Source organism: Coleofasciculus sp. A1-SPW-01, assembly GCF_040217205.1.
Classification (GTDB): domain Bacteria; phylum Cyanobacteriota; class Cyanobacteriia; order Cyanobacteriales; family Coleofasciculaceae; genus Coleofasciculus; species Coleofasciculus chthonoplastes_A.
In genome coordinates this window covers 1-42,168 of the sequence record NZ_JAVJNP010000069.1, presented here as the reverse complement: position 1 = coordinate 42,168, position 42,168 = coordinate 1, and the positions used below count along the sequence as shown (strand labels likewise).

34 protein-coding genes and 1 tRNA gene are annotated in these 42,168 nt (G+C 45.6%); 11 read left to right on the top strand and 24 right to left on the bottom strand.

Going from position 1 to position 42,168, the window contains the following annotated elements; genetic code table 11:
• The first annotated feature begins 347 nt into the window (after positions 1 to 347).
• A complete protein-coding gene (gene recJ, locus RH949_RS11290) occupies positions 348 to 2,777 on the top strand; it encodes a single-stranded-DNA-specific exonuclease RecJ (RefSeq protein ID WP_446353129.1) in 2,430 nt (809 codons plus the stop codon).
• Positions 2,778 to 3,280: 503 nt separating this feature from the next.
• On the opposite strand, the gene RH949_RS11285 is transcribed toward recJ, so the two are convergent.
• From RH949_RS11285 to RH949_RS11265, 5 genes are all read right to left on the bottom strand, one after another.
• The gene (locus RH949_RS11285; protein WP_006101138.1) at positions 3,281 to 3,613 is read right to left on the bottom strand and encodes a hypothetical protein; all 333 of its coding nucleotides are present in this window, start codon (positions 3,611 to 3,613) and stop codon (positions 3,281 to 3,283) included.
• Positions 3,614 to 3,748: 135 nt separating this feature from the next.
• Positions 3,749 to 5,182, bottom strand: a complete 1,434-nt coding sequence (locus RH949_RS11280) for a c-type cytochrome (protein ID WP_446353127.1) — start codon at positions 5,180 to 5,182, stop codon at positions 3,749 to 3,751.
• A 291-nt stretch (positions 5,183 to 5,473) separates the two neighbouring features.
• On the bottom strand, positions 5,474 to 5,899 hold the full coding sequence (locus RH949_RS11275; protein WP_446353125.1) for a hypothetical protein: 426 nt from the start codon (positions 5,897 to 5,899) through the stop codon (positions 5,474 to 5,476).
• A gap of 17 nt (positions 5,900 to 5,916) precedes the next feature.
• Positions 5,917 to 7,374 (bottom strand): c-type cytochrome, encoded by a 1,458-nt coding sequence (locus tag RH949_RS11270; protein WP_446353123.1) that lies wholly within the window; start codon positions 7,372 to 7,374, stop codon positions 5,917 to 5,919.
• Positions 7,375 to 7,578: 204 nt separating this feature from the next.
• Positions 7,579 to 9,006: an NADH:flavin oxidoreductase gene (locus RH949_RS11265; protein WP_446353121.1), complete on the bottom strand. Its 1,428-nt coding sequence runs from the start codon at positions 9,004 to 9,006 to the stop codon at positions 7,579 to 7,581.
• Positions 9,007 to 9,566: 560 nt separating this feature from the next.
• On the opposite strand from RH949_RS11265, the gene RH949_RS11260 reads away from it, so the two are divergent.
• Positions 9,567 to 11,357: a peroxidase family protein gene (locus tag RH949_RS11260; protein ID WP_446353119.1), complete on the top strand. Its 1,791-nt coding sequence runs from the start codon at positions 9,567 to 9,569 to the stop codon at positions 11,355 to 11,357.
• Between the two features lie 345 nt (positions 11,358 to 11,702).
• Positions 11,703 to 12,638, top strand: coding sequence for a hypothetical protein (locus tag RH949_RS11255; RefSeq protein ID WP_044207225.1), 936 nt, complete (start codon positions 11,703 to 11,705; stop codon positions 12,636 to 12,638).
• On the opposite strand, the gene RH949_RS11250 is transcribed toward RH949_RS11255, so the two are convergent.
• The gene (locus tag RH949_RS11250; RefSeq protein WP_044207228.1) at positions 12,632 to 13,339 is read right to left on the bottom strand and encodes a YdcF family protein; all 708 of its coding nucleotides are present in this window, start codon (positions 13,337 to 13,339) and stop codon (positions 12,632 to 12,634) included. The genes RH949_RS11255 and RH949_RS11250 overlap by 7 nt on opposite strands.
• 252 nt (positions 13,340 to 13,591) lie before the next feature.
• On the opposite strand from RH949_RS11250, the gene ctpB reads away from it, so the two are divergent.
• Entirely contained in the window at positions 13,592 to 14,914 is a 1,323-nt protein-coding gene (ctpB, locus tag RH949_RS11245; protein ID WP_006101123.1) for a carboxyl-terminal processing protease CtpB, read from the top strand.
• Positions 14,915 to 15,630: 716 nt separating this feature from the next.
• Here ctpB and RH949_RS11240 read toward each other — a convergent pair.
• The 4 genes from RH949_RS11240 to RH949_RS11225 form a co-directional block, all read right to left on the bottom strand.
• Positions 15,631 to 16,494: an ABC transporter permease gene (locus tag RH949_RS11240; protein WP_044207328.1), complete on the bottom strand. Its 864-nt coding sequence runs from the start codon at positions 16,492 to 16,494 to the stop codon at positions 15,631 to 15,633.
• 118 nt (positions 16,495 to 16,612) lie between these two features.
• Positions 16,613 to 17,728, bottom strand: a complete 1,116-nt coding sequence (locus tag RH949_RS11235; protein WP_006101075.1) for an ABC transporter substrate-binding protein — start codon at positions 17,726 to 17,728, stop codon at positions 16,613 to 16,615.
• Positions 17,729 to 17,972: 244 nt separating this feature from the next.
• Positions 17,973 to 18,380, bottom strand: a complete 408-nt coding sequence (locus RH949_RS11230) for a hypothetical protein (RefSeq protein ID WP_044207232.1) — start codon at positions 18,378 to 18,380, stop codon at positions 17,973 to 17,975.
• Positions 18,381 to 18,385: 5 nt separating this feature from the next.
• Positions 18,386 to 19,519: an ABC transporter ATP-binding protein gene (locus RH949_RS11225; protein WP_446353115.1), complete on the bottom strand. Its 1,134-nt coding sequence runs from the start codon at positions 19,517 to 19,519 to the stop codon at positions 18,386 to 18,388.
• Positions 19,520 to 19,822: 303 nt separating this feature from the next.
• On the opposite strand from RH949_RS11225, the gene mrdA reads away from it, so the two are divergent.
• The gene (gene mrdA / locus RH949_RS11220) at positions 19,823 to 21,616 is read left to right on the top strand and encodes a penicillin-binding protein 2 (RefSeq protein ID WP_006101282.1); all 1,794 of its coding nucleotides are present in this window, start codon (positions 19,823 to 19,825) and stop codon (positions 21,614 to 21,616) included.
• A gap of 201 nt (positions 21,617 to 21,817) precedes the next feature.
• Entirely contained in the window at positions 21,818 to 22,789 is a 972-nt protein-coding gene (locus RH949_RS11215; protein WP_446353112.1) for a GAF domain-containing protein, read from the top strand.
• A gap of 23 nt (positions 22,790 to 22,812) precedes the next feature.
• On the opposite strand, the gene RH949_RS11210 is transcribed toward RH949_RS11215, so the two are convergent.
• The gene (locus RH949_RS11210) at positions 22,813 to 23,394 is read right to left on the bottom strand and encodes a universal stress protein (protein ID WP_446353110.1); all 582 of its coding nucleotides are present in this window, start codon (positions 23,392 to 23,394) and stop codon (positions 22,813 to 22,815) included.
• Positions 23,395 to 23,856: 462 nt separating this feature from the next.
• Positions 23,857 to 24,042: an NblA/ycf18 family protein gene (locus RH949_RS11205; protein WP_006101159.1), complete on the bottom strand. Its 186-nt coding sequence runs from the start codon at positions 24,040 to 24,042 to the stop codon at positions 23,857 to 23,859.
• Positions 24,043 to 24,807: 765 nt separating this feature from the next.
• Here RH949_RS11205 and RH949_RS11200 point away from each other — a divergent pair.
• From RH949_RS11200 to RH949_RS11185, 4 genes are all read left to right on the top strand, one after another.
• Entirely contained in the window at positions 24,808 to 25,584 is a 777-nt protein-coding gene (locus RH949_RS11200) for a PEP-CTERM sorting domain-containing protein (RefSeq protein WP_446353108.1), read from the top strand.
• Between the two features lie 140 nt (positions 25,585 to 25,724).
• On the top strand, positions 25,725 to 28,679 hold the full coding sequence (gene polA, locus RH949_RS11195) for a DNA polymerase I (protein WP_446353106.1): 2,955 nt from the start codon (positions 25,725 to 25,727) through the stop codon (positions 28,677 to 28,679).
• 419 nt (positions 28,680 to 29,098) lie between these two features.
• Positions 29,099 to 29,590, top strand: a complete 492-nt coding sequence (locus tag RH949_RS11190; RefSeq protein WP_006101147.1) for an acyl-CoA thioesterase — start codon at positions 29,099 to 29,101, stop codon at positions 29,588 to 29,590.
• Between the two features lie 25 nt (positions 29,591 to 29,615).
• A complete protein-coding gene (locus RH949_RS11185) occupies positions 29,616 to 29,897 on the top strand; it encodes an HNH endonuclease (protein ID WP_006101268.1) in 282 nt (93 codons plus the stop codon).
• A 113-nt stretch (positions 29,898 to 30,010) separates the two neighbouring features.
• Here the strand turns inward: RH949_RS11185 and RH949_RS11180 are convergent, their stop codons facing one another.
• The 10 genes from RH949_RS11180 to rplS form a co-directional block, all read right to left on the bottom strand.
• On the bottom strand, positions 30,011 to 33,232 hold the full coding sequence (locus RH949_RS11180) for a sensor histidine kinase (RefSeq protein WP_446353104.1): 3,222 nt from the start codon (positions 33,230 to 33,232) through the stop codon (positions 30,011 to 30,013).
• A 559-nt stretch (positions 33,233 to 33,791) separates the two neighbouring features.
• Positions 33,792 to 34,322, bottom strand: coding sequence for an outer membrane beta-barrel protein (locus RH949_RS11175; RefSeq protein WP_006101116.1), 531 nt, complete (start codon positions 34,320 to 34,322; stop codon positions 33,792 to 33,794).
• 520 nt (positions 34,323 to 34,842) lie between these two features.
• A complete protein-coding gene (rplL, locus tag RH949_RS11170; protein WP_044207234.1) occupies positions 34,843 to 35,247 on the bottom strand; it encodes a 50S ribosomal protein L7/L12 in 405 nt (134 codons plus the stop codon).
• A gap of 99 nt (positions 35,248 to 35,346) precedes the next feature.
• Positions 35,347 to 35,913, bottom strand: coding sequence for a 50S ribosomal protein L10 (gene rplJ, locus RH949_RS11165; RefSeq protein WP_006101269.1), 567 nt, complete (start codon positions 35,911 to 35,913; stop codon positions 35,347 to 35,349).
• A gap of 249 nt (positions 35,914 to 36,162) precedes the next feature.
• Positions 36,163 to 36,879: a 50S ribosomal protein L1 gene (gene rplA / locus RH949_RS11160; RefSeq protein WP_006101184.1), complete on the bottom strand. Its 717-nt coding sequence runs from the start codon at positions 36,877 to 36,879 to the stop codon at positions 36,163 to 36,165.
• A 105-nt stretch (positions 36,880 to 36,984) separates the two neighbouring features.
• Positions 36,985 to 37,410 carry a 50S ribosomal protein L11 gene (gene rplK / locus RH949_RS11155; RefSeq protein WP_044207237.1) on the bottom strand — a complete coding sequence of 142 codons (426 nt, stop codon included), beginning with the start codon at positions 37,408 to 37,410 and terminating at the stop codon, positions 36,985 to 36,987.
• Between the two features lie 2 nt (positions 37,411 to 37,412).
• Positions 37,413 to 38,030, bottom strand: coding sequence for a transcription termination/antitermination protein NusG (nusG, locus tag RH949_RS11150; protein ID WP_006101230.1), 618 nt, complete (start codon positions 38,028 to 38,030; stop codon positions 37,413 to 37,415).
• Complete coding sequence (gene secE, locus RH949_RS11145) at positions 38,027 to 38,257, bottom strand: preprotein translocase subunit SecE (RefSeq protein ID WP_006101045.1); 231 nt, start codon at positions 38,255 to 38,257, stop codon at positions 38,027 to 38,029. Before secE ends, nusG begins: the two co-directional genes overlap by 4 nt.
• A gap of 153 nt (positions 38,258 to 38,410) precedes the next feature.
• A tRNA-Trp gene (locus RH949_RS11140) sits at positions 38,411 to 38,483 on the bottom strand.
• Between the two features lie 92 nt (positions 38,484 to 38,575).
• On the bottom strand, positions 38,576 to 38,938 hold the full coding sequence (gene rplS, locus RH949_RS11135) for a 50S ribosomal protein L19 (protein WP_006101294.1): 363 nt from the start codon (positions 38,936 to 38,938) through the stop codon (positions 38,576 to 38,578).
• 257 nt (positions 38,939 to 39,195) lie between these two features.
• On the opposite strand from rplS, the gene RH949_RS11130 reads away from it, so the two are divergent.
• Positions 39,196 to 39,408: a hypothetical protein gene (locus RH949_RS11130; RefSeq protein WP_044207240.1), complete on the top strand. Its 213-nt coding sequence runs from the start codon at positions 39,196 to 39,198 to the stop codon at positions 39,406 to 39,408.
• 140 nt (positions 39,409 to 39,548) lie between these two features.
• On the opposite strand, the gene ilvC is transcribed toward RH949_RS11130, so the two are convergent.
• Positions 39,549 to 40,541 (bottom strand): ketol-acid reductoisomerase, encoded by a 993-nt coding sequence (ilvC, locus tag RH949_RS11125; protein ID WP_044207242.1) that lies wholly within the window; start codon positions 40,539 to 40,541, stop codon positions 39,549 to 39,551.
• Between the two features lie 145 nt (positions 40,542 to 40,686).
• Entirely contained in the window at positions 40,687 to 41,670 is a 984-nt protein-coding gene (locus tag RH949_RS11120; RefSeq protein ID WP_006101065.1) for a glycosyltransferase family 2 protein, read from the bottom strand.
• Between the last annotated feature and the right edge of the window lie 498 nt (positions 41,671 to 42,168).

Sequence of the window (42,168 nt, the reverse complement as noted above, 5' to 3'; positions counted from 1 at the left end):
CCTACTCGGCGAGAAGACCTCGCCCATACTTCGTATGCTCTCATTAAGTTTTCCCTTTTTCTTAATATCAATAACGGCGAAAGCCTTGTAGTGCGTTAAGCGAAGCCATGCCGCAGGCTTTGCATCTTGCTCGCTACTAATGCTCCAACCCTTACATAAACGTAGCTTGTTTCTCGCGAAGCGAGTTCTCCACCGTTCACATTAATTGTCCCCACCTACTTACCCAATTTAAAGGCGTGACAGCTTGTTTCCAGCATAAAACAAGCTAAGATTTTCATACGGGCGTTCTTTCAACTCACGCTGTCGAACCGTCAACCGTCTTCCCCAACTCTCCTCCCCTCCGACTTATGCCTCAACCCCAATGGCACGTTCAACCCTCTCCAGATGTTCCCCAATGGTTCCTCGATGCGGTTAAATCCTACGCCCCCGCATCAGAAGGATATTACGCCGCCCAATTATTATGGCAACGCGGAATTCGGGAGTTAAATCAATTAGCTGGATTTATTAATCCCGATTTATATCAACCCGCGAGTCCCTTTGAATTTGGTCAGGAAATGAAACGGGCAGTACAGCGATTGCAACAAGCACGGCATAAGGGGGAAAAAGTAGCAATTTGGGGAGACTTTGACGCCGATGGAATTACCGCAACCAGCGTTTTATGGGACGGATTGGGGCAGTTTTTACCGCAGAATCAACAACTCACCTATTATATTCCCAATCGTCTCACGGAATCTCACGGATTGAATTGTCCGGGAATTGACCAACTCGCAGAATCGGGAACTCAACTGATTGTCACCTGCGATACAGGCAGCACTAATCTCAGCGAAATTGACTATGCTGATCAGTTAGGCATAGACATTATTATTACCGATCATCATACCTTACCAGAGGAGCGACCGAACGTCGTTTCGATTATTAACCCCCGCTATTTTGCCGAAACCCATCCCCTGTTTCATCTTTCTGGTGTAGCGGTAGCGTATAAATTAGTTGAGGCACTGTATCAAACATTACCCGATATTCCCCAACAACCTTTAGAAGATTTATTAGATTTAGTAGCAATTGGTTTAATTGCTGATTTAGTCCAACTGAGTGGTGATTGTCGCTATTTAGCCCAACGGGGAATTCAAACGCTACAGCAACAATTGAAAACCCGCACCCGTCCCGGTGTAGCTAAACTTTTAGAACTCTGTCAGCGCAGTGGCGATCGCCCCACGGATATTTCCTTTGGCTTAGGTCCAAGAATTAATGCCGTGAGTCGGATTCAGGGGGATGCATCTTTTTGTGTGGAATTATTAACCCGTCGCGATGAAACCTATACTCAAACCTTAGCCTTAGAAACAGAATTAGCTAATAGCCGCCGCAAATCATTACAGAAAGATATTACGGAACAGGTTAAACGGAAACTGGCACAACTTGACCTTTCAACAACCTGTGTTATTGTTCTAGATGATCCCCAATGGTCAGCAGGCGTTTTAGGCTTAGTCGCGGGTCAAATTGCCCAAGAATATGGACGCCCGACAGTTTTATTAAGTACAGGTGAAGAGTGGGGCGGCGAAGGGTCAACACTTAACACTTCGCCGATCGCCAGAGGGTCTGCCCGTTCAGTGAATGGAATTGATTTGTATGAATTAGTCCAATCCCAAGAACACCTATTACACCGATTCGGCGGACATCCCTTTGCTGCTGGGTTAAGTTTACCTGTAGAAAATATTCCCTTATTTAGCGAAGGGATTAATCAAAAGTTACGTCAACAAATCGCCGCCCAAGACGCCTTATTAGCCCCAGTTGTTACTGCTGATATTGTCGTCACGGTTGCGGCTTTAGGCAAACCATTATTCCAGGAACTTAAACTCTTAGAACCTTGTGGCATGGGTAATCCGGTTCCCAAACTGCTAATTGAAAACTGCTGGTTTGAATCAGTTTGGAATCGCAATACTCAGGATTTGAAAGGAAAAAAAGTGCAATATATTAAAACCGAATTAGAAATCTGGGATGATTCCACAAGTGTGGGATTTCCCGGTATCTGGTGGGGACATTATCGCGATGAAGTTCCCAAAGGTCGATGTAATGCGATTGTGGAACTGGACTATAATAACTTCAAAAAACGTCCTGAAGTGCGCTTAGTCGCCGTTCAATCGGGGGATAGGATTTCCGCGTTTAATCTTCCCAGTCAACTGGATTGGATTTTAGATTGGCGCGATGGAATGCAGGAGGATAGCGAGAACCTGCTGTCGATGTCCAATCCTTTGACGCCACCCACCTTAGTGGGCGAACCAAGGGAAACGCCCACACCTGAACCCAGTGATCCATTAACCGTTCGCGACTGTCCCACCAGTTGGGATGAATTGCAACTCTGGTTTAGACGGGCGATGCAAAGCGAACGAAAATTAGCGATCGCCTATCCGCCACCGCCTCAACTCTCCTCCCGCCAGGTGTGGGAGAAATTAGTCGGACTCGCTAAATTCCTCAGTCGCACCGGGAAATCCGCTACCCTAGGGCAATTGCAAGACAAGTTAGAATTAAGCGATCGCACCTTACATCGGGGACTCACCGCCCTTTCCGGTTTAGGGTTTCAGGTGAAACACCAAGGCGGGTCAATCCAAATTAGTGGGTCAATGGGGGAGTGGGATGGAGACGCGATCGATCCAACCACCAAGGAAAGCATTCAACACTTTTTATCGGCTATCGAAGAAGAACAATTTTTGCGTCAGTATTTTTATCAGGTTCCCTTGTCCACCATTCATGGAATGTTAGCGCTATCAACAAATAATAAATAGGGTCTGCTGAATAAGTCTTGTGGTGGGGGAAGAGAGCAGAGGGAGCAGAGGGAGCAGAGGGAGCAGGGGTAGCAATGGTACATTTTCCCTGATAGTGGTGCAAGGATATGAAAAGGTTTGACCGGACATAATATGAACCCGTTTAAACGGGTTTTAGCTTTTAGCCGGAACTTTAGTTCCCGGCTTAGTGCGAGATTAAGCGTTTATCATCAATGGTTCAACATTTACAGCAAAGACAGCGCAACTACAAACCTAACCGGACATAATATGAACCCGTTTAAACGGGTTTTAGCTTTTAGCCGGAACTTTAGTTCCCGGCTTAGTGCGAAATTAAGCGTTTATCATCAATGGTTCAACATTTATAGCAAAGACAGCGCAACTACAAACTTAACCCGACATAATATGAACCCGTTTAAACGGGTTTTAGCTTTTAGCCGGAACTTTAGTTCCCGGCTTGATGCCAGATTAAGCGTTTATCATCAATAGTTCAACATTTATAGCTTTCAAATTTGACGAAAACGCAGCATCTGCAAAAGTTCCTCAGTATCCATTTCCAACCCTTCAGCAATATACTCTAATTCAGTATCAGTTGGTCTTGCCCCATCTTTAATTTCCTGGAGTCGGGCATCTGAGATAGGTGGATTCTCTTTATACTCTTCAGTCCATTCCAACCCTGCCACTAAGTCACTCAGTAGTGGCTTACCTAAAGCATCAACACGTTGTTGAATTCGCGCAGTTGTCGCCTTTTGCAGCGTTCGCAGTTCATCCATCCTTAAATGATCCAGGCTATCCAGGATTTTTTGCAGCGTTAGTTGTGTTTTATTGGAGTCAGTCATGGGATTTATAATCACCCCTTAACAAATAAAGGGTACAGGAGTGCAGGTTTGTCGGCTTTACCCTTACGCCAAAATCTTACCATTTTTTAGGGGATGTGTTGACAAAGAACAAATGACAAAAGACAAATAACAACATTAAAGCGTCTTCAAATACTCAATCAACGCCAACTTATCCTCAGCCGCCAACTCGGTGCCATAAACATGACCTTGATTACTATTTGCCGTCACCCTTGTATCATATTTAAATCCCTCTTTCTCCGCCGCTACGCCTTCAGCAACAAAGCCCACTTTTTCCGGATTATACACATCATATCCTCTGTAAAACACCATCGTCCGCTGCTCCGGTATCTCCAACAAATCCGTTAAATAGGGGACAGAACCATTATGCAAATAGGGCGCTCTTAACCACAACCCATCCAAGGCTACCGCCACATATCCATTAGTTTTGCGAAGCTGATCAAAATCCCAATCATACCCCTCGGCAAACTCATTATACGCATCAGCCGCTGCTTGCGTCCACATATCTAAACGATAACGGTCTGTACCAATCTCATCAATGGGAATAACGGTTCCGGTGCGTTCGCCACCAAATGCATGACAAGAGGCGCAGTTACTCTCAAAAATTTGACTCCCTTTTGCGGCTAAACCTTGGTCAATCGTGTACGGATATTTCGGCGGCGGTAATTGACGAATATAATCCTCCACCCGCTTTAATCCCTGAATATTAATTGACTCCTTCGTCGCCCCATCACCAATCGCCCCAGTGTTCACAGTTTCTGTGAGTGATGTTTCTAACCCATCCCAATGTAAGGCAAATCCTTCATGTTGATTTTGATTCCAAATCGACATCATATCCGAGTTGCCAATTGTATCATCGACAGGCAACCCCAAAACTCGAAACTTCACCGGATTAAAGGGGGCAATGCGTCCGGGTCCTTGGTCGGGTCGTTCTTCCATCCAGGCAAAGGTTTCTTTAAGTTCTAATAATTCTTTCCGGGTGCGGGGAATAATAATAAACCGATAGAGTAGCTTGTCAAACAAAGATAGGTCATAATTATAGCTAATTTCATCTAAGATATAGTCTGCATTAAATCGAGGATCAGTAGCACAGTCACCCAGAAAGCGAATATACCCTTGCAGATGAAATTTATTTGAAGGTCCACCGGGAACAATCGTTGGTTTATCTTTGGGGGTTTGGCGATAGGTGGCACTATGACAAAGCGCACAGGTTATCCCTTGGCGGGGAAAGCCGATAATTTTTTTAGAAAAGCCAACGGGTAATTCTTGTCCTTCTTCCCAGGTAATGCCGAGAGAGGTATAGCCACCGGGTTTGGGGAGTTTATCAGGAAAAACTCGAGGTAATACTAACCAAATCCAATAGGGAACACCTTCGGCATTTTCGCTGCCAATTGATCCGTATTTAAAATGATCTTCGACTGATTCGTAATAGGTATCTACTTCGCGAAAAAGGTTATACCATGCCAGATATCCGACACTGCCAATTAGCAATATTAGAATGATTGCGATCGCGGTAATGGTTCGTCCAATTTTTGATGGTGTACTTTCCATAAAATTGTTCCTTTATTTCTTGACTTGAATTAATTCGTATTCTGTTTCATCAAAAATCTGTAGGGGGAAGCATCCCAGTTAGGCAAATTGAGAGAGTAGAAGGCGACCCTATCTATAGCAAAAGCCAGAAGGCGCTAAGGCAGAGAGCAGACAATTTATTATTGGTACAGGTTTGTTTCAGCCTTAAATGTCCTAAGCTTTATGGCAACCGCTATAATTGAGTAAACTCCAATTGTTAAGGAATGCAATCGGGTCGTCCCTACCCATTCAACTTCTGCAAAAATGACCGATTTAGGAAAACTCTTGAACGGTTTCCGGCATTTCAGGTTGTTGAGTTTTCATCGCCAAAAATAACAGAGTTCCTTGGACAATCACGAAGAAGGCATCAACTAAAGCAATTGTGATAAATCCTAAATCTTGCCCAAAGAACAAAACAGCACTCAGGAAGAAGGTAGCGCCCGCGCCGCGTGTGACGACCACTGACATCCAAGCTGTTGCTTTGTAACGATAAGGATCAATTGCCCCCGGAATATACAAAATACTTAGTTCCAGTAGTAAGAGTCCAGCCGCCCTTACCCAGATAATTGGCACGGGTATTTGCATCTTTAATAGCGAAAGTAGAACCTCTGGAAAAAAGCAGAGGGGAATTATAAAAAACATATTCACCACAATGCCTAACCAGACCATGCGACTAAACCATTTTGCATAATGATTCATGATGTTTACTCCTGATTCTAAAGTGTTTTCAGATACTCAACCAACGCGGCTTTATCCTCCGACGAGAAGTTAGTACCATACAGATGACCCCTGTTACTATTGCCAGGTACAGTCGTGTCAAACTTAAAATACGGCGTCCCCTTCTCTTGGGCAACCGTTGAGACAAAACCGACATTCTCTTGATCAAACACATCATACCCGCGATAGAATACTTGAGGACGGTCGTCTGGAGCCTCTAACAAGTCTCGTAACGTCGGTACAGACCCATTGTGCAAATAAGGCGATCGCAACCAGATTCCATCTAATGGCATGTTGGCATAACCATCGGTCTTACGGAAATTCTTGAACCGTTCCGGCGTCCCGACAAACAGGGTATTTTGATTAGACAGTAACTCGTATGTATAAGAATCCAACCGATGCGGGTCAGTACCAATTTCCCCAATCGGCGTCACTTTACCAACCTTCGCCCCGCCAAAGGCATGACAACTGGCACAATTATTTTGATAAATTGGCTGACCCTTAGCTGCTAATTCCCGATTAATCGCGTATGGATAAGTCGGTGATGAAAGTTCCCACAACCAATCTTCAATCCGTTTAATCCGTTCCAAATCCGCTGTAACTGGTGTCACCCCTGCACCCAAAGCCGCACTTAAATTACGTTCATGAACCGATTTATTATCCCCATCCCAATGCAGTTGCAATCCTTCACGGGGTTTTTGATTCCAGATAGAGGGTAAATCCGCCGTGCCAATTTTTTCAGCCTCTTCCAACTCGTCCATCGGGAAGCTAAATTGAATTGATTTATAAGGATTAAACGTATCCACCCGTCCTGGACCCCAATCCGGTTGTTCATTTAAAAAAGCCAGTTGACTTGCTTGAGTAATCAACGCATCTCTTGTTTGGGGAATAACCAGATAGCGGTAAATTAATTTCTGAATCGGATTAAACGTTCCCCCTTGGGCGTCAATTTCGGCTAAGATTCGGTTAGGAGTGAATCGTTCATCCAAAGCCGTTTTGCCCAGAAACTGAATATACCCTTGTAGATTTACCGTATTTGAGGGCATCGTGGGGATAATTTGAGGTTCACTTTCAGGCGTATCCCGCAGTGAACCCACATGACAAATCGCACAATTTAAGCCAACGCGGTCAATCAAGACACGACGCTGAGAAAACCCAATGGGGCGGTCTTTTCCGGATTCGTAAAGAAAGCCCAACGATTGATAGCCTTCACCGGGTAATTTGTCAGGAAATACGGCGGGTAAAACTTTCCAAATCCAGTAAGGTACTCCATTTTCTGGTTCACTGCCAATTGAACCATATTTAAAGTGATTGTTAATATCATCATAATCGACAGGATTATTTAAGACTAGGGGAGAAACTAAACCAATAATTGTAGCGAGTATAACTCCCGCAATCACAATCAATAGTTTTTTAAAAGTCTTTCCCGTTGACTTTAATGGCGTTGATTCTTCCATGATTAAGAATTAGTGATTGGTGATTTAAGCTATTCTGCATTTAAACCTTAATGTCAGCTAAAAAGGGCTGAAGCCCTCACTACGAAGCCAATCTATTGCACCATTTTAGTTGGGTCACGCCATTAGAGGCAGTTAGTTTTCCCTATTATTCTTTGTTGTTACCCTAATGTTACTAAACCCGCCCACGCATCTCCTCTATTCCCGTCACCGAAACGGTGCAGGGTCAAACACAGTCATAATTTCTGCAATCATTTCATCGGGATTATTATAGCGACTTAACTCATAACAACCCAGGGGATTTTCTAAGGCATTAAGTAAACATTTGTTGCAGTAAGTACAAGGGCGTTCAGGCAAGTCTTTTCCTGCCTTAAACTGATGCACTAGGTCATTATTCGCCACCAAAGGACGGGCAATACTCACCGCATCACAGAAGTTCTCCTGAATAGCCCGACGAATATAGGACGCCTGTTGAAAGCCTCCAGTACATATCACTGGAACATTCACCTGCTTTTTAATCTCAGCCGCGTGATTAAGGCTAACCCCCTGATATTTTTGTAGAAGTTCCTGCATCTGTTCAGAACTCACAAACCTCTGGAACGACTCGTTCAAAGCTTGCGCTTTTACCTCTAATCCCTGAATCGGTTGGTCTTGGGTCTGTTTCTGAACTCGATTCCATAAGAATAAGAAAATCGGATACAACAGGGGAAACCGAAATAATAAATAGTTGCGAAAGGTATGAATTCCACTGGATAACATCAAATCATACCAGCGCATCGCCTCGATGCGGGGAAATTCACCAGGAGGGTTCAAGGGATGAGGAAATATACTCCCCGTAGAAACATGAATGGCATCCACTCCAGCCGCTTCCATCCACTGACAGACTTGAATCGAATCTTCTAGGGTATTCCCTGGCTTTTCCCACGGAATCACGGCATTATTATACTCCACCGCACTAATCTTAGCTTGGAGGTGAAAGTCATCACCCACTTCCTGACGAATGGCTTTAATAATCTCCAACAAAAAGCGAGCGCGATTTTCTAATGATCCCCCATATTCATCGTTGCGGTCATTAATCCCAGAACTTAGAAATTGGGTAATTAAATAACCATTGGCACTATGCAGTTCCACGCCATCCAGTCCCGCCTCTCGCGCCCGTCTCGCCCCCGCCGCAAACGCCTGAACTGTTTCTTGAATCTCAGCCTTGGTCATGGCTTGGCATTCAAAACCATGAAACGATTCTGTGATACTGGTTGAACTGAGGGCTTTTAAATTAAGGTTTTCTACGCCACTCACATCCTGCTGACGCCCAGAATGGCTCAGTTGCATGATAAATTTACAGTCGTATTCATGCACCACCTCACCAAGTTTACGCCAGAATGGAATGCGGTCATCTCGGTCAATAGTGGCATAATTTGGCAGGATTCGTCCGCGAATTTGTACTGGCGTAAACGATGAAATAATTGCGCCGACGCCTCCCTGGGCAAACTTCTGTTCCCAATTGATTCGGACTTGGTTTCCGGAACCGTCATAGTTATCGAATCTGCCGGAAATATTCGACCGAAAGATGCGATTACTGACGGTGAGGTTTCGGAATGTTAGCGGTTGAAAAATGATATCGTTGTCATTTGTCATGTCATTTGTCATTCGTCATTTATCATTTGTCATTTGTAATAGCTTGAGGCTTGTTAACATAACTTCATAAGGTTGAGTTTATTTCCACCAACCTACTTATGTTGGCATTTCCGGACTTGATTCGTAGCTATGCCTTTTTGTCAGATGGCGACAAAAATCCAGAATATTCTAATTTTTTGATTATGGCAAATCCTGAAAAAAATGGCGAGTTATTTTAAGTTTTGTTAAAAATATCCCGATTTTGTGGCGAATGGGCTGAGGGGTGTTAGCACCATAAGATAAGTAGGTAGGGACAAGGAATTCTTACTTAGCAAGGTTTTCAGCTCTATTAGTTTTCACAAATCATTAAGACTAGCAATCCATTACTACCCCGGTTGCCCCAACGTTCTAGGATTGAACAAAAATTGGTATAAATTGGGGAGAGTTGAGATTAATTCAGGAAATTTGCTGAAAGGGCTTGTCGGAAATAAGATAGAGATTTACTATGAATAGTATTGATTTTAGTCCCGATTGCGGACAGAATTGTTAAATATTGTATCCAAATAAAAGGAATTAACACCATGACTAAATCATCTAAATCAGGTCGAGGTCAGCAAAAACCTTGGCATCAATTCCCCGTTCCCCTGGCATTAGTCAAGTTATTTAAGTTTCGGAACCGACTGCGGGAAGAAAATCTACATGATACCGCAAAATTACCGACCCAAGGTGAGGGGACACAACCAACACCTAGTCCAGATGGTGACCATCTCAAGATTCGCACAGCCGACGGGAGTTTTAATGACCTGGAACAGCCAGAAATGGGGCGGGCGGGTTCCCGTTTTGGACGCAATGTTCCCCTCCAATATACTCACCCTGACCAAAAGAATTTACTCGAACCCAATCCGCGCACAATTAGCCGCCAACTACTGACGCGGGATGAATTTGTACCCGCTAGCACCTTAAACCTACATGCCGCCTCTTGGATTCAATTTCAAACCCATGACTGGTTCGCCCATGGGGGTACATTTGACCAGAAATTTGAGATTCCTCTCGAAGCAGACGATCCCTGGCCCCAAGAATATCGACCGCTAGAAGTAGGCGCAACCTTACCCGACTCAACCCGTCCCGACGAAGATACCAAAAATCCGCCTACCTTTCTTAACCGAGTTACTCACTGGTGGGATGCGTCGCAAATTTATGGCAGTGATCAGGAAACCATTGATAAGCTGCGGACTCATGGCGATGGCAAGCTAATTATCGGTGACGATAACTTATTACCCATCAACCCTGAAAATGGTGTCGATCTCGTTGGTTTTGATGAGAACTGGTGGGTGGGATTGACTATGTTACATACTCTATTTGTCAAAGAACACAATACGATTTGCGATCATCTCAAAAACGAATATCCCGACTGGACAGATGATGATCTGTTCAACCACGCCCGACTAATTAACGCCGCCTTACTCGCCAAAATCCACACCGTTGAATGGACGCCTGCAATCTTAGGACATCCAGCTTTAGAAATTGCTATGAAGGCTAACTGGTGGGGATTATTAGGTCCACATGTCAAACGCTTGTTTGGGCGCATTGGAGAGGGGGAACTCCTGAGTGGGATTGTCGGCTCAGCGACAGATCACCACACTGCCCCCTACTATCTCACCGAAGAATTTGTCTCCGTCTATCGGATGCATCCCTTAATGCCAGATGAGTTTGAATTTTACTCTCTCGACAATGGGGAATTGCGATTTACAGAAAATCTATTTGAAGTATCAGGAAATCGCAGTCGGAATCTAGTCGATAAAGTAGGTATGCCCGATTTATTCTACTCCTTTGGCATTACTCATCCTGGGGCGATTACCTTACATAACTATCCCCGTTTCCTACAGCAATTAGTCCGGGATAACGGCGAAGTCTTTGATTTAGCGGCTGTGGATATATTACGCGATCGCGAACGCGGCGTTCCCCGTTATAATCAATTCCGTGAACTCATTGGTCGTGAACGAGTCAAAACCTTTGAGGACATCACCGAGAACCCGCAATGGGCAAAGGAACTCCGGGACGTTTACAACAACGACATCAACAGCGTTGATTTAATGGTGGGTATGTTTGCCGAAAACCCGCCCGCCGGGTTTGGCTTCAGTGACACAGCTTTCCGTATCTTTATCCTAATGGCATCCCGCCGACTTAAGAGCGATCGCTTCTTCACCAAAGACTACACCGCCGAAGTCTACACTCAATGGGGTTTAGATTGGATTGACAACAACAGTATGTTAAGTGTCTTGCGCCGCCATTACCCCACCGTCAGCCCCGCTTTATTTGGTGTACAAAATGCCTTTGCTCCCTGGCGTAAAGTCGGTGTTTCGGGGTATTAATTGTTGAGATTGGGCAACAGGTAATAGTAACTAGCGAAGCGTTGCGGCGGAGGTGTGAGGGGTTACAACGCCCCTTATAGATCCCCCTCCCGTCTCCCTTCAAAAGGGGGAAACCATCGGATGCTTCGCTTTTTGTTCCATGGGGAGTATGGGTGGCTAGGACATCGGTCAAGAAACCGGGTTTCTCGTGAGGATGACCAATATCGACCTTTCACCCAAAGAAACCCGGTTTCTAGGAATACCAGAAAAAACTAATGAATTTAACCCATAAATTTGAGAGATGAAGGATGAAGTGTTAACCAAAAATCAAAATAAACCGACATACTTTTTTACCCAGTCACCTCCATGAAAAATCTACAAAAATTTTGGCATAATGCCCACAAGCTAGAACCGCTACCAAGCGACTATGAATCCTGGACGGCTGCAAAAAAGCAGGACTTGATTTGGCAGCAAAGAATTTTAGCATCCCGCTACGATACCCTACCGCCACTGAAAAAAATTGACGTGATCGGTTTATTTTTTACCTTTTTAAGCATCAAAATGGATCGCTTATCCGATGAAGCACCCCGCAAATGGAACAAAGCCATTCACGCCCACGCCAGTGTTGCTAAGGTTAAGTTGATCCCCACCCCGACTACTCAATTTACTGGTTTATTTAAAGGTGCTGACTACGGTCTTCTACGATTATCCCTCACCGGTGATCCCAGCGATCGCGGATTTGCTCCAGGGTTAGCCCTCAAGCTTTTGGTGGACGGTCAACCCTCGGAAAATGTCTCAGCATTGGTTTCCCTCACGGGTCAAGGCAATAACTATAATTTCTTTGCCAATGAATTGTCTAATATCGTTCCCGCAGAAAATGATTTAGGTCCTAAATTGATCAATTCAATCTTCCGCCGCGTCAGCAAATTTCCCCGAAAACTCTATTTGCAAGGCTTTGCCCGAATCGACCAAACGGGTCATCTAGAACCTGATCCCTTTTATCCCTATCGCCTTTTTCTCGTTCCCAATCCCACTATTCAATTTCCTGAAAATCAACCCCATGATTTCAGAGATGATCTTGCCACGATTCCGGCTGGAACCCGTTTATTTTCCCTCTATGCTGTTGTGCCCCAAAACGTAGGAGACGAAAATGCTGACCAGAAAGCTGACATCATAGACGAGCCAAGTTATCGCCAAAACGCCCAACTTATCGGACATCTGGAAACCACCTCGGAATTTGTGGCATCCTACTACGGTGATAGCCAGCTATTTTTTAGACATCAGCGCTTTGCCAATCAATAATCCAGCTTCAACCACCATTGATACTCACAATCAAAACCTGACTTTTGCCAAGCGTCTAAATCAACCTCAGTTAGGGGCGTAACCTCGGAACAGTGCGGCTGAATTCCCTGACTCAATAGCGCCCAAACTAGGCTGCGCGTCACATCCAATCCCGTTTTCCACCAGGATTCCTGATTCCCCGGAATTCCCTGTTCTTGCACCGTATCCACATCAACCCAAATCCCATTTGCTCCCAAAAGAATTTGCGCCATCCACCCCGCTCGTGGTAAATGGGTGGGAGAGGTAATTAACTGAACATGACGTACCCCCCACTGCCGTAAAATTGGAATCCCGAAGTAGAAATTACCAAACGTGGAATCCGCACATTTTTCTAACCAAACCTGACCCATGGGCGCGTTATACTTTTGGAATATGAGCAAAATACAGGGTTCATCAGAGCCTTGAGAAATCAAAATCGGAGTTTGGGGATGTTGCTTCACTAACTGAGCCACATAAACCTCCCGGCGAATACTTCCCCCTAAAACAAAGAATGTATCTACAGGTGAAGCGGCTCCTGCCGACAATCTGAAGATATTTGCAAGTAACCCTATACTAAGAATAACGACTAGGCTCAATAGCCCTAAGCCTAACCAGCGTAGTCGTTGCTTAGACAGTAGCCAACGCGCAACCCGTAGCCAATGGCGTGTTATCAATCGTCTCACTGAGGCTTACCACTTGATTCACTCTGACTGTCCGAGGCGAAGCCATTGTCTTCATCACCAGGACAATAGGTCAACTGGCACAAAATTTCTGGAAATTAGCCAGATAAGTTGAGTATAGTAGCAATAGACGGATTTGATGCCGCCAGAACCATGCTATCCCTACTCAGGGAATGCTAATTATTGCAGCTAACGACTGGGTACGCTTTGACTGTCCGCTTTAAACCAACCCATAGTCTGTTCGACGTATTTCCCATGAATCAATATTCTAAAACCTTCCCTTGGCTGAAAAGCATCCTCGTAACGGGTGCGATCGCAACAACAGCCACATTATCATGGTTAGCCCCAATTGGCAGTAATCGCTCCGTCTTTGCGGCGCTTGAGGATAGTCCCAAGACGGTTGTTGATGAAGTTTGGCAACTTGTTAATCAGGAATACGTTGATCCCTCGTTCAATCAAGTGGATTGGCAAGCGACCCGTCAGCAGCTACTCAACCGCAATTATACGTCTTCCGAACAAGCCTACAAAGCCATTCGCGACGCCCTAGAACCCATCGGTGATCCCTATACTCGCTTTTTAGAACCCGAACAATTCAAAGCGTTAACGGATCAAACAGCAGGTGAACTGTCTGGCGTCGGGATTCGCATGGGTGTGGATGAGAAAACCCAGAAGCTGGTTATTATTGAGCCGATTGAAAATTCACCGGCATTCAAAGCCGAACTTAAATCTGGAGACAAAATTATCGCCATTGATGGCAAATCCACTCAAGGGATGAGTGCGGAAGAAGCCTCGGCGTTAATTCGCGGCGAAGTTGGCTCATCCGTCACTCTAAAAATATCTCGTCAAGGGCAAAATCACTTTGATGTTACTTTAACCCGCGCTCAGATTGAGCTACCGTCTGTACACTATACCCTCAAGCAGGAAGGTCAGATGCGGGTGGGTTATATCAGCATTGATGAATTTAGTTCCCACGCACCAGAACAAATGCAACGGGCAATTCGCAATCTGAATAGCCAAGATGTGAATGGTTATGTTTTAGATTTGCGTGGTAATCCTGGTGGATTATTGTACGCCAGTATTGAAATTGCCCGGATGTGGCTCGATGAGGGTGAGATTGTCCACACTATTGATCGCAAAGGTGGAGAACAAAAGTTTTCTGCCAACCAAAGCGCACTAACTCAGCTTCCCCTAGTTGTTTTAGTTGATGGCTATTCAGCTAGCGCCAGTGAAATTCTAGCGGGTGCGCTGAAGGATAATAAACGGGCGAGGGTTGTCGGTTCAACGACGTTTGGTAAAGCTGTCGTGCAGTCTGTCCATTCTTTATCTGATGGTTCAGGTTTAGCGGTGACGATTTCCCGCTACTATCCTCCCAGTGGGATTGATATTAATCACAAAGGAATTAGCCCTGATGTGAAAATTGATTTAACTAGCGCTCAACAGCGGCGTTTGGTTACACAACCGATGTTACGTGCCACAATCGAAGATCCCCAATACAAGCAAGCGCTTACGGTTCTCGAAAATACGGTGCTGGCAGAACGGGGTTTGAATCAACCTACTGAACCGATTAGTGTTCGGTAAACGTATAAGCTGTTGTTTATGACACAGGGCGGGTTTTGTTGAGAGGTTATCGGTAGATAACAAAATTAAACGGCTAAACCCGCCCCTACAATTGACAGACGTTCCGCCGACCTAAGCACCAAATTTTCTCTCGACTGAGCGCTCACGTCGAAGTCCGAGGTGTTGCCTATTCCACACCGAGCGTGTTACCGAGCGAAGCCGAGGTAAGTCGAGGTGTTCCCTATTGCCTCCCCTCACCACAAGACTTATTCAGCAGACCCTAATTATAATCATAATCAAATGGGTCTAACCAAAGAGATTAGACCCAAGTGATCGTTCTATTAGGACTTTTCAAGCCGTTGATTTTTCAGGTTTTAATCTGAGCTTACTAATGTTTACAAATTTCACAGGTTCACCGCTTATTGACCCGCATAAATGTGTCTTTCTGGACTTGAGTTGGGTTTCGGTTTTCACCGAATCTAACCCCTTAAGGCTACGCTAGGTTGGTTACTTCTGTGGCAGAGCCAAAGATTGGGGATGATCGTCATCACCTCTGACTCTTCCTTGGTTTTTCTCCAGTTATTGTCTCTGGAGGACGATCTCCATATTCAAAGTAACATGGTTCTCTCTGGCTGCCAAACAGTATTTACCAAAGTTTAGGAGTTGTTACAAATAGCAATTTTCTTGGGTAGAAAAGCGAAAACGTAGTGGCTGAATATTAGTCAACGAAGAACGAACTAGCGTTGCGGTTCCATATCCCCGTACTTAATTAAAAGCGCGATCGCAATACTCACGGCAAAAATTAACACCATACTCAGCGCTGAACCAAATCCCCAGTTTTGGGTTGCGCCCAGAAACTGGTTGTAAATGAGACGGGATACCGTCATGCTGGAAGCCCCCCCTAACAACTCCGGATCAACGAAATCCCCCAAAGCGGTAATAAACACCAGAATCGAACCCGCCGCAATACCGGAAAAGGTTTGGGGTATAGTTACCTTCCAGAACGTTTGCACCGGATTAGCACCCAAATCCGCCGCCGCTTCCAATAAACGCCGATCTAATTTCTCTAAGGACGCATAGAGAATCAATACCATGTACGGTAAATAACTATACGCCATACCAATTAATACCGCCGAACTGGTATTTAAGAGTTCCAACGCGGGTAAGCCAATCGAGGTTAAGATGCTATTGAGTACCCCGGTGGGTCGCAGAATCGTAATCCAGGCATAAGAGCGCAACAGGGAGGAGGTAAAATTGGGTAGGATAAACCCTAACAGGAGTAAATTCTGCCAGCGCTTCGGTGCCATCTGAGCAATCCAGTAAGCTACCGGAAACCCCAACACCAGACAAATCGCCATCGTACCTACTGCAAAAAACACGGATCGCCCCATCACCTGCAGATTGATTGGTTCAAAGACGCGCAGATAGTTATCCAGTCCCGACGGGTTCACAATATCCCCCGGTTTAATATCAGGAACCAAGCTCAACTCAAAGATGATCAGAGTGGGTAAAACCAACAATAAAAACAGCCACAGTCCAGCCGGTCCTAATAACGCCAAGGGTTCTAACCACTGGCGTCGAGAACGGGTGGGTTCTTCGATAAATGAGGATTCAGCCTTATGATCTGTGGCTGCGGGATTGGGTAAGGAGGTGGGGGAAACTTTTTTGTCGGTAGACACGGTATAAGTATTAATTATGAATTATTGACATAGCCAGCATTTAAGAGCTGGTCAATTTCGTCCAATAGCGGTCATAGACGGCTTCAACTTCTCCTAATGGTTCCAAATTTTCGCACCGTTCCAGGGCTTCTTCTGGAGGAAATAGACTGGTATCATTTTTCAGGTCAGGCGGTAAAAGATTATAAGCAGCTTTATTGGGCGTCGCAAAACTTAGGCGTTCCACGATGCGTGCGGCGACATCTGGCTGCAACATAAAATTAATCCAAGCATAAGCGCCCTCGACATTGGGAGCGGTTTTGGGAATGGCTAGGGTATCAATCCAGAGAGAGGAGCCACTTTCTGGAAGCACATAGCGTAAATCTTCATTTTCTGGCATGATTTCCGTGGCATCGGACGAATAACACATGGCAATCTTTAAATCTCCACTGAGAATCTGGGGACGCCAAGCATCAGATGTAAAAGACGCGATCGCAGGTTTTAAGTCCATCAGGGCTTGATATGCCGCTTGAATATGTTCCACGTTGGTGGAATTGTAAGAATATCCCAACTTTTTCAACGCCGCACCCATAACTTCTCGCACATCATTGACCAACGTCATCCGTTTTGCCAACTGCTGCTGATACACCCACAGATAATCCCAATCCTCTGGCGGGGGTTGGACTTGCTGGGTATTGTAAACCAAGCCGGTAGTTCCCCAACTGACAGGAACAGAGTGGCGATTCCCCGGATCATAGTCGGCTTGCTGAAAACGGGGAAACAACCGATACATACCCTCGATGCGGGGTTGGTCGAGTTCTAGCAACATCCCCATATTGATCATCTTTTGCACCATGTACTCCGAAGGATAAATGATGCTATAAGCGCCCCCACCACCCGCTTGCAATCGAGCCAGCATTGCTTCATTAGAATCATAGACATCCGCGATCGCTCTGATCCCGGTTTCTTCCTCAAAGCGGTCTAACAAATCTTGGTCAGTATAGCCAGCCCAAGTGTAAATGTATAACAGATTAGCATCATCTTGACTCCCCGCCGCCGGACGCACATTCGCCAGTCTCCAGCCACACCCTGACAGCGCTAGCCAGGGTAAGGTTGAAGCCGCCGCTTGTAAAAACTGACGGCGGTTTGGTCGTTTTCGGGATCTTGGCTGATTAGTCATTGGTCATTGGTCATTGGTCATTGGTCATTGGTCATTGGTCATTGGTCATTGGTCATTGCTTTAACGCTATTAGCAACCAGTCATTAATAGTCATTGGTCAACAACCAAGGACAACTAAGAATTCCCTATTCCCTGTGACACACCGAGCGTGTTACCGAGCGAAGCCGAGGTAAGTCGAGGTGTTCCCTGTTCCCTAACGAAGGACAAAGGACAAAGGACAAAGGACAAAGGACGAACAACAACTTTAGCAATAGCGGACAGATTGTTCTAGGGGTAAAGGTTCCCCAGTTTCGGCATCGGTGTTGTGACAGGCAAACATGACCTTGGGGGGAAGTTTTTCAAATTCCAGATCATTCCCCGTCCCTTGCAGAACATAGCCGCGTAATTCTTTAATGGGTAACTGGGTAAATTCGTCAATATCCGGCGTAAACGAACGCAGGATCAACGAACCATGAGGTTGACACCCCCCCAAAAGTTTGGCGACAAAGAATTCCTTGATATCCAAATCTGTTCCATACGTTACCTTATGTCCCTGACGATTAAGGTCAATGGCAAACGACTCTCCATCACTATTGAGGAACGTCGCGATCGCACTCGAGTTACAGTGCGACTCCAATTCGGCTAAAAACAACCTGACTCCTGATGATGCCATAGTAATTACTCCTCTAACGCGATACAATCGGTCGTTGCCCAACGGGCGTACACTGAGGTATGGGGTTCGGGTAGCTTGTTCATAGCATTATTCGGCAGCATAACCGTCAGGCGATCGCCGGTTAGGAGTTCCACGACCAAGTGAACGTGAGTTCCCAGATACATAACATGTTTGAGACGACCTTCAAAGCAATTCACGGTTGAGTTGGGTGGTGAAAGACTCAAGCGAATTTTCTCCGGACGCACGCTAACCACCATTTCCTTAGAGTTACTCGCCCATTCTTTGGCGTCAGGGGATTGCACAACCATTTCCAAACCGCTGGACGTGATAATTTGTAGCGTAGAAGAATCAGCAGCGTGCAGGCGACCCTTAAACAGATTCGTATCACCGATAAAATTAGCCACAAAGGGGGTACGGGGACGTTCGTAGATTTCAGTGGGGTTGCCCACTTGTTCAATCTTCCCCGCCTCCATCACGGCAATCCGATCAGACAGGCTCAAGGCTTCTTCTTGGTCGTGGGTCACCATAATAAACGTTAACCCCAAATCCTGATGCAAGTTGGAGAGTTCCACCTGCATTTCTTTGCGAAGCTTAAAATCTAACGCCCCCAAGGGTTCATCCAACAATAGAACAGTAGGACGATTCACCAAGGCTCGTGCTAATGCTACCCGTTGTTGTTGTCCTCCAGACAGTTGAGCGGGAAATCGATTGCTATAAGTTTCCATTTGCACCTGTTTGAGGGATTGTTTGACTCGCTCCTCAACGTCTGTCCCCTTGAGCTTTTTCAGTCGCAACCCGAAGGCGACATTTTCCGCAACCGTCAGGTGATTGAATAAAGCATAACTTTGAAATACTGTATTGACAGGTCGGCGGTGAGGAGGTATGTGATTCATGGGTTGCCCTTGAATCAAAACCTCACCTGCAGACGGAGACTCAAATCCTGCCACTAAGCGCAGGGTAGTCGTTTTACCGCAACCCGATGGACCGAGAATACTAAAAAATTCTCCCCGTCGGATCTTCAAGTCAATTCCCCGAACCGCTGTCTCGCCATTGAAAACCTTGAAAACCTTGCGGAGTTCAACATCAAGCTCAGCCGTAGCATCCGGAGCGCGTTGGTCTTTAACGGAAGGTTGAAACATAATAATTCATTCACTAGCGCAAAGTCGCCCTGATTTAACCAATGAAACCCGATCCAATGTGAATTCGTTAATCCTTTTTTTTATACTTGGGTCTATTTTATCTGTCTACTAACCTGGCGGGGTGGCTTCAAAGAATTGACCCGCTAAAAATGCATTCGAGGAAAGGATGCGCTATTATTTCACCTTGATGCGACTGGGTTAACGACCTAGTTTGGCACAGATAAGCCACTTCTGTGAAAAAAGCGTCACAATCAACACTAGACTGAGTACAAACTACTAAAGAGAGTTGAGAAGCCGTTTACTATGACCGTGATTCAGCCCTATTCCGGAGGTCGCCAAACGACACCCCGTACCGTTGGACGCAATTACCAATCGGTCATTGTCATGCTGATTGTCAGTTTGTTCCTAGTCGGAGCAATGGGTTCTCGTTTGGCGTACTTACAGTTGGTTCAGGGAGAACGTAACCGACAACTGGCTGAAAATAACCGGATTCGGCTGGTGCCGAAGCAACCAGTGCGGGGCAATATTTTCGACCGCAAGGGCAAAGTGCTTGCCAGCTCTCGCTTGTCTCATTCAGTGTTCTTATGGCCCGTGGCGCTGAAAAAAGATGAATGGCCCCAAACGCGCCAACGTCTATCCCAACTGTTAGATCTTCCCGAAGATGAGATTCAAAAACGAGTCGAACGGGCTGGCTTTGATTCACCCTCGCTGATCCGAATTGAACGGGGGCTTTCACCTGCCCAAATCACCGCTTTACAGGAGTATAGCCATCAACTGGATGGCATCGAGGTGGATATCGAAGCGGTAAGGGACTATCCCAATGGGGATGTAGGTGCTCACGTTTTGGGATATACTGGAGAACTGAATGATCAAGAACTAGGACAACGTCGCGCTGAAGGGTATCGCATGGGCGATGTTGCTGGGAAGATGGGGGTTGAAGAAGCCTTTGAACCAACCCTGCGAGGAGAATGGGGCGGTCAGCAAGTGGAGGTCGATGGTGCAGGTCGAGTTCTGAGGATTCTGGGTGAGAAAGAGGCAAAATCAGGTAAAGACCTGCAAATTACCCTTGATTTAAAGACCCAGAAGGCAGCCGAAGCCGCATTGGGCAATCAAAAGGGTGCGATTGTCGCCCTTGATCCCAGAAATGGAGCGGTTTTAGCCATGGTTAGCCGCCCTACATTCGATCCCAACATTTTCTCAAGCCGGATTACTCCAGATATGTGGAAGCAATTGCAAGGGAAAGGAAATCCCTTTGTCAATCGGGCGATGCGCGGATTTCCCCCGGCGAGTACGTTTAAGGTGGTGACCCAAACAGCGGGTATGGAGTCAGGGAAATTTGGACCAGGTACCGTGTTGCCCACCTTTGCCGCCCTGAATGTTGGGGGTACATCCTTTGGCGAATGGAACCGTGCCGGTTTTGGCCCGTTGGGATACCAGCAAGCTATGGCGTGGAGTAGTAATACGTTTCATGGTCAAATTGGCAAAGGGGTAGGTGGACCGACTCTGATTAAATGGGCAAGGAACTATGGATTTGGTCAACCCACGGGAATTGAGTTGTCTGAAGAAGCTGCCGGTTTGATTGCGGATGATACCTGGAAGCGAGAGCGCTTCAACTGGGAATGGACAGTGGGAGATACCGTGAATATGTCCATTGGTCAGGGATTTACTCAGGCAACACCCCTGCAAGTGGCAGTCATGTTTGCTGTTCCGGCTAATGGTGGCTATCGAGTTAAACCGCATTTACATAAGGACAATGAGGCGTTAAGCAATTGGCGGGTGTCAATGGAAATGAAGCCTTCAACGATAGAGACACTACGTAAGGGATTACGAGCGGTGGTTGATGGTGGTACGGGACAAGTGTTAAATGTGCCTCATCTACCGCCGGTAGCTGGAAAGAGTGGCACAGCCGAAGCGCCACCTGGAAAGCCTCACGCCTGGTTTGGTGCCTTTGCGCCATTCGATAAACCCGAGATTGTCGTGGTCGCTTTTGCTGAACATTCCGGTGGTGGTGGCGGTTCCGTAGCTGCACCGATGGTTAAGCAGGTGTTGGAAGCTTACTTTGATGCCAAGTCCCCGGACGAGGCAAAGGAAAAGTAGGTAGGGCTGGGGAAGCTGGGGAAGCTGGGGGAGTTGTGAGTTAACTCACAACTCTACCTTATCCTGTTCCCTGTTCCCTGACGAATGATAAAGGTGTACTAAGACAAATATCGTATTCAGATTACGTTAATTGGCTGATGCTAGCTCCGGGAAAGTTATTGTATCCTTAAAGTAGAATTCCGCTACTCCTGTATGATGTCGATGTCAAAAACATTGAGTGTGCATCCTAAATATATCCAAGCTGTCGAACAAGCTTGGAGATATAAGAGTAACGGACAAGAGCAAGAGCTAGCTGAACAGCTAGGTCGATCGCTACCTATTGTAATTAATAATCTTTTTCTCAAAGGTCAGCCAGTTAATCGGCTGAACTTTCTGCAAATTTGTCAGCTATTAGGACTGGATTGGCGAGAAGTGGCTGGCTTGGAGGGACAAGAATCATCGCTCACCTCTGTATCTTCTGTAGCCTTTAATTCGGGTGAGAATCAAATTAACTCCTATTTTTCCGTCGAAAAAGATACGGTAGATAAAGCGTTACAGGATTTGGTACGCACTCTTTGTGAAATGTTAGGTCGTATCACTCGTAAAGCTGGAGACTTGCTGAGTGCTGATCGCGCCAGCATCTTTTTGATCGATCAGCACAAGAAGGAAGTTGGTTCTTTAATCGCTGAGGATGGAAAAGGGGGGTCTTTAATCATTGATATCCCCATGAACAAGGGAATTGTTGGTTTAGCTGCCCACTCGTCCAACATGATCAATATTCCCTTTGATGTCTACGACGACCCCCGTTCAGAACAAGCGAAGAAAACGGATCAAAAAACAGGGTATCGCACTTATACCATCCTGGCGTGGCCCCTGTTGAATCGCCAAAAAGAGGTTGTTGCTGTTGCCCAATTTATCAACAAGATCAAACCTCATTCAAACCCTCACGAAGACTTATCGCAGCGAATTGACAAAAAGGGCTTTACTTCAGAAGATGAATTCGTTTTTGCGAAATTTTCCCCATCAATTATGGGTATTTTAGGCAAATGTCAGCTCTGCCATCAACTGGCGCACAAACTTCAAGCGAAGCAACAAATTACCAGAGGTGGTGTTGTCTTGAGAGAAGAGGAGTTGATTGCTGAACTCAGGCAGCGAGCGCAACAGCTACGGCAGGGCTTCGCTAAGCTAGTATAGCAGAAGTTCCCTGACCAATCAATTTAACTCGGTGGTGGAAAGAAAAGAACGGGATGCCAACTACGCCGCATTAATTCCCCAGCAAAGCTACGGATAGGCAATTCAATAATACTGCCGATTGTTTCAGAGGAAACCGCGATCGCGCTGATGTCAAACACGCGCAGCTCGAGTTCTTCACAGGTATAAGTCGAAACCAGTTGGGGACGCAGGATCAACAGGGGAGTGGTATAGTTCCTCGCTAATTCGGCTGTAGTGCTACCAAACAGCTTTTCTTGTAAAAAATTGCGGCTTTCCATCCCCGTCAGAATCACATCGGCTTCGTAACGTTTGGCTACTTTGGGAATATTATCCAAAGGACGCCCTGAGAGAACTTCGATGTGAACCTCTACGCCCTCCGGTATAGTTTTCAATCCAGCTTGCAGGCGATCGCGAGCGCGGGTAATTCTTTCCTCATCTATCCGGGGAATTTCCCCTTCTTCCCACAACGGTACGCTATGAAGAAAGATAATCGTTTGGATACCATTAGCCGCTAAACTGGGTACAAACTCGACCAACCGATACAAACCGTCGGCAAAATTGGTGCAAATTAAGCAACGCTGAAACATAAGATAGGAAGAATATTTTTTGATCACAAAACCCAGCGTCAAAGCAGGTTTGGCGTTGGGCTGCTTACGGATTCAAGCTTACCGCTTAGGGGATGTCTATGATTAAGTTTTGCTTTTTCTCTAAGAAAATACCAGGACAATCGACGATTTTATTGTTGAACGACCCTTTATTCCTAGATGAGGACAAGAATATTCTTGCTTAATTGTAATAAATCATTGTTGAGCTAATCACTTCAGCCAGTTCGCTACACTCTCTTGTCACTCGTGTGGCGTTGTGTGTTTCAGAGAATGAAGTATTCGAGCCAATCAATCCAACGCTTGATGACGCATTACTTACAACTTATTCCATTCCGACCGAAGCCTTACTAGAGTTGACGCCCCAGCATCCCCAGCCCCTTTCCACCGTAGGAACCGAGCAAGAGACGGAGGTCGCCCACTACATAGGGACCACTGCTCGTACTTTTAACTGGGTTCTAGACCCCATTCATGTTTGAGAAACTCCTTGTACATATTTTCACGCATGATCATTTGCTCGTAGAGCTTAACCAGAAAGTCTTGAGCTTGCTCACGGCTCATTTTCTGCACCTGGGTTTCAAACGAGCGGATATTAAATTGTTGTTCTAGGGAAAGTTGCATGGGTTGGGACATGGTTATCTCCTTGAATGCTAGAAAAAATGGACGTTCAGATGACACAAGCCTGCATTTGGCAAGGGGCCAGGTTCTGTGAACGGGTCAACCGTTCCCAAGCTATATTAAAAACTGTAACAATTATTTGACAAATTGCCTATACCTCCAAATGAAGACTTCTATTGAATCCAAAGGTGGAGAACCGTTACAGTTACATAAAACGGACTCAAAGCTACCCACAAGTGGACAACTTTGCCGCTTACTGCCTTTACTTCCTGCTTCATCCTGACAGTGACGGCACTTGAACAGTCCACAGGATCTCCCCCACCTAACTGGCGGCGTACAGTTTCCGCTCTTGAATTGAGGCAGTTGTATCAGCTTGTTCCTAGAGCAAACTGCTCAATGTGAACAGTTGCTTGAGTATATTTACTGAACATCAGCAAACTGTGACATTAGTGCCTTACTAGAGTTAAACAGCTCTATCGATCATCCTTGTTTCCTGGGGTGTATCTCATTTAACATAAAACCACTGTAGACGTTCATAAATCATTGTGAGTTTGTACTCATCAGTGTCTGTGTTTTTCTTCATAAAAGCTTTATATAAATGGGGAAATTGATGAAGAGTTGATGAAAATTGCCCCTTGAAGGGAAAAAACCTCTTATGGCATTCTAAAATGTAGCTATGAGAGAAAATACATACATTGGCTGCACAAGAGTATCAATCAATTGACTCAAGCCTAATTTTCTCTAGTCAAATTCAAGTTATCCCGGAAAGGATATACTACTATGAAATTGCCAATTATTTCTAGCCTAAGTATCGCTGCTGCTACCGCTACTGCCCTAGTAAGCTTTGGAGTTCCTGCATCCGCTATTACTCTAGGCGTTGACGTCATCGATGACAGCCCTTTTATGAAGGGTATCGGTCCAATGCCTATTCCTCATGCTACACAAACATTTGAGGGTGATGGTAAAACTTACGAATTTAGCGTTGTGGTTCCAGAAGGGCTAGGTTCTAGAGGTGCGACTTACTCAGACTTCGGTTTTGTGTCTGGTGGTGTATTCACGTCACTGTTTACAGAAGACTTACGTCCATACAACCCTGGCTCTGGTAATGCCAATGATTGGTTGGGAACCTGTAGCATCAGTATCAGTGAAGAGTGTATTGTTAAATACACCTTTGAAAAAGATGTAGAATACCAGCTAGGGTTATTAGATCGGGGTTTTGGTGGTGGAAGTAGCAACTTCTCTGCCTTTGGGGTTGCTCAGAAAGATAGTTACACGTTCAATGTAGAAACCGATCAGAACTATCCTTTCCCTCTAACTGAGGATTATGTAGACAGTAACCCTGACAAGTTCTTGACTGTAGTAGAAGAAGGCGCTTACTTCCTGGGTATGGAAGATGGCATGTTCAAGAAGGATTCTGAAAACTACTACTATGACTACCAAGATTGGGTAGTGAAGGTAACACACGAGTCAGTTCCTGAACCCGGTACGGTTGGAGCATTACTTGGTTTAGGTGTGGTAGGTTTTATCAGCCGTCGTCGTAAAGCTGTTAAACGGTAATTGCTGGCTGTTTGAGTTAAAAATTATAACCTAACCCGATACTGAAAGTAGTTGGATGGAAGTGCCAACTGCTTTTTGTTTCATGGTTTCTCAACAACACCACATCCTGACAGGGAGACGTAACTCGCTAAAATAAGGCTATGTCTAAATCAACGCCTGTGTCTAATTCTTCTCCCTCTGCCGATTCAACAACGGCAGAAAAACCACTATTTATTCTGGTTGACGGTCATTCTCTCGCGTTTCGTTCCTATTACGCCTTCGCCAAAGGACGAGATGGGGGACTGCGAACCAAAAGTGGAATACCCACCAGTGTGTGTTTTGGCTTTCTCAAATCCTTATTAGAGGTGATCAGTTCCCAGCAACCTCAGGCGATGGCGGTGACGTTTGACCTAGAATTGCCCACGTTTCGCCACAAAGCTGACGATACCTATAAAGCCGATAGACCGGAAACACCGGAAGACTTTATCCCGGATTTGCAGAATCTCAAAGAATTGCTGACGGCGTTGAATTTACCCGTATTGGCGGTTCCGGGCTATGAGGCTGATGATGTTTTAGCCACCTTGGCACATCGGGCGACTGATGAAGGGTATCAGGTAAAAATTTTAACCGGCGATCGCGACCTATTTCAACTCATCGATCCACAAAAGTCAATTACAGTTCTCTATCTCAGCCATAAGGCATTAAAAAGCGGCAGTTCCACTGGACTGGAAGAATATAGCACCCAAGGGGTAAAAAATAAACTGGGTATTACACCCGAACAGGTGGTGGATTACAAAGCCCTTTGTGGCGATAAATCCGATAATATTCCCGGAGTGAGGGGAATTGGCGAAAAAACGGCGGTTAAGTTACTGAATGATTTTGGTTCCCTAGAAGGGATTTATGCATCTCTCGATCAGATTAAAGGTGCGGTAAAAACGAAACTGGAAACCGGAAAGCAAGACGCTGAACATTCTAAGTACTTAGCGCAATTGGCATTTGATGCACCTGTGGATGTGGAATTAAAGGCGGGCAAGTTAGAGGGGTTTGATACCTCTGTACTTAAGCCTTTCTTACAAAAACTGGAATTCGAGTTTTTCTTAAAGAAAATTGACGAAATTCAGCAGCGTTTTGGTGGAAACGTGGTGGAAGATACAGGGACAGAATCAGACCCCTCGGTTGAAGACAATAGTCCTGATCTGTCTTTCTGGACAGCCGATGAAACAGAAGACTATCAGAAACAAGCGGCAGCCAGTTGTCCAATTAAACCTAGAATTATTGATACAAAAGATAAATTAGACCAACTGGTCGATATTTTGGAAAACTGTACGAACATAGAAACTCCAGTGGCTTGGGATACAGAAACCAGTGATTTGAAGCCACGGAACGCCGAACTGGTGGGTATTGGTTGCTGTTGGGGAATCGAACCAGCAGATGTTGCCTATATTCCTATCGCCCATAACCAGGGTCAGAATTTAGACCAACAGACCGTTCTAGAAGCACTGCGTCCTATTTTAGAGCGCGATCGCTATCCCAAAGTGCTACAAAATGTAAAGTTTGATCGTCTGGTGTTGCGGACTCAGGGGATTAAACTAGCTGGGGTAGTCATGGATACGATGCTAGCCAGTTATGTCCTCAATCCAGATAATAGTCATAACCTCAATAGCTTAACGGAGCGCTACTTCCCCCAAATTCAGCTAAAAAGCTACAAAGACTTAAAGATTCCCAAAGGAAAAACCATTGCTGAATTGAGTAGCAAAACAGTGGCAAATTACTGTGGGATGCAAGTTTATGCCACGTTTAAACTAGTGCCAAAACTGCGAGAAAAACTGGAGGCAATTCCAGCGATAGAAAAGTTGTTGCTGGAAGTTGAACAAACTCTAGAACCTGTGTTAGCCCAGATGGAATATCAAGGAATTCGTATTGATACGGCTTATCTCAAAGAACTCTCGGAATCTCTAGAAAAGAAACTCGTAGACATTGAACAGAACGCTTACAAGCAAGCCGGAGAAGAATTTAATTTAGGATCTCCAAAACAGTTAAGTGAATTACTGTTTGAAAAACTGAATCTCGACCGCCGCAAGTCGCGCAAAATGAAAACAGGGTACTCCACGGATCATGCCACATTGGAAAAGCTACAAGGGGATCATCCGGTTATTGATACCATTCTCGAACACCGCACCCTCTCTAAGTTAAAATCCACTTATGTTGATGCTTTGCCGAAACTGGTTCATAAGGATACCCAACGCATACATACTGATTTTAATCAAACCATAACCAGCACGGGGCGTTTATCCTCATCAAATCCTAATTTACAGAATATTCCGATTCGGACGGCGTTTAGTCGCCAAATTCGCAAAGCATTTTTACCTGAATCAGGTTGGTTATTAGTATCCGCAGACTATTCCCAAATTGAGTTACGGATTTTAGCACATCTGAGTCAAGAACCCGTACTGGTGGAAACCTACCGGAATAATCAGGATATTCACGCAGTAACGGCTAAATTATTGTTTGAAAAAGAAACCGTAACACCAGAGGAACGGCGATTGGGTAAAACGATTAACTTTGGCGTGATTTACGGTATGGGACCCCAGCGATTTGCTAGGGAAGCGGGGGTATCGGCGGCAGAAGGAAAGGAGTTTATTGACCGATTGAAGCAGCGTTATCCCAAAGTATTCGGGTATTTGGAGCAAATGAAAGGGGACGCGATCGCGAAGGGTTATGTTGAGACGATTTTAGGACGCCGCCGTTACTTTGAGTTCAATAGCAACAGACTGCGCGATGCTAAAGGTAAAAATCCCCAAGAGATTGATCTTGACGAATTCAAGGGAATTGGTCAATATGACTCTGGGTTGCTCCGAGCTGCTGCCAATGCTCCGATTCAAGGATCTAGTGCTGATATTATCAAAATTGCTATGGTAAAAATGCATGAAGTTTTACAGGATTACCAGGCGCGATTACTGTTACAAGTTCATGATGAATTAGTCTTTGAAGTTCCACCGGATGAATGGGAGGAGTTGCAACCAAAAATTCGAGAGACGATGGAATCAGCAGTTGAGTTGACTGTACCGTTAGTGGTAGATGTGAGTGAAGGGGAAAATTGGATGGAAGCGAAGTAGAAACAAGGCTTTTTGAAGGCAGGAGGCAGAAGTTATATCGTATTGTAGGGGCGGGTTTAGCCGTTTAATTGGCGGGTATACCGATAACTGATCAACAAAACCCGCCCTCTTGTCGTTTAGATTTGAGCCAAATGACAAATGACAAATGACAATAAATTGAGTTTGCTTTGTCGGTGACTCTTTTGTGAATTTTTGTTTCCCCCAGAGTTAGTTCAAGGGTTAGCGAGGAGGGCGTCCACGGAAAACAGATCAGGATACATAGTATGGAAACTCAAAAAAACAGGACACTAACAAACTGTAAAACTAAGCTATTGTTCTAAATCAAATTTAGATGTGTCGGTTATTCCCGCTTGCAGTTTACGGGTACTCCTGTGTTATCTAGGTAGTGAAACAGGTACGTTCTTGCTTAGTTGAATAATATGTCTGACAATTCTCAATCTTCGGCTCAACTTCCACCCACCAGCGCCATCCAAAGTCATTCTTTAACCGCCACAACCGAACACTGGTTTGAATATCCGGTGCGGGCACATCCTCACCACAGTGATTATGCAGGCGTGGTTTGGCATGGTAATTATATAACCTGGATGGAAGAAGCACGGGTAGAATGCTTACGATCTATCGGCATCGAATATGCTGAATTAGTGGCGATGGGATGTGAATTACCCGTGGTTGACCTCTCTGTGCGTTATCACCGTCCGCTTCGTATGGGTCAAACCGCTATTGTCAAAACCCGGATGACGGATATGGACGGCGTTCGCATCTATTGGGATTACCAGATTCAATCGCCTGATAGTAAAGAACTCTATGTAACCGGTCGGGTGACGTTAGTGGCTGTTGACCGGGAGAAAGGCAAGATTCTGCGACAATTGCCGTCAGCCGTCAAAGATGCACTTGTAAAGCTTTCCCTTTAATGTCTGTAATAGTTTACGACTAACGATGATTTGTCAATTATGTGAACGAGATGTTGAGCGTTTAACGATTCATCACCTAATTCCTCGACAGAAGGCAAAAAAGAAAAAAGCCGAGACAATTCCCACCGCCATGATTTGTTCTGCTTGTCATCGACAAATCCATTCTCTGTTTGACAACACCCACTTATCCCAAGAACTCAATTCTTTGGATAAGCTAAAAAATGAACCTCAAATGCAGAAATTTTTAATCTGGGTGCAGAAGCAAAATCCTTCTAAACGGGTACGAGTGCATCGTCAAAATTTCTAGAGATTTATCCCAAATTCGGCTTGACTCTCCCTTTTATAGCACTACGAGGATGACAAATGACGAATGACCATCTCCACCGTTAGCTTTTATTGTGTCCACCTAGTTACTTACCTTTAACTGGTAGAAGATGTGAGTAACGTAAACAAAAAAGTTGTTCCCTCTCCTGGAGAACTAATCACGCCAATTTCGCCGCCGTGAGCTTTAATAATTTGCCGACACAGATACAATCCTAAACCAATACCACTTAAACTGCGAGAAGAAGCGCCGCGATAGTAGAGATCAAAAAGGCGATCGCACTGCTGTTGTTCCATCCCTACCCCATTATCCGCGATCGCACAACGCACTTTCTCTCCTTCAACAGCATCCTCCACCACCGTCGCACTCAGGGTTAGGTGAATTCCGGGCGGGTTATGTTTCATTGCATTAGTGATTATATTCTCAAACACTCGCCACAATTGCTTGACGTCAGCACTCACAAATGGTAAATCATCGGCAACTTGATTGGTCAACGTCACTTGATTTTTTGCCAGTAACGGTTGCAACTCTGTCAAAATCTCTTGAATGAGTTGACTCAATTGTAATGGTTCGCACTCACAGGGAATCCCATAAGATTCAGCCGCATGAATTTCCAATAACGAGTTAATTAAATTAAGCTGGCGATCGCTACTTTGGATCATCCGCTCTACAATAGAACGTGGGACGGGAATTGTCTTATGTCCTTGGTCATTTGTCCTTGATTCTTGATCGAGCGTAGAAAAATAACTATTGAGTAAATTCTTCAAGACCATTAACATCCCCATCACGGGTGTACGTAAATCATGAGATACCGCATGTAAAAACACATCCTTGATTTGATTCAGTTCTTGCAGTTCCTGCATTTTTTGCTGCAATTGTGCCGTTCTTTCTTCAACTTGATACTCTAAGTTCGTATTCAGTTCGCTAAGCTGTTGATATAATCGTCCCTGCTTAATCGCAATTGCTACTTGTGTCGCTAGACGGCGCAGTAAATCCACTTCCAAGGCTTGCCACTGACGCGGACTTGTGCATTGATGCACCACTAATAAGCCATACATTTGCTCATCCACGACAATCGCCACGGCTAACGCGGCTCTCACTTGAAATTGATCCAAATATTCGGCGCGTTCCGGGGACGTTTCCCAAAGAGCGGTATCGTTAATAACTTGGACATCAGTATGTTCAAATAAAGCAATTAACTCCTGAAGATACTCATCGTTTTCTACTGCTAAATCCCAACAGGAGGAAAAATTATCCGCCACGGATTCTGCCACAACTTTGCCATGCATTGCCCCATCCATATAACTAATCAGAACCCGATCCGCTTGCAGGAACTGGCGCACTTCTGCTACGGTCGTATTCATAATTTCATTCAGATCCAGCGATCGGCGAATTCGAGCCGCAATTTCTCCCAACAAACGATCGCGTTCAGCCGCTTCTCGTAACCGGGCTTCGGCTTGCTTTTGTTCTGTAATATCCCGCACCACGGCTAAAAGATGGGGTTTTCCTTTGTACATAAACCCGGTTCCCCGTACCTCAATGGGAAACGGCGTACCATCAGAACGCAAATCCACCGCTTCCCGCTGAAAGGGAACTCCCTGTCTGACAGCAGTAAGATACTCATAAAATATTGAATGGGAGTCGGGATGAATAAAACGTTCGGGATCAAGATGGATAAACTCTGAATAGGAATAACCATGCATTTGACACGCGGCTGGATTTGCCTCCACGAGTTGCCCGTCTAAATCGCTAATAATTAAGCCATCTGTCGTGGCTTCAAAAATTGCCCGATATTGGATTTCACTCTCTTTGAGACGCTGTTCAGCTAATTTACGCTGGGTAATATCATGGGTTAGTGCCAGTAAGCACCGTTCTCCCCTTAAATTAATAATCTCGGCGGAGAGTAAACCAATGAGAATCTCGCCCGATTTGGTGCGAAACTCATATTCTTGATTCGTAATCGCACCGTTGTGCTGTAGACTATGAACCATGCGATCGCGATCCTCAGGATGCACCCAGATATTTAATTCCTCAGCGGTGCGACCAATCACCTCTTGGCGCTGATAGCCGGAATACCGCATAAAGGTTTCGTTGACCTCGATATACCGTCCATCTGCTAAGGTGCTAATCGTAATCGAGTTGGGACAACAGCGAAAGGCTTTAGCAAACTTTTCCTCACTCAACCGTAACGCCTCTTCGGTGCGTTTGAGTTCAGTAATATCCACGCTGACACAGACAGCGGCTTGACCCTGTTGGTATTTCTGAGCAACCAATAAATAATACCGACAGTTATCACCAATCAAGGTTTCAATTTCTCGCTTGGCTTCCTGGAGGGGACTAGCAAAAAACTGGGCAATAAAGTCCTTAAATCCGGGGGTGGAATTCATAAACCCCAGTTCCTTCCCCACAAATGCTGCAGCGGATAATCCGAATGTCTTACCTAGATAACTGTTAACGCCTTGGTACTTCAAATCTGTCCCCATCCAGGACACACATCCGGGTACAGCATCTAAAATCGCTTGTAACTGGTCTTTCGCCGCTTGCAGTGAAGCGATTAACTGCTGTTCCGTTTCCTGCGCCCGTTGACGTTCAGTAATTTCCTGGCGCAATTGCTCATTGGTTACGGTTAACGCCGCTGTGCGTTCAGCAACTCGCTGTTCCAATTGTTCATTCATCAAGCGCAGAGCGTTTTGAGCTAAATGACGCTCGGTGATATCGTGACCAATACAGAGAATACCTGTCACTTGTCCTGATCCATCAATGAGCGCTTTATTCGTCCACCCTATCCAGACGCGACTACCATCCCGCCGGATATTTTCGTTTTCGTGGTAGCGGTATTGATCGGGGTGTTGAATGATGTCTTGGATCAGAGTAGTCAAGTCCCGTCCCGATGTCTCGGTTTCTGGAATAATCGTCTCCGCCGCAGAATGTCCCAGGATTTCTGCTTCCGGGTAACCCAAAAACTGTTGGGCAAATTCGTTTAAAAAGGTGATTGTACCTTGAGTATCGATGCGTAAAATCAGGCTATTGGCATTTTCGACAATGTTTCGATAATAAGTCTCTCGCTCTCGCCATACCTGCTCAACCTGTTCTCGTTCTGCAATCTCGCGCCGTAGTTGCTGATTGATCCGTTTTAATTCCTGGATCTCGTCTGAGTTGTCGGCTTGAGATTGAGTCTCAGGGTACAATAACAGGGGGATAGGAGTTTGCAGAGGAGAATTAGGCGATCGCGGGTGGTTATCGCCTCGGTTGTTGGTAATGGCTAGCCAGAGCTGTTTGAGCTTGTGATACATCGGTGGCGTTCCGAGAATGGTTCCCAAAACGGAATGTTCTTCCCACTATACTCTGACAAGTCTCGCTCTGTTATCTCGAACCAACAATTAACCCACCACGAGACGGTGGGCTAATAGACCTATAAGTTTCATGAAATAATCACCCTGATGAATTCGCTGCGCTCTCATACCTTCTAGTCACGGCGTTAAAAGTCTGTCGATGTCGCGTCAAAGAATCAGATAGCTGGCTCAATACCTTTCCTACACGGTTTTTTTGGGAGCGCGGGCGGGAAGAATCCAGCACAACACGGGCGACAGAACAATTGAGAAAACAGAAACGATCAAAATCATTGATAAAACTTGGCTGAGTTCAGTAGTCATGATCTTTACCTTTTTATTTGGTTACGCTGCTTTTCTATTTCAAGTTTAACCGCCCTGTATCTTGGCGAACAAAGTTTACTGTAATTTTATGGTAAAGATATCCGCCATTTTTATCAGGTTGTATTTATTAATTTTTATTAAATATTATTCCTGAACAGAAAAATCTGTAGTGTAGAGACGTAGCATGCTACGTCTCTACAGGGTTAGTTGACCAGAGCGTTATGGTTTAGAAGCGGTAACCCGCACCCGCTTGGATGCTAACCGCAGACGCTGGACTATCTTCGTAGGCTTCGATACCGAGTTTTGTATCGCCATAAACCACAATATTGCGACCAAATTGAGCTTCAGCACCGACTGTTACCACAGGCGCATTTTTGTTTCCTAATGGAGTTGGTTGTCCGTCTTCTTCAATGAAGGAATAGCCAGCACCTACATAAACATTAGCGTTGTTCGTAACAGGAACATCGTAGGAAACAATTGGCATAATGGCGCTGGTATCATCGCTGAATAGAACAGCACCGCGCAGAGAAACTGGCGCTTTTGAAGTCGTTACACGACCTTGAATATTCCCGCCAAATGTTGCGGCATCGTTATTTTGTCCACCGTTGGTCACGCCTGCAGCGACACCAGCACCGATATAGTTGGCATCAGTTCCCGTGGGCTTGGCAGACGCCATATCAGCCGATAATAAAACAGGCGCGATCGCGGTAGCGGCTAGGGTTGAAAAGGTAACAAAAGACTTAAGGTTGCGTTTCATAGTAACATCCATCAATAGGTAGGGTGTAGTGTTGCGTTGTTACTATTCAAGTCGTTTTTAATCGAGTCAATGTTCCAGGTTTAGCAATTTTTTGATGGATGAATTTGCGGAAAATCCTTAGACATCTTAAGAATTAAGCTTTTCAGGAAAACTCTTCGATTGTTTTTTGTTAGATTTTCCCATACACATAGAAACAAAGGCAAATATTATTAAAATAATGGGAAATTATAGTTAGCTTTTCATAATTTGTGATCAGCCAGTAGACTATTGATTAACTGTCACATTTTTTTTTATTTTTTCCGGATGAGAATTCCCTCTCCTTAACAAGGGGAGAGTTTGTAAACTGTCACGCATTTACAGCAGATTTCATGATGAGGTACAGTCTTCTAAGCAATGATATGATATCATCTGTCTTCACGGATCAACCCAAAAATGAAAAAACCCCCCGTTCGTGTTGATCCGGGGGATGAATTCAATCTATCGATTGTGGGGGCAATTCATGACTTGCCCCGACAGAGTTCTATTTCACGGAAACCTTAGCACCAGCTTCTTCAAGCTGCTTCTTGGCTTCTTCTGCGGATTCTTTTGCTACCCCTTCTTTAATCGGCTTGGGCGCAGACTCGACCATATCTTTGGCTTCCTTGAGTCCCAACCCAGTCATGGTTCGCACGACTTTCAGGATAGCAATCTTCTTATCAGCGGGAACTTCTTCTAAGATGACATCAAATTCTGTCTTCTCTTCCGCCTCTTCCGCCGCAGCACCAGGCGCACCAGCCGCTGCCATTCCGGGCATCATCATCATGCCACCCGCAGGAGCAGCCGCGCTAACGCCAAAGGTGTCCTCGATTTGCTTAACTAATTCCGACGCTTCGAGTAACGTCAGGGATTTTAGCTTTTCCAAGATTTCGTCGGTTGTAGCAGACATGAATAAACTCCTTTGTTTGATTGTTTACGTGTGACCCTTCGACTACGCTCAGGGTAACGACTACGCTCAGGGTCAGCGTTTTGACAGTCCAGGTCGAGGTTAACCGCCACCTTCTTTCTGAGCGGAGAGCGCTTGTAACACGCGACCCAGTGATCCCGGAACTTCGTTGACACAGCGACCCAGGGATGCAGGTACTTCGTTGACACCCACAGCCAGTTTAGTGGCGATGGAATTAATCGAACCTGCAATCTGCCCGATGAGTTCTTCTTTAGACGGCAAGTCGGCAATCGCCTTAACTTGGTCTTGACTCAGGGCTTGACCTTGCATCACGCCACCCTTGAAGTCAGTTTTTTTGGTGGCTTTCTGGAAGTCCTGATATGCCCGAATTGCACCGCCTACATCGTCTTTGACTAACATGAAGGCGGAGGAACCGACCAAGAATTCGGTCATGGGTTGCCAGTTTTCATCATCCTCAACCGCCCGCCGCATCAGGGTATTTTTCGTCACCTTACAGACTGTGCCTGTGGGACGCAGCCGATTCCGCAAATCGGTAATTTCCGCCACAGAAAGTCCCTGGTAGTCAATGACGATGGCGAGTTGCGAATCACTCAAGAGTTCCTTGAGATCAGCGACGACTTCCTTTTTGTTGTCTAGGGTTCTGCCCATGCTTGTTTCACCTCCTTTTTTCCTTTCAGAGTTGCCAGTGGGAAAATCCTGCCTTTAGCCATAACGAAACCCCGGACATGCCGGGGTTACGCTGAGTATCTTTTATACCTGTACTTTAATTTTGATGTACAGCAACAGGGGATACGTCGGGCGTTGACCTCGGCAGGATATTAAGTGATGAACACCTGCTGTCTTTGGTACAAGCCAATGAAATTATTGGATTGTAGACTGCAAAAATAACGGTTCAGATTACGCAGCTTCAGCTGCTTTCATGTCCCGTAAGCTAGGGATATCGACTTCAATCGCCGGTCCCATGGTCGCACTGATAAATATACTGCGCCAAAAGCGACCTTTCGCCCCGGAGGGACGATTGCGGTCAATCGTTTCCTGCAAGGACTTGAGGTTGACCAACAAGTCTTCGGCAGAAAAGGAAGCCTTACCAAACATAACATGAACGATGCCTGTGCGATCGGCACGAAATTCAAGTTTCCCTGCTTTGAATTCTTCGATCGCCTGGGTTAGGTCGAAGGTAACAGTACCGCCTTTTGGGGAAGGCATCAAGCCCCTGGGTCCGAGGAGGCGTCCTAACTTCGCCACTTGGGGCATCATGTCTGGTGTGGCAATCAAGCGGTCAAAATCCATCATGCCATTTTGGATTTCGCCAATTAATTCTTCAGATCCGGCGATATCTGCCCCCGCATTCGTGGCTTCGGTGACTTTTTCACCTTTAGCAATCACCGCGACTCGTACCACCTGACCCGTTCCTTTGGGTAGGGATACGGTTGTCCGCAGTTGCTGATCGGTATATTTGGGATCAATTCCCAAGCGGATATGGGCTTCGGCGGATTCCGGGAATTTTGCCGTTGCGGTTTCTTTTAACAGCTTCAGGGCTTCCGTAGGTTCATAAGGTCGCTCTTCAACCTTGCTGTGTAATTCCTGTAATCGACGTGATAGTTTTCTAGGCATTTATCTCTCCTGGGGTGACTAACGAAGCGTCTCGCCTCTCCCCCAAATTGGGTTAACAACGGTCTGCAATTTCGGGTTGATGGCACTTAAACCTCAACCCAGGGACTATTCTGCGATCGCGACGCCCATATTCCGGGCAGTCCCTTCGACGATTTTCATGGCTGCTTCAATATCATTAGCATTGAGGTCAGGCATTTTCGTCTGGGCGATTTCTTGCAGTTGCGCCTTTGTAATCGTGGCGACTTTTTGCCGATTGGGTTCACTGGCGCCTTTTTCAATCCCGGCTGCTTTTTTGATCAGCACGGATGCGGGCGGGGTTTTGAGGATAAAGGTAAAACTACGATCCTCAAACACCGAGATTTCCACGGGGATAACCATTCCCGCTTGGTCGGCGGTCTTGGCGTTGTATTCTTTACAAAACGCCATAATATTCACCCCATGTTGACCGAGTGCCGGTCCAACGGGAGGAGCAGGGTTGGCTTTCCCCGCCGGGAGCGCCAACTTAATAACTGCAACGATTTTTTTTGCCATGCTTAGCCTGTTTTTTCCACCTGATTGAATTCTAGTTCCACTGGCGTATCTCGCCCAAAAATGGAGAGTAACGCCTTGAGCTTACTGCGTTCGGGGCTAACTTCAATTACTTCGCCTTCAAAGTCTTTAAACGGACCGGATAGCACGATAATTTTGTCACCAACAGCCATGTCCACTTTAATAACAGGCTCTTGTTCTTCGGTGTGCTTAAAGATCCGCTCGACTTCTCCTGGACTCAAGGGTACCGGTTTAACGTGACCTCGCCCCCGTCCATAGCGACGTTTCTGTTCTGCCCCTACAAAATTAATCACATTGGGTGTGTTTTTGACAACCTGCCAGCTTTCATCATCCATGACCATTTCCACCAAGACGTAGCCAGGGAAGACTTTTTCTTCAGAGTGCTGGCGAGACCCATCCTTACGGATTTTTACCGTCGGGGTTTGGGGAATCTGAACTCTCAAGATTCGGTCAGCGACATCTAGGGTTTGCACTCGCTGTTCTAGATTTGTCTTTACCCGCTTCTCACAGCCGGATGCCACCTGAACCGCATACCAACGGGCAGATGGGGCTTCTTGGAGCTGTGGATCGCGATCGTATGATTCGTTTGCTGCAAAACTCATCCAAATACCTGTTGTGATGCCCACAAGAATAAGCCATCCACTAAATAAATTAGGGTGGCTGATAGAACGACCATCAATAACACGGCAGCCGATTCGCTAATCAGTTGCTGCCGAGAGGGCCATACGACTTTACTGAGTTCCTCTTTGGTTTCTTGAAGAAACGTTACAACATTAAACCCAGAGGTTTTTTGCTGAGACTCTGTTTCCGTTTTAGTTTTCTTTGCCACAATAGTTGACTTCCCCCTTCTACTGATTATCAGAGCTGTTCAACCCAGCGTTCATAACTCATATTAACCTGCTTCACTCATCCGTGAAGTTGACAAGATCTGGGTAGAACCGCTGATGCTCCCCCAGCCTTTTAGTATTTTATAGATTCAGAACGCGCCCTGGAGGACTTGAACCCCCGACATCAGGTTTTGGAGACCTGCGTTCTACCAACTGAACTAAGAGCGCTTGGGTTGGCTGGTAGAGGTGAATTTATCCCCTTTGCTTTACTTAGTGTAACGCAATGAGGGCATGAATACCAAGCCAATATCCAAAAAAATCTAAATCCCCCGGTCAAAGCGCTGCTTAACCCGAGTCGCTTTACCCACACGCTCTCGCAAATAAAAGAGCTTCGCCCGACGCACCTTACCTCGTCGCACAATTTTAATACTGGCAATTCGGGGGGAATGGAGCAGAAAAACTCGTTCTACACCAACACCTTGGAAGATACGTCGCACGGTAATCGTTTGGTTGATGCCACCGTTACGCATGGCAATCACGGTACCTTCGTAGGGCTGAACCCGTTCCTTGTTCCCTTCGCGAATACGGACACCGACTCTAACTGTGTCACCAACATGGACTGTCGGTAAGTCTGATTTTAGCTGTTCCGCTTCTATGGAGCGAATAATCTCTTGAGCCTTCATGGTTTTGTAAAAAAATCACAGCCTATAATCATAGCGCACTATCTGATCCGGCGTCTAGATGGGGGAGTGGGTAGGGATGGGTGTTGGTGGCGGGCGTCGGGTGTTGGGTGTTGGGTGTCTGTTAACCTTTGTGCAGAAACTGCCCTGACTAGGTTTTGACTAAAATGTAAAGAATTATCAAAAAATGCTGGTTTTATCTTGACCTAGGGGAAAACTAGCAGTATGCACAATTCATTGATGCGACTGGGAGTAGAGCTATGCGTTTCAAAAATCTTCTAGGACCCCTGTTGATCCTAGCTTTGCTGTTTATCACGCTAGGCGATCGCGTCCTACCTGCACCGCTAGATGATGCTAGCCGCAACACCCGCACCAGCATCAATCAATTCTTAATTGGGTTATTTCCCGACTGGAATCCCACCAACCCGAACGAACGCACGGAAAAAGAAGTTGAGCAATTAGAACAGAGGTGATTAAAAACAGAGGAGCAGAGGTACACAGGAGCAGAGGTGAACAGGGGAAGGGGAAGCTGGGGGAGAAGGTTGATGTCATTTGCCAATTGTCTTTCAAGAAATTAGCAAATGACAAATGACAAATGACAAATGACGAATAACTACTTCTTCAACCAGCTAAACATTGCCCGTAAATCTTTACCCACTTCCTCTACCGGATGTTCCGCTTCCTGACGCCGCATGGCGGTGAATCCGGGTTTACCAGACTGATTTTCTAACACAAACTCACGGGCAAATTGACCCGACTGGATTTCTTGCAGAATTTTCCTCATCTCGGCGCGGGTTTGGTCATTAACGATGCGAGGTCCGCGAGTATAATCGCCATATTCAGCAGTATTAGAGATACTATCGCGCATATTGGCGAGTCCGCCTTCCACAATCAAATCCACAATTAATTTAACTTCATGGAGACATTCAAAATACGCCAACTCTGGCTGATAACCCGCCGCCACTAAGGTTTCAAATCCCGCTTTAATTAAGGCACTCAAACCCCCACATAACACGGCTTGTTCACCAAATAAATCGGTTTCCGTTTCTTCCCGAAATGAGGTTTCCAAAATACCCGCACGAGTCCCACCAATTCCTTTAGCATACGCCATGGCGCGATCGCGAGCTTGACCTGTGGCATCCTGATACACGGCAAATAGGCAAGGAACACCTTCTCCCTGTTCGTAAGTCCGTCGCACTAAATGCCCTGGTCCTTTGGGTGCCACCATGATTACATCTACATCAGGTGGGGGAACAACTTGACTAAAGTGAATATTAAACCCATGGGCAAAGGCAAGGACATTCCCTTCTTTAAGATGCGGGGCAATTTCGTCGGTGTATACCGTTTTCTGCACCTCATCCGGTAGCAAAATCATAATCACATCCGCCGCTTTCGCCGCGTCAGCAACCGCATGAACCGTTAATCCGGCTGACTCCGCTTTCGCCACCGACTTACTGCCCGGATACAGACCCACAATCACCTTAATGCCACTCTCTTTGAGATTCAGGGCGTGGGCGTGACCTTGAGACCCATAGCCGATAATTGCAATTGTTTTATCAGTGAGTAGGTCTAAGTTAGCATCTGCATCGTAATACATCCGGGTCATAGAAGTATCTCCCTTGCTACAAGCATTGTGATTGACGGACTATTGATTTTACATCAAAACCCTTGCCCGTTGTTATGGATTTTGTCTGGGTTAGGGCAGATACGGTCGCACTTGCTTCCTGAAGCCACCTTTAGGTTTAAATCACTCAGTTATGTTCACGCACTAATAAAATGGGCGTTGCCTGAGACTCTTTTAATAATTCATCTAAACAATTTCTGGCAATGATTCGTTTTAAAAATAACCTTGCAGCCGCTATAGACAAATCCGTTTTTAACCAAATTCTTACCGCGCTGATGAATTTTCTTTTTTTGAGGGCAGCAAATCCCCAATGAATTTTTATCGACGACTTAATCTCTGATAGTCCTGGTAAAGTATGACGATATTTGGGGCTGATACATGAATAAATTTTTTCTTTGATAATTAAATTAATTTCCAGACGTTTATCGAAAGCAAACTTGCTATTAAATGAACCTTGCCAAATAGTTCGATAAGCCAGACATTTATTGATCAAAACAGCGTCGCCAAACTGGGCAATTTTAATCCAGGAATCAATATCATCATAATTCGTATCGAATTGGGTATCCCATCCTCCTGACTTAAGGAAAGCTGAACGGGAAAAAGCTACTTGTACAGGCGTGCCAAATGGCAAGAGTTCCAACAGCATGGCGTAATGAATCTCGGCTTGGGGAATATATACAAGTGTTCCCTTGCCAACGTGCCGACTTCTGCTGATTTCTTTCTCATTCTCATTGACCTGGATGGCTCGACATGAGCAAATCACAGCATCTGGACGCCCTGCGATCGCCTTTACCATTTCTTCAATACAATTAGGGGCAAGGTAGTCGTCATCATCCACCAGTTTTACCCATTCTCCTGTCGCCAATGCTACACCCTGATTAACCGTTCCTGAGTGACCCAGATTCGTCGAATTGCGGTGATAAATTAAACGGGTATCACCCATGTCCAAGAGTTCTTTTCGTCGCCCCTGGACATACCTATCCGTACCATCAGACGAGCCATCATCCACCACAATTACTTCGCACGGTATCGTTTGAGCTAACGCACTGTCAATTGCCCGCTTGAGCAAGGTGAGGCGATTATGAGTCGTGATGACGATGCTAAATTTCATACCCTTCTCCACCAAAATTATTTTGCCTCGATTAGCTGTCCAGCATTTAGATCAGGATGTCTAAATTCCTCAACGGGAACAGGGAACGGGGAATAGGGAACAGAAATATCCAATTTCAATGCACATCGACTGATCTAAGAATCGGTATCGTCCAGATTTTGTTTTAACCTGTTTTGGGTGTGGTTAAGATTTGGACAATAAGATTAGCTATGGATATTCATAATTTTACGCGATTGAACCGCTTCTAAAAACCTAGACAAACCTACCCATAAGTAATTCTGTCTTGGTATAAGTCCACGGTGTAACTTTTGGTCGATAACCGTTAACGCTTACGCTTGGCTGATACCCGGCATTGTCGCTCGATATCAGCCTTAACCAACGGCTCCCAGTTAGAGACGCAGTAGTAATCGTGTCTACGATTGACTACAGGGCATCGACCAATAAAATTATTAAATTGATATAGAGCACTCCATACGTGCTTTCTCGGATTCACTCCGA

Excerpts from the sequence above, each read along its gene's own strand:
- recJ (WP_446353129.1), top strand. The coding sequence starts at position 348 with ATGCCTCAACCCCAATGGCACGTTCAACCCTCTCCAGATGTTCCCCAA.
- RH949_RS11285 (WP_006101138.1), bottom strand. The coding sequence starts at position 3,613 with ATGACTGACTCCAATAAAACACAACTAACGCTGCAAAAAATCCTGGAT.
- RH949_RS11280 (WP_446353127.1), bottom strand. The coding sequence starts at position 5,182 with ATGGAAAGTACACCATCAAAAATTGGACGAACCATTACCGCGATCGCA.
- RH949_RS11275 (WP_446353125.1), bottom strand. The coding sequence starts at position 5,899 with ATGAATCATTATGCAAAATGGTTTAGTCGCATGGTCTGGTTAGGCATT.
- RH949_RS11270 (WP_446353123.1), bottom strand. The coding sequence starts at position 7,374 with ATGGAAGAATCAACGCCATTAAAGTCAACGGGAAAGACTTTTAAAAAA.
- RH949_RS11265 (WP_446353121.1), bottom strand. The coding sequence starts at position 9,006 with ATGACAAATGACAACGATATCATTTTTCAACCGCTAACATTCCGAAAC.
- RH949_RS11260 (WP_446353119.1), top strand. The coding sequence starts at position 9,567 with ATGACTAAATCATCTAAATCAGGTCGAGGTCAGCAAAAACCTTGGCAT.
- RH949_RS11255 (WP_044207225.1), top strand. The coding sequence starts at position 11,703 with ATGAAAAATCTACAAAAATTTTGGCATAATGCCCACAAGCTAGAACCG.
- ctpB (WP_006101123.1), top strand. The coding sequence starts at position 13,592 with ATGAATCAATATTCTAAAACCTTCCCTTGGCTGAAAAGCATCCTCGTA.
- RH949_RS11235 (WP_006101075.1), bottom strand. The coding sequence starts at position 17,728 with ATGACTAATCAGCCAAGATCCCGAAAACGACCAAACCGCCGTCAGTTT.
- RH949_RS11230 (WP_044207232.1), bottom strand. The coding sequence starts at position 18,380 with ATGGCATCATCAGGAGTCAGGTTGTTTTTAGCCGAATTGGAGTCGCAC.
- RH949_RS11225 (WP_446353115.1), bottom strand. The coding sequence starts at position 19,519 with ATGTTTCAACCTTCCGTTAAAGACCAACGCGCTCCGGATGCTACGGCT.
- mrdA (WP_006101282.1), top strand. The coding sequence starts at position 19,823 with ATGACCGTGATTCAGCCCTATTCCGGAGGTCGCCAAACGACACCCCGT.
- RH949_RS11215 (WP_446353112.1), top strand. The coding sequence starts at position 21,818 with ATGTCAAAAACATTGAGTGTGCATCCTAAATATATCCAAGCTGTCGAA.
- RH949_RS11210 (WP_446353110.1), bottom strand. The coding sequence starts at position 23,394 with ATGTTTCAGCGTTGCTTAATTTGCACCAATTTTGCCGACGGTTTGTAT.
- RH949_RS11205 (WP_006101159.1), bottom strand. The coding sequence starts at position 24,042 with ATGTCCCAACCCATGCAACTTTCCCTAGAACAACAATTTAATATCCGC.
- RH949_RS11200 (WP_446353108.1), top strand. The coding sequence starts at position 24,808 with ATGAAATTGCCAATTATTTCTAGCCTAAGTATCGCTGCTGCTACCGCT.
- polA (WP_446353106.1), top strand. The coding sequence starts at position 25,725 with ATGTCTAAATCAACGCCTGTGTCTAATTCTTCTCCCTCTGCCGATTCA.
- RH949_RS11190 (WP_006101147.1), top strand. The coding sequence starts at position 29,099 with ATGTCTGACAATTCTCAATCTTCGGCTCAACTTCCACCCACCAGCGCC.
- RH949_RS11185 (WP_006101268.1), top strand. The coding sequence starts at position 29,616 with ATGATTTGTCAATTATGTGAACGAGATGTTGAGCGTTTAACGATTCAT.
- RH949_RS11175 (WP_006101116.1), bottom strand. The coding sequence starts at position 34,322 with ATGAAACGCAACCTTAAGTCTTTTGTTACCTTTTCAACCCTAGCCGCT.
- rplL (WP_044207234.1), bottom strand. The coding sequence starts at position 35,247 with ATGTCTGCTACAACCGACGAAATCTTGGAAAAGCTAAAATCCCTGACG.
- rplJ (WP_006101269.1), bottom strand. The coding sequence starts at position 35,913 with ATGGGCAGAACCCTAGACAACAAAAAGGAAGTCGTCGCTGATCTCAAG.
- rplA (WP_006101184.1), bottom strand. The coding sequence starts at position 36,879 with ATGCCTAGAAAACTATCACGTCGATTACAGGAATTACACAGCAAGGTT.
- rplK (WP_044207237.1), bottom strand. The coding sequence starts at position 37,410 with ATGGCAAAAAAAATCGTTGCAGTTATTAAGTTGGCGCTCCCGGCGGGG.
- nusG (WP_006101230.1), bottom strand. The coding sequence starts at position 38,030 with ATGAGTTTTGCAGCAAACGAATCATACGATCGCGATCCACAGCTCCAA.
- rplS (WP_006101294.1), bottom strand. The coding sequence starts at position 38,938 with ATGAAGGCTCAAGAGATTATTCGCTCCATAGAAGCGGAACAGCTAAAA.
- RH949_RS11130 (WP_044207240.1), top strand. The coding sequence starts at position 39,196 with ATGCGTTTCAAAAATCTTCTAGGACCCCTGTTGATCCTAGCTTTGCTG.
- ilvC (WP_044207242.1), bottom strand. The coding sequence starts at position 40,541 with ATGACCCGGATGTATTACGATGCAGATGCTAACTTAGACCTACTCACT.
- RH949_RS11120 (WP_006101065.1), bottom strand. The coding sequence starts at position 41,670 with ATGAAATTTAGCATCGTCATCACGACTCATAATCGCCTCACCTTGCTC.